General features: G+C 45.9%; 48 protein-coding genes, 1 other RNA gene and 1 pseudogene (1 of these 50 running past the window's edge). 26 read left to right on the plus strand and 24 right to left on the minus strand.

The features are described from left to right. Window positions 1-28 precede the first annotated feature (28 nt). Entirely contained in the window at window positions 29-784 is a 756-nt protein-coding gene (gene hisF, locus QZ209_RS00455) for an imidazole glycerol phosphate synthase subunit HisF (RefSeq protein ID WP_294343319.1), read from the minus strand. A 193-nt stretch (window positions 785-977) separates the two neighbouring features. On the opposite strand from hisF, the gene QZ209_RS00460 reads away from it, so the two are divergent. The 8 genes from QZ209_RS00460 to QZ209_RS00495 all read left to right on the plus strand — a co-directional run bounded on the left by QZ209_RS00460 (window position 978) and on the right by QZ209_RS00495 (window position 8,147). Beyond that, complete coding sequence (locus QZ209_RS00460) at window positions 978-1,307, plus strand: hypothetical protein (protein WP_294343322.1); 330 nt, start codon at window positions 978-980, stop codon at window positions 1,305-1,307. A gap of 35 nt (window positions 1,308-1,342) precedes the next feature. Beyond that, window positions 1,343-2,389: an NAD(P)/FAD-dependent oxidoreductase gene (locus QZ209_RS00465; RefSeq protein ID WP_294343327.1), complete on the plus strand. Its 1,047-nt coding sequence runs from the start codon at window positions 1,343-1,345 to the stop codon at window positions 2,387-2,389. Then, window positions 2,386-3,309 (plus strand): 1,4-dihydroxy-2-naphthoate polyprenyltransferase, encoded by a 924-nt coding sequence (locus QZ209_RS00470; protein WP_294343330.1) that lies wholly within the window; start codon window positions 2,386-2,388, stop codon window positions 3,307-3,309. Before QZ209_RS00465 ends, QZ209_RS00470 begins: the two co-directional genes overlap by 4 nt. A 7-nt stretch (window positions 3,310-3,316) precedes the next feature. Then, on the plus strand, window positions 3,317-4,189 hold the full coding sequence (locus tag QZ209_RS00475) for a carbon-nitrogen hydrolase (RefSeq protein WP_294343333.1): 873 nt from the start codon (window positions 3,317-3,319) through the stop codon (window positions 4,187-4,189). 47 nt (window positions 4,190-4,236) lie between these two features. Further along, window positions 4,237-5,409 (plus strand): Na/Pi symporter, encoded by a 1,173-nt coding sequence (locus QZ209_RS00480; protein WP_294343334.1) that lies wholly within the window; start codon window positions 4,237-4,239, stop codon window positions 5,407-5,409. 40 nt (window positions 5,410-5,449) lie between these two features. Further along, window positions 5,450-5,710, plus strand: a complete 261-nt coding sequence (locus QZ209_RS00485; RefSeq protein WP_294343337.1) for a hypothetical protein — start codon at window positions 5,450-5,452, stop codon at window positions 5,708-5,710. A gap of 74 nt (window positions 5,711-5,784) precedes the next feature. Continuing rightward, window positions 5,785-7,035, plus strand: coding sequence for a M48 family metallopeptidase (locus QZ209_RS00490; protein ID WP_294343339.1), 1,251 nt, complete (start codon window positions 5,785-5,787; stop codon window positions 7,033-7,035). Between the two features lie 62 nt (window positions 7,036-7,097). Beyond that, window positions 7,098-8,147: an agmatine/peptidylarginine deiminase gene (locus tag QZ209_RS00495; protein ID WP_294343341.1), complete on the plus strand. Its 1,050-nt coding sequence runs from the start codon at window positions 7,098-7,100 to the stop codon at window positions 8,145-8,147. Between the two features lie 819 nt (window positions 8,148-8,966). Here the strand turns inward: QZ209_RS00495 and QZ209_RS00500 are convergent. From QZ209_RS00500 to ilvD, 10 genes and pseudogenes are all read right to left on the minus strand, one after another. Next, a pseudogene (locus tag QZ209_RS00500) lies at window positions 8,967-10,214 on the minus strand (serpin family protein). A 69-nt stretch (window positions 10,215-10,283) separates the two neighbouring features. After that, window positions 10,284-11,888 (minus strand): citramalate synthase, encoded by a 1,605-nt coding sequence (gene cimA, locus QZ209_RS00505; protein ID WP_294343345.1) that lies wholly within the window; start codon window positions 11,886-11,888, stop codon window positions 10,284-10,286. A gap of 50 nt (window positions 11,889-11,938) precedes the next feature. Further along, window positions 11,939-12,502 (minus strand): 3-isopropylmalate dehydratase, encoded by a 564-nt coding sequence (locus QZ209_RS00510; protein ID WP_294343347.1) that lies wholly within the window; start codon window positions 12,500-12,502, stop codon window positions 11,939-11,941. A gap of 32 nt (window positions 12,503-12,534) precedes the next feature. After that, window positions 12,535-13,833, minus strand: coding sequence for a 3-isopropylmalate dehydratase large subunit (locus tag QZ209_RS00515; RefSeq protein WP_294343353.1), 1,299 nt, complete (start codon window positions 13,831-13,833; stop codon window positions 12,535-12,537). 6 nt (window positions 13,834-13,839) lie between these two features. Then, window positions 13,840-15,408 (minus strand): 2-isopropylmalate synthase, encoded by a 1,569-nt coding sequence (locus QZ209_RS00520; protein ID WP_294343355.1) that lies wholly within the window; start codon window positions 15,406-15,408, stop codon window positions 13,840-13,842. Window positions 15,409-15,425: 17 nt separating this feature from the next. Continuing rightward, the gene (leuB, locus tag QZ209_RS00525; protein ID WP_294343357.1) at window positions 15,426-16,487 is read right to left on the minus strand and encodes a 3-isopropylmalate dehydrogenase; all 1,062 of its coding nucleotides are present in this window, start codon (window positions 16,485-16,487) and stop codon (window positions 15,426-15,428) included. A gap of 10 nt (window positions 16,488-16,497) precedes the next feature. Next, window positions 16,498-17,490, minus strand: a complete 993-nt coding sequence (gene ilvC, locus QZ209_RS00530) for a ketol-acid reductoisomerase (protein WP_294343360.1) — start codon at window positions 17,488-17,490, stop codon at window positions 16,498-16,500. A 36-nt stretch (window positions 17,491-17,526) separates the two neighbouring features. Continuing rightward, window positions 17,527-18,006, minus strand: a complete 480-nt coding sequence (gene ilvN, locus QZ209_RS00535; protein WP_110023871.1) for an acetolactate synthase small subunit — start codon at window positions 18,004-18,006, stop codon at window positions 17,527-17,529. A gap of 8 nt (window positions 18,007-18,014) precedes the next feature. Next, window positions 18,015-19,736 carry a biosynthetic-type acetolactate synthase large subunit gene (ilvB, locus tag QZ209_RS00540; protein ID WP_294343373.1) on the minus strand — a complete coding sequence of 574 codons (1,722 nt, stop codon included), beginning with the start codon at window positions 19,734-19,736 and terminating at the stop codon, window positions 18,015-18,017. A gap of 26 nt (window positions 19,737-19,762) precedes the next feature. Then, window positions 19,763-21,448 (minus strand): dihydroxy-acid dehydratase, encoded by a 1,686-nt coding sequence (ilvD, locus tag QZ209_RS00545; RefSeq protein WP_294343375.1) that lies wholly within the window; start codon window positions 21,446-21,448, stop codon window positions 19,763-19,765. Window positions 21,449-22,096: 648 nt separating this feature from the next. Here ilvD and QZ209_RS00550 point away from each other — a divergent pair. The 8 genes from QZ209_RS00550 to ybgF all read left to right on the plus strand — a co-directional run bounded on the left by QZ209_RS00550 (window position 22,097) and on the right by ybgF (window position 29,418). Next, on the plus strand, window positions 22,097-23,668 hold the full coding sequence (locus QZ209_RS00550; RefSeq protein ID WP_294343377.1) for a DUF92 domain-containing protein: 1,572 nt from the start codon (window positions 22,097-22,099) through the stop codon (window positions 23,666-23,668). A gap of 31 nt (window positions 23,669-23,699) precedes the next feature. Then, a complete protein-coding gene (tolQ, locus tag QZ209_RS00555; protein WP_294343379.1) occupies window positions 23,700-24,362 on the plus strand; it encodes a protein TolQ in 663 nt (220 codons plus the stop codon). Further along, entirely contained in the window at window positions 24,349-24,813 is a 465-nt protein-coding gene (locus QZ209_RS00560; protein ID WP_294343382.1) for an ExbD/TolR family protein, read from the plus strand. The genes tolQ and QZ209_RS00560 overlap by 14 nt, the downstream gene beginning before the upstream one ends. After that, window positions 24,806-25,654 (plus strand): energy transducer TonB, encoded by an 849-nt coding sequence (locus tag QZ209_RS00565; RefSeq protein WP_294343384.1) that lies wholly within the window; start codon window positions 24,806-24,808, stop codon window positions 25,652-25,654. The genes QZ209_RS00560 and QZ209_RS00565 overlap by 8 nt, the downstream gene beginning before the upstream one ends. A 201-nt stretch (window positions 25,655-25,855) precedes the next feature. Beyond that, entirely contained in the window at window positions 25,856-27,178 is a 1,323-nt protein-coding gene (tolB, locus tag QZ209_RS00570; RefSeq protein WP_294343387.1) for a Tol-Pal system beta propeller repeat protein TolB, read from the plus strand. Between the two features lie 381 nt (window positions 27,179-27,559). Next, window positions 27,560-28,015: a peptidoglycan-associated lipoprotein Pal gene (gene pal / locus QZ209_RS00575; RefSeq protein ID WP_294343390.1), complete on the plus strand. Its 456-nt coding sequence runs from the start codon at window positions 27,560-27,562 to the stop codon at window positions 28,013-28,015. 82 nt (window positions 28,016-28,097) lie between these two features. Then, window positions 28,098-28,580, plus strand: coding sequence for a peptidoglycan-associated lipoprotein Pal (gene pal / locus QZ209_RS00580; RefSeq protein WP_294343393.1), 483 nt, complete (start codon window positions 28,098-28,100; stop codon window positions 28,578-28,580). A gap of 76 nt (window positions 28,581-28,656) precedes the next feature. Beyond that, complete coding sequence (gene ybgF, locus QZ209_RS00585; RefSeq protein ID WP_294343396.1) at window positions 28,657-29,418, plus strand: tol-pal system protein YbgF; 762 nt, start codon at window positions 28,657-28,659, stop codon at window positions 29,416-29,418. A 68-nt stretch (window positions 29,419-29,486) separates the two neighbouring features. Here the strand turns inward: ybgF and pscD are convergent, their stop codons facing one another. From pscD to QZ209_RS00615, 6 genes are all read right to left on the minus strand, one after another. After that, entirely contained in the window at window positions 29,487-29,870 is a 384-nt protein-coding gene (pscD, locus tag QZ209_RS00590; protein WP_294343398.1) for a photosystem P840 reaction center protein PscD, read from the minus strand. A 138-nt stretch (window positions 29,871-30,008) separates the two neighbouring features. Then, window positions 30,009-31,940 carry a molecular chaperone DnaK gene (gene dnaK / locus QZ209_RS00595; protein WP_294343400.1) on the minus strand — a complete coding sequence of 644 codons (1,932 nt, stop codon included), beginning with the start codon at window positions 31,938-31,940 and terminating at the stop codon, window positions 30,009-30,011. Between the two features lie 78 nt (window positions 31,941-32,018). Beyond that, the gene (locus QZ209_RS00600) at window positions 32,019-32,417 is read right to left on the minus strand and encodes an Hsp20/alpha crystallin family protein (RefSeq protein WP_294343403.1); all 399 of its coding nucleotides are present in this window, start codon (window positions 32,415-32,417) and stop codon (window positions 32,019-32,021) included. Between the two features lie 450 nt (window positions 32,418-32,867). After that, a complete protein-coding gene (locus QZ209_RS00605) occupies window positions 32,868-33,245 on the minus strand; it encodes a metalloregulator ArsR/SmtB family transcription factor (protein ID WP_110023858.1) in 378 nt (125 codons plus the stop codon). A gap of 170 nt (window positions 33,246-33,415) precedes the next feature. Then, window positions 33,416-33,643, minus strand: a complete 228-nt coding sequence (locus tag QZ209_RS00610; RefSeq protein ID WP_294343416.1) for an anti-sigma factor — start codon at window positions 33,641-33,643, stop codon at window positions 33,416-33,418. A 31-nt stretch (window positions 33,644-33,674) separates the two neighbouring features. After that, window positions 33,675-34,304, minus strand: a complete 630-nt coding sequence (locus QZ209_RS00615; protein WP_294343419.1) for a sigma-70 family RNA polymerase sigma factor — start codon at window positions 34,302-34,304, stop codon at window positions 33,675-33,677. A gap of 140 nt (window positions 34,305-34,444) precedes the next feature. Here QZ209_RS00615 and QZ209_RS00620 point away from each other — a divergent pair, with 140 nt between their 5' ends. Continuing rightward, complete coding sequence (locus tag QZ209_RS00620; RefSeq protein ID WP_294343421.1) at window positions 34,445-35,956, plus strand: NAD(P)/FAD-dependent oxidoreductase; 1,512 nt, start codon at window positions 34,445-34,447, stop codon at window positions 35,954-35,956. 32 nt (window positions 35,957-35,988) lie between these two features. Here QZ209_RS00620 and QZ209_RS00625 read toward each other — a convergent pair whose 3' ends face one another. The 5 genes from QZ209_RS00625 to mfd form a co-directional block, all read right to left on the minus strand. Then, a complete protein-coding gene (locus QZ209_RS00625) occupies window positions 35,989-37,209 on the minus strand; it encodes an alanine dehydrogenase (protein WP_294343424.1) in 1,221 nt (406 codons plus the stop codon). A 68-nt stretch (window positions 37,210-37,277) separates the two neighbouring features. After that, the gene (locus QZ209_RS00630; RefSeq protein WP_294343429.1) at window positions 37,278-38,048 is read right to left on the minus strand and encodes a succinate dehydrogenase iron-sulfur subunit; all 771 of its coding nucleotides are present in this window, start codon (window positions 38,046-38,048) and stop codon (window positions 37,278-37,280) included. Next, window positions 38,032-38,715: a 2Fe-2S iron-sulfur cluster-binding protein gene (locus QZ209_RS00635; protein WP_294343432.1), complete on the minus strand. Its 684-nt coding sequence runs from the start codon at window positions 38,713-38,715 to the stop codon at window positions 38,032-38,034. The genes QZ209_RS00630 and QZ209_RS00635 overlap by 17 nt, the downstream gene beginning before the upstream one ends. A gap of 169 nt (window positions 38,716-38,884) precedes the next feature. Continuing rightward, window positions 38,885-39,550 (minus strand): 2Fe-2S iron-sulfur cluster-binding protein, encoded by a 666-nt coding sequence (locus QZ209_RS00640; RefSeq protein WP_294343435.1) that lies wholly within the window; start codon window positions 39,548-39,550, stop codon window positions 38,885-38,887. Window positions 39,551-39,684: 134 nt separating this feature from the next. Beyond that, a complete protein-coding gene (gene mfd, locus QZ209_RS00645) occupies window positions 39,685-43,002 on the minus strand; it encodes a transcription-repair coupling factor (protein WP_294343437.1) in 3,318 nt (1,105 codons plus the stop codon). Window positions 43,003-43,103: 101 nt separating this feature from the next. On the opposite strand from mfd, the gene QZ209_RS00650 reads away from it, so the two are divergent. The 4 genes from QZ209_RS00650 to QZ209_RS00665 all read left to right on the plus strand — a co-directional run bounded on the left by QZ209_RS00650 (window position 43,104) and on the right by QZ209_RS00665 (window position 48,042). Beyond that, a complete protein-coding gene (locus QZ209_RS00650) occupies window positions 43,104-44,072 on the plus strand; it encodes an ABC transporter ATP-binding protein (RefSeq protein WP_294343439.1) in 969 nt (322 codons plus the stop codon). Between the two features lie 157 nt (window positions 44,073-44,229). Then, window positions 44,230-44,940 (plus strand): response regulator transcription factor, encoded by a 711-nt coding sequence (locus tag QZ209_RS00655; protein ID WP_294343441.1) that lies wholly within the window; start codon window positions 44,230-44,232, stop codon window positions 44,938-44,940. Further along, on the plus strand, window positions 44,927-46,732 hold the full coding sequence (locus tag QZ209_RS00660; RefSeq protein ID WP_294343443.1) for an ATP-binding protein: 1,806 nt from the start codon (window positions 44,927-44,929) through the stop codon (window positions 46,730-46,732). Before QZ209_RS00655 ends, QZ209_RS00660 begins: the two co-directional genes overlap by 14 nt. Continuing rightward, window positions 46,729-48,042: a mechanosensitive ion channel family protein gene (locus tag QZ209_RS00665; RefSeq protein ID WP_294343445.1), complete on the plus strand. Its 1,314-nt coding sequence runs from the start codon at window positions 46,729-46,731 to the stop codon at window positions 48,040-48,042. The genes QZ209_RS00660 and QZ209_RS00665 overlap by 4 nt, the downstream gene beginning before the upstream one ends. Window positions 48,043-48,156: 114 nt before the next feature. Here QZ209_RS00665 and QZ209_RS00670 read toward each other — a convergent pair whose 3' ends face one another. Continuing rightward, on the minus strand, window positions 48,157-48,561 hold the full coding sequence (locus QZ209_RS00670) for a DUF4332 domain-containing protein (RefSeq protein WP_294343447.1): 405 nt from the start codon (window positions 48,559-48,561) through the stop codon (window positions 48,157-48,159). A 155-nt stretch (window positions 48,562-48,716) separates the two neighbouring features. Further along, entirely contained in the window at window positions 48,717-49,229 is a 513-nt protein-coding gene (locus tag QZ209_RS00675; protein WP_294343451.1) for an NUDIX hydrolase, read from the minus strand. A gap of 174 nt (window positions 49,230-49,403) precedes the next feature. On the opposite strand from QZ209_RS00675, the gene bcp reads away from it, so the two are divergent. The 5 genes from bcp to QZ209_RS00700 all read left to right on the plus strand — a co-directional run. Beyond that, window positions 49,404-49,874 carry a thioredoxin-dependent thiol peroxidase gene (gene bcp, locus QZ209_RS00680; protein ID WP_294343453.1) on the plus strand — a complete coding sequence of 157 codons (471 nt, stop codon included), beginning with the start codon at window positions 49,404-49,406 and terminating at the stop codon, window positions 49,872-49,874. A gap of 3 nt (window positions 49,875-49,877) precedes the next feature. After that, window positions 49,878-50,441, plus strand: coding sequence for a YqgE/AlgH family protein (locus tag QZ209_RS00685; RefSeq protein WP_294343455.1), 564 nt, complete (start codon window positions 49,878-49,880; stop codon window positions 50,439-50,441). Between the two features lie 140 nt (window positions 50,442-50,581). Continuing rightward, complete coding sequence (locus QZ209_RS00690; protein ID WP_294343458.1) at window positions 50,582-55,912, plus strand: tetratricopeptide repeat protein; 5,331 nt, start codon at window positions 50,582-50,584, stop codon at window positions 55,910-55,912. A gap of 228 nt (window positions 55,913-56,140) precedes the next feature. Then, window positions 56,141-56,544: a transfer-messenger RNA gene (gene ssrA / locus QZ209_RS00695) on the plus strand. A 196-nt stretch (window positions 56,545-56,740) separates the two neighbouring features. Further along, on the plus strand, window positions 56,741-57,671 hold the 5' portion of the coding sequence (locus tag QZ209_RS00700) for an integrase arm-type DNA-binding domain-containing protein (RefSeq protein WP_294343461.1). 356 nt of this gene lie beyond the right edge of the window; only the first 931 of its 1,287 coding nucleotides appear in the window; the start codon lies at window positions 56,741-56,743; the stop codon falls past the right edge of the window.

A 57,671-nucleotide genomic window follows, 5' to 3' on the forward strand; every position in this document is an offset into this window, starting at 1 on the left:
TCAGCACCGCAACAGAAATCTTTTTCTGTTACAGTCGAACTTCTATCCCTCTTTCCCTCAGATATTCCTTCGCTTCTCTGATCGAGTATTGCCGGAAATGGAAGATTGAAGCGGCAAGGGCGGCGTCGGCATGTCCTTTGGAGAAGCCATCGTAAAGATGTTCGAGATTACCTGCACCGCCTGATGCAATGACAGGTATGTGAACCGTTGCCGATATCTCACACAGAATTTCGTTATCGTAGCCTGACTTGGTGCCGTCACGGTCCATACTGGTCAGAAGGATCTCTCCAGCGCCGAGATCCTGTACCATATTGGCCCATTCGACAGCTTCATATTTTGTCAGCTCTTTTCCCGAATGGGTGTGGACGATATATTTGTCACCGATTTTTTTGACGTCGATTGCAACCACGACTGCTTGAGACCCGAACTTTTCGGCGATTCTCGTGATCAATTCCGGGTCATAAACTGCTGCGGTGTTGACCGAAACTTTGTCGGCACCATGCAGGAAAGCATCTCTGGCGCGTTCGACCGAATTGATGCCACCGCCTACGGTGAGAGGGATGAATACCTCTTCCGAAACTTTTAAAACTTCCTCGAGTGTTGTTCTTCTCGATTCGATCGAGGCTGAAATATCGAGAAATACCAGTTCGTCCGCCAGTTCATCATTGTAAAATTTCGCTTGTTCGAGAATCGAACCGGCATCTCGCAGTCCTTCAAAGTTGATGCCTTTGACAACTCTTCCATCACGGACGTCGAGGCATGGGATAATACGCTTGGCTAACATCTATTGTTAAAAAACAGGTTATGTTTGAAACGGGATTACACGGTTCTGTTTAAAGAGATTCAACGTAGGAATAAACCAATAAACTGGTAAACTACAAGATTTAGTAACGTAATGCCTCTTAAAATTCTCATTTTTCAAGCTACTATTATATATTAGCAGCCGTGAAACCGAGAATAACAAGGAGAATGAGAATATGAAATTTCCGGTATGTGATTTTGCGGATTCCGAAGACGGTTTTTACTCGCAGTGTGCCAGCTGTCCGATCGATGCATCAACAGCAGGGTGTGCCCTGACCGAGCTGGAAGATGGTACCTATGAATTTGTGGGTAATACACCTCATGGAGGGGTGAGGGCGGTGTTTCTTTTCAAGAATGATGCTGGAGACCAGGTTGCCAAGCAGGAGGCGGTCCATGTTGAAATCCATGAACTCGATGAGCACGGGCATCTTGTGACCATCCTCTATGGGATCGTTGATCCGGAAGGTATGATCTATCTGAAAAGGTCGGACACTGAAGAACAATAGCAGCAATTCAGTAACGTTTTTTCAATGCTACATTAATGACAGAGAACGGAGAAATGTCTTCCGGAAGGGGGAGTATGCGTGATTTGACAATAATCGGCGGAGGGCCTACAGGTATTTTTGCGGCCTTTCAGTGCGGTATGAACAATATCTCGTGCAGGATTATCGAAAGCATGCCGCAGCTTGGCGGTCAGCTTACTGCGCTCTATCCTGAAAAATATATTTATGACGTCGCAGCATTTGCCAAGGTTCAGGCTGCAGAGCTTGTTGAAAGCCTCTGGAAACAGGCTGAACGGTATGGTCCGGAATTGATTCTCGGCGAAACAGTGTCCAGCTACAGGAAACTCGATGACGGTTCATTCGAAGTTGAAACACAAAGCGGAAGAGCATTCGCTTCCCGTTCTGTACTTGTTGCAGCTGGATTAGGGGCGTTTGCTCCGAGAAAGCTTCCCCAGCTTGGCGATATCAGTGAGCTCGAAGGGCATTCGGTGCTGTATTCGGTACAGCATATGCAGCAATTGGCGGGCAAAAGGGTGTTGATCGTGGGAGGTGGTGATTCCGCTCTCGATTGGGCGATGATGCTGCTTCCTGAAGCTGAGCATGTGAGCGTTGCACACCGTTCGCCAGAGTTCAGGGCTCATGGTAAAACGCAACAGGATATACTGGAAGCAGCTGAAAAGGGTTTGCTCGACGTCTATCTGAACACCGAAATAAAAGGTATCGAACATGAAGGGCCTGCGTTGCGAAACGTGCACCTGCGTTCGAAAAGTGGGAAGGAGACAACCTTCGAAGTAGATTATATGCTGGTGTTGATCGGTTATATTTCAAATCTCGGTCCTCTTGCAGAATGGAAACTCGATTTGAACGATAATGCGATTGTTGTCGATGGTCACATGAAAACAGATGTAGATGGTTTGTATGCTGCCGGAGATATCGCTTCTTATCCCGGAAAACTTAAAATTATTCAAACAGGGTTGAGTGATGCGACGATGGCAGTTCGTCACAGTCTTTCCTATATTCATCCCGGAAAAAAGATCAAGCATCAGTTCAGTAGCATTAAAATGGCTAAAGAAAAAAATAAATGACGCGAGAAACGCAACACGCTCAGCAAGAGCCTTCGCGTTTTCAGGCATGGATGATGGCCATACGTCCCAAGACACTTCCTGCCGGTGCTGTTCCCGTTGTAGTCGGCACTGCCCTTGCTGCAGCCGATGGAAAATTGTTGCCTGTCGCTGCCGTTATTGCATTGCTTTGTGCTTTGGGGATACAGGTTGCTACGAACTTTATCAATGAAATATACGACTTCAGGAAAGGAGCCGATACGGTAGAGAGGCTTGGACCGACACGTACTGTCGCTGCAGGATATATCTCGGAAAAAACCATGATTATCGTTTCGGCTGCGCTACTGCTAATGGTATTCCTTTTAGGGCTTTATTTGGTATACCTTTCAGGCTGGCCGATTTTGCTCGTTGGCCTGCTTTCGATGTTTTTTGCATGGGCATATACCGGAGGGCCATACCCTATTGCCTATTCAGGGCTTGGAGACCTGTTCGTATTTATTTTTTTCGGGCTTGTCGCTGTCAGTGGTACCTACTATGTTCAGGCGGGTTCGCTTACCTTGCCGGTGCTGACGGCTGCGGTTGCACCTGGTATTTTTTCCGTCAACATCCTGCTTGTCAACAACATCCGTGATATCGATACAGATCGAAAAGTGGGAAAAATGACTCTTCCTGCAAGGACAGGCGGCGGAAACGCAAGATGGCTTTATCTTGGCTTGACAGTTGTCGCCTATTTTGTTCCTGTCTGGTTGTGGATGACCGGATACTCTTTCTGGGTAATGCTTTCCTGGTTTTCCATACCGCTTGCTGTCGGTCAGATCAGAACTCTTTTCCGCAGTGAAGGCAGGGTTCTCAACGAAGTGCTTGCGGGAACAGGGAGGGTAATGGTTTTGCATGGAACGTTATTTTCCTTGGGTATGCATATCCCGATATTTTCAGCTCTATAACGACACGATGCATTCAGAAAAGGTGAGAATCGCCCTTGTTCAGATGGCCTGTGAAGCCGATCCGGAAATGAATCTGAATAAGGCATGCCGTAAAATTGTGGAGTCGGCATCCGGAGGAGCGAAGATAGTCTGCTTACAGGAACTGTTTTCGACAGTCTATTTCTGCCAAGCCGAGGAGTATGCCCCATTCAGCTTTTCTGAAGCGATTCCCGGTCCTTCGACAGACAAGCTTCAGACAATAGCTGCCAAGCATGGCATTGTCATTATAGCCTCGTTGTTCGAGAAACGTGCACGAGGTCTTTTTCATAACACCGCGGCTGTTATCGATGCAGACGGCTCTTACCTGGGGAAGTATCGCAAAATGCATATCCCTGACGATCCAGGATTTTTTGAAAAATTTTACTTCACCCCTGGAGATCTTGGTTACAAGATATTCAAAACACGGTATGCAACGATCGGGGTATTGATATGCTGGGATCAATGGTTTCCGGAAGCTGCACGTCTGACCGCTCTTCAAGGGGCGGAAATTCTTTTTTACCCAACGGCCATCGGGTGGGCTTCGAGTGAAACGTCTATGGAAGTTCAGCGCTCACAATTACAGGCATGGAAAACGATACAACAGAGTCATGCAGTTGCAAACGGTGTTTATGTAGCTACGGTTAATAGAATTGGAACCGAAGGCGATCTCCATTTCTGGGGTAACAGTTTTGTTTCAGATCCGTTCGGTCAGATTACTGCTACTGCAGATGAAAGCAGTGAGCAAATCCTGTTCGAAGAGTGTGATCTTGGTAAAATTGCGTATTACCGTTCACACTGGCCTTTTTTGCGAGACAGAAGGGTTGAAACATACGGGGAAATACAACGGCGTTATATCGATTGAACAGGGTGCTGTTACTAAAGAAAGATCACGAAAATTTAAATGGATTTATGAGTGTCAATACCGGAGCATTACCTCAAATAAAGTCGTCTCCCGAATCAAAACCGATGATGAAGGAGTGGCTTTTTGTCATTGGTCTCGTGTATCTTCTGCTGGTTTGTGTCGCCCTTATCGGAAGCGGGTTCAAGGAAGCAGCAGGTGAAAACGCCAAAGGGCTTTTTGCTTTTGCCAGTAATCCGTTAAGCGGTCTTGTTATCGGTACAGTCGCTACAGCACTTATTCAGTCTTCGAGTACCGTTACCTCGATTATTGTCGGACTTGTTGCAGGGGGACTTCCTGTTTCGATAGCTATTCCAATGGTTATGGGGGCAAATATCGGGACGACTATTACCAATACGATTGTGAGTCTCGGGCATGTCCGGGAAGGGGAGGAGTTCAAGCGGGCTTATGCCGCTGCAACGATTCATGACTTTTTCAACCTGCTCTGTGTCGCTATTTTTCTTCCGCTTGAAATGCTTACCGGTTATCTTTCCAAGGCCGGTTTTTTTCTTGGCGGTTTGTTTGTCGGCAAGGAGTCGATGTCTATTAAAGGGTTCAATTTCATAAAGCCTATCGTAAAGCCTGCCGTTTCAATGGTTGAAGGTTCTCTTCAAGCTTTTTTGCCTCAGATTACAGCAGGGTTTATTATGATTATAATTGGGATTGTCCTTATTGTTGCCGTGATCACAGTGCTCAGCAGGTTACTGAAAATGCTTATGGTGGGAAAGGCAAAGGATATTCTTCGTAAGTCTGTCGGCAGAGGACCGGTTTCCGGTTTGTTTTCAGGTGCGCTTTTGACTGTACTTGTTCAATCATCTTCGACAACGACAAGTCTTGTCGTACCCCTTGCCGGAAATGGTGTGTTTTCTCTCAGGCAGATTTATCCGTTTACATTGGGCGCGAATATCGGTACCTGTATAACTGCTCTACTTGCTGCAACAGCCATAACAGGGGCCAATGCTGTTTTTGCCTTGCAGATCGCTTTTGTACATCTCTTGTACAATTTTTCCGGGGTACTGGTGATTTACGGGCTTCCTTTTTTACGATCATTGCCTGTTCGTGCTGCCGAAATGCTTGCAACTGCTACCGTTCGCAACAAACTGTATGCCTTGGCATATATTATCGGTGTTTTTTTTCTGATTCCCGGCGTTTTAATTGCAATTAGCGCCCGGTTCGGGTGGTGACAGGTTGGTTGTTTGTCAATAGAGCATAAAGGAAATGCGTATGCTGAACCAGATCAAAAGAAAGAAAGAGCTTGAAGCCAGGATTGCCGATCTCGAAACTTCTCTGAGTAATTTGAAGCAGCAGCTCAGGGAGGAGGTCTCTCAGGAGCATCAGGAAGGTATCGACCACCTGGAGGAGTATCTCGATGAGATCAATCACCGGTATACGAATCTGAGAGATTTTTTGCAGGTTGTCCGGCAGGAACTCAAAGAGCTTTTCGGGAGAAAAAAAGCAGCGGACAGGAAAAACAATGATATATGAGGTGCTTTCGAGAAAGTAATACACACCCCTGTAGATTCCGATTTGATTAACTGCGTTATGGACTACTGCCAAACATGAACATTTTCAGCATAATTATTCTTGGTACGTTGTTAGGTACCTTTTTCATAAAGCTGCTTGCGGATATTTTGAACATGAATGCGGCAGGGGCTGTTTTGCCTGAAGAGTTTCACGATGTCTACGATCAGGAAGCTTATGAAAAATCTCAGAATTACCTTCGTCACTCAACGGTTTTTTCTTTGGTGGCCGCCGCTTTTGAGCTTTCGGTACTCCTTGTATTCTGGTTCGCAGGGGGATTTAATTTTCTCGATATTCTGGTGAGGGAGCTTGGTTTTTCATCTCTTGTAACGGGTGTTTTCTACATAGGTATACTTCTTTTTCTTCAGGGATTGATTTCTCTTCCTTTCAGTATATACCAGACGTTCGTGCTCGAGGAGCAGTACGGTTTCAATAAAACCTCTCCTCTTACATTTGTTTCGGACAAGTTGAAAGGGGTGTTTCTCGGGTTGCTGCTAGGCACGCCGGTTCTTGCCGGATTGCTCTGGTTTTTTGAGAACAGCGGTTCACTTGCCTGGGTTTGGGCATGGGGAGCGGTCGCTTTCTTTGGTTTTGTGTTACAATATGTGGCCCCGACACTGATTATGCCGCTTTTCAACAAGTTTACCCCGCTTGAAGATGGTGAGCTCAAATCGGCTATCATGAAGTATGCCAAATCGGTTGATTTTCCTCTTTCCGGAATATTTGTCATTGACGGGTCGAAACGCTCTTCCAAGGCTAACGCTTTTTTTACCGGTTTCGGTAAACGGAAGCGTATAGCACTTTTCGATACACTTATCGAGAATCATGCCGTTACGGAGCTTGTTGCAGTGCTTGCGCATGAAATCGGGCATTACAAGAAAAAACATATCATTATTGCGATGTTTCTCAGCATCGTCAATATGGGAATCGTGTTTTTCCTGCTTTCGATTTTTCTCAACAACCGCGAGTTGTTCGATGCGTTTTATATGGAGAACCTTTCCGTCTATGCGAGCCTTCTGTTTTTCTCCTTGCTTTACAGTCCTGTAGAGTTTGTGCTTTCGGTCGCTCTGCAGTCTCTTTCGAGGCGTCATGAATTTCAGGCAGACCATTATGCCGTTGAGACCTACAAGGGAGCCTCGACTCTTGCCGAAGCGTTAAAGAAGCTGTCGAGAACAAACCTCTCGAACCTTACACCCCATCCTTTCTATGTGTTTCTGAACTATTCTCATCCTCCGGTGCTTCAACGGATAGAGCGCATTAGGCGGGGGCTGCCGACCGCAACTGTCTAACGAGGCAGTTTGAATCGTTAAAGAAAAGAGCGGTAACGGTAATTCAACGGTGCTTTTCATGTATGTCAACAGGTAAATACAGTCATTACTACATGCCCCCCGAATGGGGGCACCATGATGCAACGTGGCTCTCATGGCCACATAACAAAGCTTCCTGGCCGGGTAAATTCGAGCCGGTACCGGATGTTTTTGCTACAATTGCAGCAACACTCTGCCGTCATGAAACGGTAAATATCAACGTTCTCGATGATGCTATGGAGTATGAGGCACGTGAGCGGATACAATGTAGAATAAAGCATGGAGATGACATGAATCGAGTGCATTTTCATAGGATCCGAACGGATGATGCATGGTGCAGGGATCATGGGCCGAACTATGTGTATTGCCTGGAGAACGGTGTTTCTCGAAAAGTGATTCTTGATTGGGATTACAATGCCTGGGGCGGTAAGTATGAACCTTATGATAACGATAACTGTGTTCCTGAAAAGATTGCGGCAATTCAGGGCCATCCTCTTGTCAAACCCGGAATGGTGTTGGAGGGGGGGGCGATTGATGTGAACGGTGAAGGATTGCTGCTGACCACCGAAGCATGTTTGCTCAATCCTAACCGCAATCCTTTTATGGCAAAAAAAGATATCGAGAAGATGCTTGCTCGGTATCTCGGTATAGAGAAAGTTATCTGGCTGAAAGAGGGAATAGTGGGGGATGACACGGACGGTCATGTGGATGACTTTGCACGTTTTGTCGATGACAGAACCGTCGTTATTGCCGTTGAAGAGAACCCCGGAGATCAGAATTACGAAATACTTCAGGAAAATTATAGAATACTCCAACAGTATACAGATATCCGGCAGAGATTGTTACAGGTCGTGAAATTGCCAATGCCTGATCCTGTCTATTATGAAAATGAAAGACTTCCTGCAAGTTATGCCAACTTTTATATCGCTAACCGTCAAGTGCTTGTTCCTCAATACCGTTGCTCAAAAGACAGAGGCGCGCTTGATGTTCTGAAAAAATGCTTTCCCGCCAAAGAGGTTGTCGGAATTGATTGCACCGATCTTATCTGGGGTCTTGGGGCTATACATTGCATAACCCATGAAGAACCTGTATAGAAACGGTTTACCTGTTGAGCAGCCCTGTTACATTGATGCTCGGTTTTCTGAGTTGTTACTCTGTTGAGAAGACATAACAGCACGATAACTTATTGGTTACACAGTCCCAATGGAAGAGCCATGTTGCCCTGAATCGGCATCCGATCCCCCCCTGAAGTCATGCCGCACGTGATGCGGCATCCATGCAGATCAGCGAGGCAGGTGATGGATCCCCGGGTCTGCGCTCCGCTTGCTCGAGGATGACAAAAGGAGAGAGAAGTCATGGCGCACTCGATGCGTCATCGATGTGAGCCAGCGAGGTAGATGATGGATCCCCGGAAAAGGCTTCTTCTAATTACGTTACTTTTCCTGTTGCTCGAGTGTTCCAAATCGTTAAATGCGTCTCAAAATGATGGGTTTGATCTCATTTTGAGTCTCTTTTTGTGCGCTTTGTTTCGGGAAGGAAGTATATTCGTCATAAATGCGTCGTTTGTTTGGGGAATATTACGTTTTTTGTTTTGGCATACACTTTGCATGTAAGAAGTAGTGGCATGAATTTTACAACCTCACGCCCGTGAGGTTGAGCAGGCGGAATGGGGGACGCCTGCTCCAAGAAAGCGGTCAGTACGGCCGCTTTTTTTTATTCCGATTACCGATTTTTTGCAAGGCTTTTGACTACTTATAACGGTGTTGTCGAAATCTCGTGTGCAGCATGTGTATCGGGGAAGAAGTCTCATCGATCCCGAAATGATTGTAGAGAGTTTCGTCTCGATGCCCTCGTGAAATCTTTTATGCCGAGCAATGGTAACTTGGTCATGTCTCTGCCTGCCGTTGTACTCGTCAGAGATAGCTCGGGTCTACAACTCTTCCCATAAACAGTATCGTGCCGAAACGGTTTTCTCTGATGATAAACAAAAATGGATGATCTGCACGAAACACGGGAGCGGGTTCGGGCATTGCGGATGTGAGCTGCATAACGACGCCAGTTGCTGCGGCTGCTTCGGTTCCCTCTTCATTAACGTCTATAAATGCTTTATGAACAACAGCCCCGATGAAAAGTTTGTTTTTATCGGGAGTCATATTTGAAAAGTCGGCTTTCATTGGATCGAATGCATCCGTCATGCCTAGTTTGCGGAGTGTCTGATCGAGGCGGAAGGTGGAGGTGAGGGTGAACTTCGGGATGAAAACACTGACGGTTGTCTCTTCGAGTGAGTTTGAAAAAGTATTCAACAGTTCTGGTGTGATGGTGTCTTCGAGCACCGACAGTCCCTTTTTTTCGGCAGGAAGCAGTACAAGCATCGAAAGATCTCTGCCGGAGTAGGGTAACTCGAGAATCTGTAGAGAATCCGATGATGCGTACCTGAACTGCTGTTCCTGATGCATCATGGAAACGGTTACTGTTTTGTCTTGTTTGACGAAAAAACTTGACTCAGTTGTTGCCGATTTGTCAAAACTGTTTGTCCAGTCGCCCTTGAAGTAGATGGCGTTGACCAGTGTCAGTCTGGTGAGGCTGTTAAGAATACCGGGTTTCAAGAGTTCCTTGATTTTATCCCTGGTTTTCTTTTCCACCCAGGTGTTGATGGTTTCTCTGGCTGTTTCGGGGTCTTTGGTGTAGTCGACCGAGGTAACGGTTGAACGGTAGTCTCGTTTGAGATCATGCAGGAAAGAGTTTGAAAGTGCATATCCTTCCTGCGGCCATAATGAGTTTGCTGTTTCAAGCGTTACGGCATCTTTTGCGGTAATCGAGTCGATGTTTTTTTCAAATGCAGCCTATGCGGAATGATATGCAGTGATGTTATCCGGTGCCTGGAGTAGTGAAGCAATCTGGCGTTCGGTTTCTCCAGCAGCACCTGCAAGAGTCATCGAGAGTGCTGCCGATATGCTGTAGGGTGAAAAGAAAAGGTTGCTGTCGGTTTTTTTTCCCAGTACACGGTAGAGGTTCAGAGAAAATGTCGTTTTATCGGTATTTTTTATTGCTGCCGACGTTTTGTTTTCCTCATTTTCGGTTTTAGCAGTTACGCTGCAAGCAAAAACCGGGATGAGAAGCAAAAGGAGCGCTGTTGTGCGTATAATATTGCTGATAGACATCTCTTTACGATTTAGAGTGCATCTCCTATATAAGACGCATCACTCCCGAAATATTGGGAAACCTTCTGGTTACTGTACTTCTGCGGGGGCGGCGTATGTTGTTTCCTGCATATTGAACAGATAGTAGTTGATGCTGTCGCTCAGTGCCTGAAGACTCGCATCGATGATGTTGGTTGAAACACCGACTGTTGACCATGTCGAGTGCCCGTCACTGGTTTCGATAAGTACTCTTACCTTGGCGCTTGTTCCTTTTTTTTCTTCAAGCACACGTACTTTGTAGTCAACCAGCTTTATGGTTCGTATGGCTGGATAAAAGCCACGCAGAACTTTCCGAAGCGCCTTGTCGAGTGCATTGACCGGACCGTCTCCATCGGCGGCCGTCATCTCGATTTCATCGTTGACCTCGATTTTAAGGATAGCTTGGTCAACGGGTTCACGGTTTTTGGCTGACTCGATGTGTACTTTCGATTCGAGTACTTCAAAAAACGGTTTGAATTTCCCCAGCTCATGGTGTAGAAGCAGCTCAAAAGACGCTTCGGCAACATCGAACTGGAAGCCCTCATATTCGAGTTTTTTGATTCTCTGAACGATTTTCTTAAACAGCTCACCGCTTTCCGGCAGCTCTATACCTAATTCTTTTGCTTTATAACGGATATTACTCTGCCCTGCAAGTTCGGAGACAAGGACTCTCTGGCGGTTACCCACGGTTTTTGGGTCGATGTGTTCGTAGAGCGAACTTTCTTTGAGTACCGCGCTGACATGGATCCCCCCTTTATGGGCAAAGGCGGATTTACCGACAAAAGGTGCTCTGTTATCAGGAGGAAGATTCAGCAGCTCGTAGACGGAGTTGGAGAGCGAGGTAAGCTGATTGAGGTTCAGCTTATGATGAAAATGGCCGTCGAGCTTCAGGATGACATTCGGAATGATGCTGATAAGGTTTGCATTCCCGCATCGTTCACCGATACCGTTTATGGTGCCCTGTACGTGAGATGCACCGGCTCGTAATGCAGAAAGAGCATTTGCGACAGCAAGGTCGCTGTCGTTATGAGTGTGAATGCCGATTGGAATGTTGGTTACGGAAATAACCTCCTGAACGATTGTATATACTTCATGAGGCATTGTGCCGCCATTGGTATCGCAGAGTACAAGACGTTCTGCTCCGGCTTCTTCGGCCGTTTGCAGCATTGTCATCGCAAACTCGGAATTGTCCTTGTAGCCATCGAAGAAGTGCTCGGCATCGAACAGCACCTGCCGACCACGGTTTTTCAGAAAGTTGACCGATTTGAAAATCAGTTCGGCGTTTTCTTCGTCATTCAGCCCCAACCCGACTGCAGAGTGGGCTTTCCAGGTCTTCCCGAAAATGGTGATTACAGGCGTTTCAGATTTCAGGAGTCCCGTCAGATTAGGGTCCTTTTCGATGGTATCGGGTTTTCTCGCTGTAGAACCGAAAGCACAGAGCTTGGCGTTTTTTAACCGAATATGGAGTGCTCTGCGGAAAAATTCTTCATCCTTGGGATTGCTGCTTGGCCATCCACCCTCGATATAATCAACACCGAATTCATCGAGTTTTTCGGTTATGAGCAACTTGTCCTGGACGGAAAGGGTTATTTTTTCTCCCTGGGTTCCGTCCCTGAGTGTGGTATCATATAGTTCTATGGCGCTTCTGTTCTTCATATCAGTTTCTTTCCCTTGCAATGAGCGGTCAAATGCGAGGCGTGCCCGAATCAAGAGCTCATAAGATTTTCCTTTTTAGCGTAAGCAAAGATTCCGCCGGACATGACGATATTGTAAACGTCCCCGAGCGGTTTGAGCGTATAGGCCGTTTCCTGTGTCAGGTTTTCAATCGTGTTGTTATCAATATCAATCTTCAGTTCATCACCGGTCATAACGGTTTTGTTGAGAGCTTCGGCTGTTTCGTAAGGTATAACAAAGCCTCCGTCTACACAGTTGCGGTAAAAAATTCTCGCATATGATTCGGCAACGATGGCCTTCGCTCCGGCAACCTGAAGAGAAAACGGAGCGTGTTCACGCGATGATCCGCAACCGAAATTGGGACCTGCGATGATGATCGAGTATTCCGATTCGAATTTTCCGTTCTCAACAAAGGGACGGTTTCCCTCGGGAAGTCCCGCTTCGGCAATCGGTACCCCGGAGAGGGCATATTTTCCATAAAGCTTGACTTCTTCGGGATCTGATAGGCTGTAAACAAGGTGCTCGGCCGGGATGATCTGGTCGGTATCGATGTTTTTACCCAAAACATAGGCTTTTCCCTGTATGATGCTGTCCATAATGTTTGTGCTTTGATCTGTTTTCGGTCCGATTATCTGAGAAACTCTCTGGGGTCGGTTAATTTGCCTGTAATTGCCGATGCGGCGGCAGTCAGTGGAGATGCAAGGCAGACACCGGCTTTTTTACTGCCCATTCGACCTGGGAAGTTTCTGTTTGTTGTCGAGACGACAAGATCGTTGTCTTCCGAGCGTCCGAATGTGTCGGATGGGCCTCCGAGGCAAGCTGCGCATGATGGCCGGGCGATGGTGCAGCCTGCGTCTTCAAGGATTTTCTTTATAGGCTGGCCTTCAACCAGTTCCGTCTCGAGGCTTTGGGCAACTTCCACGGTTGCCGGGACGATGTTTGTCGGTACCGAAACCGTTTTACCTTTCAGGATTCCTGCTGCCATGACAAAATCACTGAGCTTTCCACCTGTGCAGGAGCCGATATAGGATTTCGTGATCCTGGTATCCTGAACACTTCGAACGGTTGCTCGATTGTCAGGGCTATGCGGCATGGCCACTACAGGTTCGAGCTCTTCGACCCTGTAGCGATAGATGCTATGATAGTCGGCATCGGGGTCGCTCTTGAAAATTTCATACGGTTTTCCTGACCTTTCTTGTACATAGGCTTCGGTAACATTGTCCGCAGCAATGATGCCATTCATACCACCGGCTTCTATAGCCATGTTGGTCAGCGTCATGCGTTCTTCCATCGGCAGTGAGTATACCGCTGAACCATCGAATTCCATGGCTCGGTAAGTTGCTCCGTCAGTGCCGATATCGCCAAGGATCTGCAAGATGAGATCTTTTGCAGCGAGATAGTCCGGCATTTGGCCCTCGAAAATGAACTTCATGGATTCGGGGACTTTTTCCCAGATTTTTCCCGTACCGAGAATAAATGCGGCATCGGTATTGCCGATACCCGTGCCGAACATGCCGAACGCACCGGAGGTGCAGGTATGTGAGTCGGTCCCGAAAAGAACCGTACCTGGAAGGTTATAGCCTTCCTCGGCAAGGGCGACATGACAAACCCCTTTGTAGCGGTCGGTCCCGACGTCGTAATAGTTTGGAAGGTTCTGCTCTTTCGAAAATTTCCGTAAAAGGTCGATGTTGCGGTGAGCGTGCTCGTTTTCGGTGAAAATATAGTGGTCCGGAAGTACCACGATCTTTTCTGGATCCCATACTTTTGCGCCGGAACCGAATTTTTCCTTGAATATGTCGAAAGTCGGTGGGCCGCATACGTCGTGTGTCAGCAGAATGTCGACATTGAGCCATACATTCTCACCTGTTTCGACAAATTTTCGGTTGGCAGCCCTGGCAAGGATTTTCTGCGTTATCGTTTGTGCCATGATCGGTTAAATCCCGTTATCGATTGTATTGTTGTTTTCGTTTTCTGCTGCATCCTGTCTCAGACTGAGCGCCTGAAGGTATGCTTTTGCACTTGCTTCGATGATGTCTGTCGACACTCCGCGTCCGGTAAATAGGTGTTCGCCATCCTTGAGTCTTACCGTCGCTTCACCGAGAGCCTGACGGCCTGCAGTTGTTGAACGTACCGAATAGGAGTATAGCAACGAGCCAAGACTCAGTGCCCGTTCGATCGCCCTGAAGCATGCGTCGACGGGGCCGTCTCCGGTGGATGATTCTTCATACGTGTTACCTTTTACCCGTATTCTTACTGTTGCGGTAGGAATGGATGCCGTGCCGCTGTTGACATGGAGATAATCGAGTTCAAGAGGTTCGAGCGGTTTGTTCAGCTCGTCTCCCATGAGTACTCTCAGGTCATCATCGTAAATTTCTTTTTTCTTGTCGGCAACTGACAAAAATCGCTCATATACTTTTTCCAGTTCCTCGCCGGTGACTTTATATCCCAGTGAGCTCAAGCGTGCCTGCAAACCGTGTTTGCCTGAATGGCGTCCAAGCACGATGGTTGTCTGTGGAACGCCTACGGATTCAGGGGTCATCACTTCATAGGTTTGCCTGTTTTTCAGCATTCCGTCCTGGTGTATGCCGGATTCGTGGGCAAATGCGTTGTCGCCGACTATTGCCTTGTTCGGCTGGATGATAAGACCGGTGAACGAGGAAACCATGCGACTGGTATTGTAGATTTCTTCAGTCACGATGTCTGTATAATAGTCATGCAGGTCGTTTCGCACTTTCAATCCCATCACGATTTCTTCGAGGGAGGCGTTGCCTGCTCTTTCCCCGATGCCATTGATCGAGCACTCGGCCTGTCTCGCTCCATTTTCGATTGAACTGAGTGTGTTCGCCACGGCAAGACCAAGATCGTTGTGACAATGAACGCTGATAACTGCCTGGTCTATGTTTGCGACCCGTTGTTTCAGGTCTGCGATTTTTTTTCCGAACTCGGACGGCCAGGTATAGCCGGTAGTGTCTGGAATGTTGACTGTCGTAGCACCGGCTTCTATGACTGCCTCGACAATTTCAGCGAGATAGGCCGGGTCTGTTCTTCCTGCATCTTCGGCAGAAAATTCAATATCATCGGTAAATGTTTTAGCATACCTGACAGCGTCTACCGCCATCTTGAGAATGGATCGCTGTTTTTCCGCAAGAGTCTTACCGTACCGTTCGTGTCCGAACTTGCCCATGATGTGAATATCCGATGTGCTGATAAACGTATGAATCCTCGGATATCGTGCATTTCTCAGAGCATCGTAGGCGCTTTTGATATCGTTTTCCATGGCCCTGCAGAGTGCGGCCACGATTTTACCGGATTCATCGCCAACCTGGCGAACAGCCTCGAACTGAAGCGGAGAAGATGCGGGAAACCCCGCTTCAATGATATCTACATTGAGCTTTTCGAGCTGCCGTGCTATCTCGACCTTTTCCTGCAGGTTCAAAGATGCCCCTGGTGACTGTTCACCGTCACGCAGGGTGGTGTCAAATATCAGTACCTTTTCTTTCACATTTCATCGGATGATAGTTACGATACTTCTAGATTTGCCGTGATGGCATCGGTGATTTCTGTTGTCGATGCTATGTTGTCATCGGAGTTAGCGATATCGGCGGTACGCATTCCGGATTCAAGAGTTTTTTCAATCGCCTTGTATATGTCATCGGCAACGTGCTGCATTGAAAAACTGTGTTCGAACATCATGGCTACCGAAGCGATAGTCGCTATCGGATTTGCCTTGTTCTGCCCTGCGATGTCGGGTGCACTTCCGTGGATCGGTTCATAAAGAGCATGATTCTTACCGATACTTGCCGATGGAAGCATGCCAAGACTGCCGGTAATCATGCCGGAGATATCACTGAGTATATCACCGAAAAGGTTTTTTGTGACAATAACGTCGAACTGTTTGGGATCGCGGACAACCTGCATTGCAGCATTGTCTACATACATGTCGGTCAACTCGACATCAGGAAAATCCTTGTGCACTTCATGGACGATGTTTCTCCAGAATTGTGAGCATTCCAGCACGTTGGCTTTGTCAATACAGACAAGCCGCTTTTCCCGTTTCATGGCTGTTTCGAATGCAAGACGTGCAATGCGTTCGACCTCGTATTTTTCATACACCATGGTGTTCCAGCCTTTGGTGTCATCGTATCCTCTTGGCTGGCCGAAATAAATCCCTCCTGTCAGTTCTCTGATCACCATGAAGTCTGTGCCCGAAAGGATATCAGGCTTGAGTGACGATGCGTTGACAAGGGCATCGTATACTTTTGCCGGGCGGAAGTTCGCAAAAAGGCCCAGTTCCTTGCGGATTCTCAGGAGTGCGGCTTCCGGTTTTTTTTCATGCGGCAGGTTTTCCCATTTCGGGCCGCCGACAGCACCGAGCAGAACAGCATCGCATTTTCTACAGGCTTCGAGAGTTTCCTCGGTGAGCATCTCGTTGTGGACATCGTATGACGCTCCTCCGAAAAGGTGCTCCTCTATCGATACTTCCAGGTCATATTTCTCCTCCAGCGCATTGATGACCTGTACGGCACTGGCGACAACTTCCGGCCCGATTCCGTCGCCCGGTATGGTTACTATCTTGAACATTCTTTATCCATTATTTTTTTAGAAGCCAGCTCATCATTTCACGCAGTTTTGACCCGATCTTTTCGATAGGATGGTCTGTGTTGGAAGCGCGAAGCTTTTTCAGGTTTGGGTAACCGGAGTTGCATTCATCGATGAATTCTTTGGCAAACCTGCCATCCTGAACTTCTTCAAGGATTTTTTTCATCTCTGCCTTGACGGCTGAAGTGATGACTCTCGGGCCGCGTGTCATACCTCCGTATTCGGCAGTGTCACTGACAGAATAATTCATACGTGACAAACCACCTTCATAATACAGATCGACAATCAGTTTCAGTTCGTGCATACATTCGAAATAGGCGAGTTCTGCCGGGTAACCTCCCTCGACAAGTGTTTCAAACCCTGCTTTGATCAGTTCTGCGGATCCCCCGCAAAGCACGGCCTGTTCTCCGAACAGATCGGTTTCGGTCTCGTCCTTGAACGTTGTTTCGATGACGCCGGCCTTGGTTCCACCGAGGCCTTTGGCCCATGCAAGTGCCTGTTGTTTTGTATCGCCCGTATAATCCTGATAGACGGCTATGAGGCAGGGGACACCGTTGCCCTGGGTGAAGGTTCGGCGGACAAGATGGCCGGGGCTTTTCGGCGCGATCATCATGACGTTCACCGTTTCGGACGGTACGATCTGATTGTAATGGATATTGAATCCGTGTGCGAACGCCAAGGTATTGCCGGCTTCAAGGTTCGGAGCGATTTCCGTTTCATAAATGCTTTTCTGGTACTGGTCGGGGAGAAGAATCATAATGATATCCGCCCACTTTACGGCATCGGCTATCGGATTGACCTCCAGACCTGCTTCCCTGGCTTTTGCGCATGAGGAACTGTCCGGTCTCAAACCTACACAGACGTTGAGTCCGCTTTCTTTCAGGTTCAGGGCGTGAGCGTGGCCCTGGCTTCCGTAACCGAGTACGGCGATGTTTTTCTCCTGCAGGTATTTCAGATCGGCATCCTGCTCGTAGTAAACGTTCATATGATTGTTTTCTGTTTTATGTTGCTTGAAAAAAAATCAGCTCTCACCACGAGTCATGGCAACCGTGCCGGAGCGGGCAATTTCTTTTATGCCGAGTGGCCGGAACATGTCAATGGTTGTATTGATTTTGTCCGGTGAACCGACGACCTCAATAGTAATGGATTTTTGTTTTATATCCACGACTTTTGCCTTAAAAACATCGATCAACTCGAAAATCTCCTGTTGCGACTGTTTACCGAGTTTCAGTGTCATGAGAAGCAGCTCTCGCGATACGTGCGGCTTGTGTGTTACATCGACAACCTTCAGTGTGTCGATGAGCCGATTGAGCTGCTTGAGTATCTGGCTTATGATGTTGTCGTCTCCTCGGGTGACGATCGTCATTCGGGATATTTCACTGTCTTCTGTTTCTCCGATCGAAATGCTTTCAAGGTTGAATCCCCTTGCGCTGAACATGGCTGCAACTCTGTTAAGCGTACCGAATTTGTTTTCGACCAGAACGGATATGATATGTTTCATAGCTTCATTTATACCATTGTGTTAGGGTTCAGCCTGTCAAAAAGCATTTCCGAAATCGGAGCACCTGCCGGTACCATGGGAAAAACCATGTCTTTTTTAATAACCTTGAACTCTACCAGGGCAGGGCCTTCGTTGTAATCAAGAGCTTCGCTGATGGCTCGCTTCGCTTCAGCCGGATTGGTTGCACTCATCGCCTTGACCCCGAATGCCTCGGCGACACGGACGAAATCAGGATTGCTCTGCTGCAAGTCGGTGAACGAGTACTTTTCCTGATGAAAGAGCTCCTGCCATTGCCGGACCATGCCAAGGAAGTTGTTGTTGATCAGGAAAAGTTTGACCGGCAGTTTGTAGTGTGCCGCCGTAACAAGTTCCTGGATGTTCATCGTGAAGCCGCCGTCCCCACAGAAAAGAACAACGGGTCTGTCGTGAACGCCGAATGCTGCGCCGATAGCCGCCGGCAAGCCATAGCCCATGGTGCCGAGACCTCCACTGGTTATAATCGAGCGGGGGTTGGCGAACTTGTAATACTGAGCTGTCCACATCTGGTGTTGTCCGACATCGGTGACCACAACAGCACTGCCCTCGGTCTGCCGGGAAACTTCATCGATAACGAACTCGGTTTTGAGCTTTTTATCATCGTTGACGTATGCGAGGGGGCACTGCTTCCGCCATTTTGCAATTTCTTCGAGCCACGGTTGACGGTTTTCCCTTGTTTTCGGCAGTGCTTTGAGAACGCCTTCAAGAAAGTGCCGGGAATCGCCGACAACAGGAAGGTCTACCTTGATATTTTTGTCGATGTTTGTCGGGTCGATATCGTTATGAATTTTATATGCATGAGTCGCAAATTTGTCAATCTTGCCGGTTACCCGGTCGTCAAACCTTGCGCCGACCGAGATGAGAAGATCACAGTTGTTGACGGCCTGGTTTGCCCAATACGTGCCATGCATACCCAGCATGCCCATGCTCAGGGGGTGGCTGCCTGGAAATGCGCCTAATCCCTGCAAAGTCATGGTGACCGGAATGTCTTGCTCGATCGCAAGAGTTCTGAGCGCTTCTGATCCTTCGGAAGCGATAACGCCGCCGCCGACATACAGTAAAGGCCGTTTTGCCTTGGCAATGATTTTCGCCGCTTTTTTTATCTGATTTTCATGGCCTTTGATCGTTGGCTTGAACCCACGAATGTCGATCTTTTCCGGCCAGTTGAAAATGCACTCGGAGCTTAAAACATCTTTTGGCAGATCGACAAGAACCGGGCCGGGCCTTCCTTGTGATGCCAAATAAAATGCTTTTCTGACAGTCGTTGCAAGGTCTTTGACATCCTTGACCAGAAAATTGTGTTTCGTGATGGGCCGGGTGATACCGACAATATCGGCTTCCTGAAAGGCGTCGTTACCGATAAGGTTGCTTACTACCTGGCCGGTAAAAACAACCATTGGAGATGAATCCATGTAGGCGTTGGATATTCCTGTAACTGTATTGGTGGCACCGGGGCCCGAGGTGACCAGAACGACTCCGGGTTTACCGGTTGCCCTGGCATAACCTTCAGCCATATGAGTCGCTCCCTGCTCATGGCGAACAAGAATGTGTTTGATATCCTGGACGTCGTAGAGCGTTTCGTATACTTTCAGAAGCGCTCCGCCGGGGTAGCCGAATATGTATTCAACATTTTCCCGGCGCAAGCATTCAAAAAATATTTCAGAGCCGTTCATTTTTTTGCCGGATGTATGCATGAGTCGTCATTGTTTAATATTAAGTGTTAACAAACCGGATTTTGTAAAATCGCTCCCGTGCTTGCTGATGTCACCATCTGTGAATAACGAGCAAGGTATCCTTTGGAGATTTTCGGGATGAATGCCGGAATTTCTGCCAGTCTCTGCTCAATGGTTTCGTTGGAAAGATCCACCGATATCAGCTTGTTCGGCAGATCGATAGTTATCATATCTCCGTTCTGAATCGCTGCAATAGGACCTTTTTCTGCAGCTTCCGGTGAAACATGTCCGATACATGCTCCCCGGGATCCTCCGGAGAATCGGCCATCGGTAATCAGTGCAACGCTGTCCCCAAGGCCGCGACCCATGATCGCACTGGTCGGTGATAGCATTTCAGGCATTCCCGGACCTCCCTTCGGGCCTTCGTAACGGATAACTACAACATCACCCGCAACGACATCTCCATTCATAATTCCGGCAATAGCATCGTCTTGGCAATCATATACTTTTGCCGGTCCGGTGTGATGCATCATTGATTCGCTTACCGCACCGGTTTTGACAACGGCACCTTCCGGAGCAAGATTACCGTAAAGGATCGCCAACCCTCCGGAGTGAGAGTAGGGGGCATCTATCGAACGAATGACCGAAGCGTCGCGTATCACGGCTTTTTCGATGTTTTCTCCAAGTGTTTTTCCTGTAACTGTTGGTCTCGAAAGATCGAGTAAACCGTCGATTTTTGACAACTCCTTCAATATTGCTGAAATACCGCCAGCTCTATCGACATCTTCGATATGGACATCTTGGGTTGCCGGACTGACCTTGCAGATATATGGCGTTTTCGAAGAAAGAGTGTTGAGTTCCGAAAAGTCAAACGCCTCTTCAGCTTCATTGGCAATTGCCAGTGTGTGCAATATCGTGTTTGTACTGCCGCCCATCGCAAAATCGAGCGCGAAGGCATTGAGCAGCGTATTCCTGGAAAGAATGTCTCGTGGTTTGACATCGTTTTCAACCAGATCGATGATTCGCCTCGATGCTTCCCTGACCAGATCCTCTCGTCGAGGGTCCACTGCAAGCACCGTTCCGTTTCCGGGGAGTGCGAAGCCGAGTGCTTCACAGAGGCAGTTCATGGAATTTGCCGTAAACATTCCCGAACAGGAGCCGCAGGTCGGACAGGCGTTTTCTTCAATAACGTTCAGTTCTTCCTCGCTTATTGCACCTGTACTGCGACGACCGACAGCTTCGAATACCGAAATCAGGTCAACAGTTTCACCCGAAGGTGTACAGCCTTTTTTCATCGGGCCTCCAGAGACGAAAATGACCGGGATATTCATACGGACAGCGGCCATCATCATGCCTGGTGTTATCTTGTCGCAATTTGGTATACAGACAAGGCCGTCGAGACGGTGGGCTTGTGCAACGGTTTCTACGCTGTCGGCTATCAGTTCCCGGCTTGCCAGGGAGTAGCGCATGCCGATATGGCCCATGGCAATACCGTCACATACTCCGATGGTATTGAACTCGAAAGGAACACCGCCTGCTTTTTGAATCTCTTCTTTTGCGACTTTTCCAAGTTTTTGCAAATGCGCATGACCGGGAATAAGTTCGATAAACGAGTTGCAGATACCGATAAACGGTTTTTTGAAATCATCGTTCGAAGATACTGTTCCTGTTGCTTTCAACAGGCTTCTGTGGGGGGCTTTTTCGAAGCCTTTTTTTATTGTATCAGATCTCATAGAAGGTAATTTTAGTCATTGAAAACCCTCCCCTGGGAGCACCGTTCCCAAGGCCAATGAAGAATTTTTGTCAAGAAAGAAGATTGATTGGACCAGGGACCGGAGCGCCGTCAGGGCACAAGAATACCCACCTGTAGAATAATCACAGGCACAAGTTTTCCGATCCTGCAAATGAGGAAAGTGGCTGATTTGCCGAATTTGGCTGTAAGGCCTTTTGAGTTTTGTGAGCTATCGTTGGTCATAGATATAATAACTACAATGTAGAGCAAATGTAGTGTTTTCTTTTATATAAAGCAAGCGTGAAATGTGGTTTGTGGTCATTTGTGTGGTTGTTCGGGGAATTTTTCCTGTGTGAAGATCATTTGACAACATATGCTGTTTTTTTTACAGGAGATGTTTTTTATCGAAAAATCTTTTGCTCATACTCTCGTGTCATAACATAGATATGAAAAGGTAAAATTGTGCACGTTCGAATCCAATCATGCCAGATATTATCAAAACACTTTTTTTGGCTTCACTTTGATAGAGATGAACGCTAAAACGTTTCTTTTTTGTAATATACATCTCGTTCAGCCATTTTTTTGCTGTATTTTGCGTTAATTATACTTTCGTTGGTTCCGATAAGATTTTAACCCGAAATTCTTCAATATGCTACGTTTGCAAGTCCCCCTCCAGCAGGACCTCCCAATGTTTTTTCTGCTTCTGGGAGTCCTGACTCTTTTTTTGTTGCTTTTCGAGGTACTTGTCAGGAAATTTTCCGTCAGCGGCTTTGTGCTCAGGAAAGTGCTGCATTTCGGTTTAGGACTGATTTTGTTTTTCTTCCCTGTTTGCTTTTCGACAAATTTTTTCCCGGTGTTACTTGCGCTGATTTTTGTGGTTGTAAACGCTGCAAGTTTTTATGTTGGGTTCTTTCGTATTTTGCATGACAGAAACCGTCTGGAGCTGCAACAGGGTAATGAACAGGTGAGCTATGGTCCGATTGTGCTACCAGTTGCTTTTATTGTCCTGGCACTTTTTTTATGGGAAAATCATGTCTGGATTTTAAGGACTTCCATACTTGTCGCCGGGATTGCCGATTCGCTTGCCGCCATTGTCGGGGGAGCTCTTGGGAAAGTACATATTGAAAATCTTACAAAAAGCAGAAAAACCGTAGAAGGGTCATTGACTATGTTTACGGTTGCATTTCTCTTGTTGCTTGCCTGCCTCTTTGTTTTTCAGAGCGATTTCAAGGGAGGACTTGCGGCTGCGACGTGGTTTCAGCTTGTCGCTCTTGCGTTGTTTCTTGCAGTCGTTGCATCAGCCGTTGAGGCTCTTGTTTCCTATGGATTCGACAATCTTTTCATTCCAGTTACGATTTCCTATGTACTGTACATTGTCGATGTCAGCGACAAGGAGCTTCTCTTGCGCTTGTTTGCCGGGGGGGCTTTTGCATTCATGTTGGCTTATTTTTCCGTCAAGGTAAAATTCCTCGACAATAGCGGGGCTACAGCGACGTTTCTTCTCGGGACGACTATTTTTGGAATAGGTGGTGTTGCGTGGACGGTTCCGCTGCTTACATTCTACCTATTATCTTCACTGTTATCGAAACTTGGTCGAAAACGAAAAGCCAAATTCGATCTGGTTTTTGAAAAAGGTTCTCAACGTGATGCCGGGCAGGTTTATGCCAATGGCGGGATTGCTTGGATTATCATGATTATTTATTCCTTGACTAACGAACCGGCATATTTTTTTGCTTATCTTGGAACGCTGGCGGCTGTACAATCCGACACCTGGGCGACCGAGATCGGTACCATGTGGCCCAATCCAAAAGCGAGACTTATTACCACAATGCAATCTGTGCCCGTCGGTACTTCAGGTGGTGTATCTTTCCCGGGGACCTTCGGTGCATTCGCCGGTGCTCTCCTGATATGTGCAAGTGCAATTTTCATGCAGGTGAGCTGGCTTATTGATTTCGGAATATTTAAGTCGTTCATGTTGATCGGTTTATCGGGGTTACTTGCCAGTCTTGTCGACAGTTTTTTCGGTGCGACAATTCAGGCGCAGTATTATGATCCGGTCAGAGAAAAGGTTACTGAACGGGTGGAGAGTTACAGAAGCGATGGTACCGTTCTGAAGAACAAGCTGATCAAAGGACATCATTACGTTAACAATGATGTGGTTAATACGCTCTGCGCACTTTCAGGTTGTGCACTTGCGTTTTTCTTTTCCCTGAACATATGATGATTCCATGAATATTAAACTTACGTAACTCATGTTTTCTTCCAAGACAGGTTTTTTTTCGTTGTTGGCAGATGCAGGTCCCGTTGTTCTTTTCGTGCTTGCCATCCTTTTGGTGTTTTCAATTCTCTCCTGGTCCATTATTATCATGAAGGCCGGGAACATAAGTAAAGCAATTTCACAGTCGAAAAGTTTTCTCGATTACTTTTTTGATGTTTCCAACATAGACAAGGTGTTCGGAGAAGCTGAAAATTACAGAAACGGTTCATTGGCGAAGGTTTTCAGGGCAGGATATATTGAATACCGCGCACTGGGTGATCTCAAAAAAAACAGTCAGGTCGAGGAGCGCATATCAAGGGCGATAAGGCGTGAAGCAAATGAGGAAACAAAACTCCTGTCGAGATATGTGCCGTTTCTTGCAACTGTTGGCAATACTGCTCCGTTTATCGGTTTGTTCGGAACCGTTTGGGGGATCATGAACTCGTTTATGAGCATCGGGGTGACCCAGTCTGCTTCTCTCGCAACGGTTGCTCCGGGAATTGCCGAAGCGCTGGTTGCAACTGCAGCAGGACTTGCAGCTGCTATTCCTGCAGTGATAGCATATAATTATTTTACACAGCAAATTGGTTCTATAGAGAGGGATCTTGAAGATTTTTCCGGTGAATTCGTAAAGACATTTGTCAATGAACTCGGATAACGGTTCGAACAGGATGAAGGGACGGTCGAGCCGGCTGTTGAGTGAAATAAACGTCACTCCGTTTGTTGATGTCATGCTGGTGCTGTTGATCATCTTCATGGTTACAGCTCCTATGATGATTCATGGTGTCAAGGTAGAAGCACCAGAGACATCTCATCAAAAAATGGACGTAGAGCCGGAGGCATTAATTGTCAGTGTTGATGAGAATCGTCGGGTTTTTATCAATAAATACCAGCTTGCACCGGATGAATTGCAGGAAAGGCTCCCTGAGATTATCGATATAAATACGGCAGGAGAGGTTTATCTGAAAGCGGATAAATCTCTGCCTTATGGCTTTGTGATGTTTATCATGGCACAGATCAGGGATGCTGGAATTGAAAAGATAGGAATGGTTACCGAGCCTGGAAAAGGTCCGGTCAACGATGCAATAAATCCGGATGAGAATGAATAATCGTGACGAACGGAAAGCGAACAAGCACCGTTTTCTCACAGCCATTACCATATCTGTTTTCCTGCATGTTCTGCTTGTAGCCGGTAGTATTTACCTGCAATACCTTACAGGGATGAGGCGTCCGCAACTCAAAGCGATCGATGTGAGCCTTGTATCGTTGCCAGGACCCGGTTCATCTGACGAGGTTGATTTGTCAGGCGGACAGCTTTCTGTCCCCGAGCCTGAACCGGAACCAGAGTTCGAACCCGTTGTTGAAGAACCTCAGGTAGAACCTGATACTCAAAAAAAGCCTGAACCAGTAAAGGACGTTCCGAAAAAGGTTCCTGACAAGCCAAAAAAGGTTGAGCCAAAAAAGGTTGAGCCAAAAAAGGTTAAGGAAAAGCCAAAGGAGCCTGAGAAAAAGGTTCGGCAAACAAAGACAAATGACTTCGAGCGCACGCTCGAGAAGCTCCGGCAGAAAGTTCAGCAAGGTCCACCTTCCAATCTTTACAAACGGTCCGGGCCGGGGCGCTTCTCCTCAGGTGATGGAGATTATGGGGTCCCCATGGGTCCATACGAGCGTTATCTTGTCAATGTTGTGACCATTATTCGGCAAAATTGGTCGTTCACTCCCCAGTTTATAAGGGAAAAGGGAGATATAAAGGCATATGTCGCTCTTACTATCAACCCGACTGGTGCTATCACTGATATCATGCTTGACAGGGGCTCGATCAGCAGCTATTTCAACGACACGGTGATCAAGGCAATCGAAACGTCATCTCCTCTGCCTCCAATACCGGAAAATGTGTCTTATGAACCAGTACGGTTAGGACTTGTTTTCACTCCGCAAGGAATAGAGTAGAAGTCGGCATAACAACTTTTTGGAATACTGCCGGTCGTTCTGTGCAAAGCCCTGATTATTTCCTTCGATGTCCTTGTGAAAAAGCTTTCGAGTTCATTATTTTTACAAAAGTAAAGGGGGTAATATGTCGAGTTGTTACTGTATAGATATACTGGATTTTGTTGCTTCAACGATCAGGAAAAATATTTTCATCGTTCGATTATGAAAACCCATCGTTTATTGTTCCGGGCTGTTTTAGCTCTTGCTTGGTGCCTGGTTTTTACTCTTTCCAATTCGCATGCCGAACCCGTAAAAGAATATATAAAGATCTCAAAAGCCGGTGCCGACAGGATTCCGTTGGTGCTCAAGTCGATCGATACAAAAAAAGATAAAAACAAACAGTATTCCACTGGAATCGATGCGGTTATTAAACGTGGGCTTGATTTTACCGGTCTTTTTGCACGTATACAATCTCCTCTCAATATCATAACCGGGGGAGATCTGTACCAGGTAGGTCAAAGGCAGATTAACTTTGCGGCACTGAGTTCCGTTGGAGCCGAAGTGTATGCTGGGGGGGTACTTGAAAGAAGTGGTGATGTTCTGAAGATGGATATGGAGGTCTACGATGCTTTGACGGGCAAGCTTCTTATGAGGAAACTTTACGAGGGCGATAAAGATGAGCTGAGACCGATTGCGCATAAATTTTGTGCAGACCTCGTGAAGCTGTTTACCGGTAAGCCGTCCATTTTTGGGAGCAAGATCGCTTTTGTTTCACAAAGCGGGCGGAAAAAAGAGGTTTATCTTGCTGACTTTGATGGTTACGGTGCAATCCCTGTCACCAGTAGCGGTGGTCTTGCTGTGACCCCTGCTTTGTCTCCTGACGGGCGTATGCTCGCTTATCTTACGTATACGCGCGGACGGCCTGATCTTCATATCAAAGATCTTACCACTCAAAAAATTGTTTCCGTCACCAAGAAAGGGATAAAAATCGATCCATCATGGCGGCACGGCTCTACTGAGCTTGCAACCACGTTTTCATTCGACGGAAACCAGGAGCTTTACCTGGTGCGGAACAATGGGACTATTGTCCGCCGTTTGACGAAGCACGGTTTGATCGATGTATCTCCCTCTTTTTCCCCTGATGGAAGCCGAATGGCCTTTGTTTCTTCTCGGCACGGCAATCCTCAAATCTTTATCAAGAACCTTAATTCAGGGGCACTAAGACGTCTTACATACGAGGGAAAATACAATACTCAGCCTGCGTGGTCGCCTGTTGGTGATAAAATTGCATTTACAACTATGCAAAAAAACGGGGAAATCAATATATTTATTATAAATGTAGACGGAACAGGGTTGAGACAGCTGACGTACGGGGCCAGACATAACGAAGCTCCGAGTTGGTCACCTGATGGAACCATGATCGTTTTCAGTTCGGACAGGAGTGGAAAGAACAAGCTCTATGTCATGAATGCGGATGGTCAAAACCAGAGAAGTCTCAAGCTTTCAGGTGAACAAATGCAACCCAGTTGGTCTTCATTTCGCTGAAAGCAGTTTCTACTAACCTAAAAAAAGGGATAACATGAAACCTATCAAAATCTTGTTGAAGGCTCTTCTTGTGCCGTCCATGCTGTTTGTTATCGGCTGTGGATGTTGTGAAGAAGTGGTGGCTCCACCACCCCCAGAGCCAGAGCCAGTTGTAATACCGGTACCTCCGCCGCCTCAGCCGGCAAGGGGATAACCGATTGCACGTTCCGTTGTTACCGCGGCATGTTCTGTTTCTGCATGCTGCGGTATGGCGGGTTCAGTCTTTGTTGTTGAAGAGAGGTGATCTCATGGCAGTATCACCGTCATGATAAGCAATTACCACAGAGCGGCGTTTTATTTTTGTTGTGCTTGACGTGTAAGCAAGAACCAAAAGGGTGCAATATGAAGCCTTCCAAATGCTTGTTCAACGTTTTTCTCATTTCATCGATACTGTTTTTTGTTGGTTGTGGATCGTCGTGTCGAAACGCGGTCGTCAAAGCTCCGCCACTCCCATTACCTGTGTCTATGGTTGAACTTGGTGATGTTTTCTTTGCTTTTGACAGTACTGTACTTGAAATGACATCTCAGAGCCAGCTCGACGAAAATGTCGAGTGGATGATGGCAAATTCCAATGCAACCATTATCATTGAAGGCCATTGTGATGAGAGGGGGACTTACGAATACAACATTGCTCTTGGAGAAAAGAGAGCTGAAAATGTGAAAAATTACATGGTCGATGCTGGTGTGGATCCTTTACGCATGCAGGTTGTAAGCTACGGTGAAGAGCGCCCCTTTGATCCAGGTCATGACGAAGCTTCATGGGAGAAGAACAGAAGAGTGCATTTTGTCGTTCAATAACTGCCTTGCTTCATTATGAATGAGGGGCAAGCAGATGACTGTTTGCCTTTTTTTATCATTATTATCAGGAGAAGATCAAACTATGAAAAAGCTATTACTGTTATGTTGGATTGTCGCTGCAGTTTCTGTGACAGGGTGTGGTTCGAAATCGAGTGAATCTGCTCTCAGTTCAGATGTGGATACAACACAGTATAATCAAATTGACGCTGATGCAGCACTACTCGAAGAGGCGAGAAGAATGGTGAAAGATGTGTTTTTTGAATTTGATAGCGCTGAACTTGATCAGATGGCGATGAGTCAGTTGAAAAACAATGCTGCGTGGTTGGTGGATAATCAAAGCATATCAGTGATGATAGAAGGCCACTGTGATGAGCGTGGAACGTACGAGTATAACATGGCTCTCGGTGAAAGGCGTGCAGAAGTGACAAAAGGTTTTCTGGAAAGGGCCGGTGTCAATGGAGCAAGACTTGAAACCGTAAGTTACGGTGAGGAAAAACCATTTGATCCGGGTCATAATGAGGCTGCTTGGGCAAAGAACCGGCGTGCGCATTTTATGGTTAAATAGTATTTTTTTCATAGTAAGCACAAATGCCTATAGAAAAAAGCGGGTATTTATGCTTATGAACAAGCTGTGAATGACGATGAAACATACCAGTAGAATAGTTGCCCTGGGCATTGTTGGTGTTATGGCTGCGGGGTGTGCTTCCAAGACTGACCTTTATATGTTGCAGGATGATGTCAAGGAACTGAAAACGCAATCTCAACAGTCTGGCGGTCAGAATGCACAGGTGTATTCCGAGGTTGAGCAACTTCGTGAACAGGTTGCCAGGTTGCAAGGTACCATTGAAGAACTGCGTTTCAAATTAGGGGAACCCGAACAGCCCGGGGTAACCAGTGGTGATCTTTCTCTTCTTTCTTCGGATACTACAGCTTCTTCACAGTCTCTCGAAAAAGTCACGCTTCCTGCTGATCCGGAAGGGACCTCCTCTGTTGCCGATCCCGGTGTTTCCGACACCGAAGCTTCTTCAGCTTCTGCTGTGGATGATCAAGGATTATACGATACGGGAGTACGATATTTTGAGAGCTATAATTATTCTTCGGCGAGAAAAGAACTTGGATTGCTTTTGGATAATTATCCTTCATCACCGCTTGCTGATGATGCCCAGTACTATATTGCCGAGACTTATTATAATGAGAAGTGGTTTGAAAAAGCTATTCTCGAGTATCAGCTTGTTATCGAAAAGTATCCGGAAGGAGATAAGCGCCCTTCGGCTTACTTCAAGCAGGGGCTTGCGTTTGAAAATATTGGTGATTCCACCAATGCGAAGGTAAGATACAAGGAGTTGGTGCAGCTGTATCCAAACTCGAATGAAGCAAAAATTGTAGACCGTAAGTTACAGTAGAGTAAAAAAAGAAAGAAAAAAAACCCCGGGTGTCTTACCCGGGTTTTTTTTCTACCATTCTACCGTTCTTATTTGAAAAACTGGTCGAGTGTATACGTTTCCTTATCTATTTCTACACAAAGCTGGTCACGGAGGTTGTCGTAAAAAACCGGTATATCCCGCATTGTCCATTTAATGCCGCGCTTGTCGAAATCAATGACATATCGGTTTTCATTGTCCAGCACTTTTTGAGGTAGGTCGATTGCTATGTCCGGCTGTGTTGTGAGAACAAACAACTGAATTTTACCCTCTTTCAACTGTTCGATAATTTCTTTTGTGGGAGATAGTTTTCTTCTCCCCGAAGCTGGAGATATTACCAGTTCAAGCTTGCCGTTGGGATCTCTTTTCGTAGAGGTTATGAAATATTTGGCAACTTTATGTAGGGCATTGCCGGACCAGACAGCTGATTGCATCGTAAAAGTGTTTAAATTGTCGAAAATTAAAACACACCAGCGTGGAAAATATATATCGCTTAAGTTAGTAAAACAGTGGCAAATAAAAAAGGGATTCACATGGAATCCCTTTTTCTGTAAAGTATGGAAGAGCCTGTCTTATTTGTCCTTATCGTTGCCATCGATTACCTCATATTCTGCATCGACTTCGCCATCGCCGTTATCTTTTTTTGTTTTGTCATTTCCTTCGGCTTCTGTGGTATCTGGCCCGGGTGAGGGAGGTGTTTCACCAGGTTGAGACTGATACATCGTAGAGGCAACGTCGCTCCAGACTTTATTCAGTTCGTCCATTGCCGGTTTCATCGAATCGACACTGCCGGACTTATGAGCTTCCTTCAGCTTTTCAAGTGCAGATTCCAGTTCTGCTTTTTTGTCTGAAGGAACTTTGTCGTCCAGTTCCTGCAGTTGTTTTTCGGTACTGAAGATGAGGGAGTCCGCACTATTTTTCAAGTCGATTTCCTCTTTACGCTTTTCATCTTCCGCAGCGTGTTGTTTGGCATCATCTTTCATTTTTTCGATTTCGGACTCACTGAGTTTGCCGCTGGCTTCGATACGAATGCTCTGTTCTTTGCCTGTGGCTTTGTCCTTGGCTGAAACGTTAAGGATGCCGTTAGAATCGATGTCAAACGCTACTTCAATCTGAGGGACCCCGCGTGGTGCAGGAGGAATGTCTCCGAGATGGAAGCGCCCAAGGGTTTTATTATCCGTTGCCATTGGTCGTTCTCCCTGAAGAACATGTACCTCGACTGAAGTTTGGCTGTCCGCCGCTGTTGAGAAAATTTCCTGCTTTTTCGTTGGAATTGTCGTATTGGCATCGATCAGCTTGGTCATAACTCCTCCAAGAGTTTCGATCCCGAGAGAAAGAGGTGTTACATCCAGAAGCAGTACATCGCTTACATCTCCGCTTAGAACGCCGCCCTGAATTGCAGCACCGACAGCTACAACTTCATCAGGATTGACACTTTTGTTTGGTTCCTTATTGAAAAGATCTTTAACTATCTCTTGAACTTTCGGGATTCTTGTGGAACCACCGACAAGGACAATTTCGTCGATCTCGCTGGTATTTACCTTCGAGTTTTTGATTGCCCTTTTACAGGGTTCGATCAAGCTATCGAACAGATCGGAGCACATTGCCTCGAACTTTGCACGTGTCAGATTGACTACAAGGTGTTTGGGGCCTTCCTGGGTTGCCGTGATGAAAGGAAGATTGATTTCCGTATCGGTGCGTGATGAAAGCTCCACCTTCGCTTTTTCTGAAGCTTCTTTCAACCGCTGTAGCGCCATCATATCTTTTCTGAGGTCGATACCTTCCTGCTTTTTGAATTCTTCTGCAAGATAATCGATGATTTTCTGATCAAAATCGTCTCCTCCAAGATGAGTGTCACCGTCGGTTGCCTTTACTTCGAAGACACCGTCTCCAAGCTCGAGAATTGAAATGTCAAATGTTCCTCCCCCCAAGTCAAATACCGCGACTTTTTCATTTTCTTTGGTTTTGTCGAGTCCGTATGAAAGGGATGCCGCTGTAGGTTCATTGATAATTCGTTTGACATCGAGTCCGGCAATTTTGCCTGCGTCTTTCGTCGCCTGCCGCTGTGCATCATTGAAATATGCAGGTACGGTAATGACTGCTTCTGTCACTTTTTCGCCTAAAAAATCTTCAGCGGTCTGTTTCATTTTCTGCAAGATCATTGCTGAGATTTCCTGAGGAGAATAGGTTTTGTCGCCGATTTCGACTCTCGCTTCTCCGTTTGTATTGACTACCTTGTAAGGAGCAATTTTCTTTTCATTCGGCACCTCATCAAATTTTCTTCCCATAAAACGTTTGATGGAGAAGATTGTATTCTGCGCATTGGTAATAGCTTGCCTTTTTGCGGCATGCCCGACAAGGCGTTCTCCGTTTTTCGTAAATGCTACCATTGACGGAGTTGTCCTGTAGCCTTCGGAGTTTTCTATGACCGTTGGCTGTGTTCCCTGCATTACCGCGACACAGGAGTTTGTTGTGCCAAGGTCGATTCCGATAATTTTGCCCATAATTGTATCCTTTTTTTTGCTGTTCCTTCAAGATGTCTCCTTACATTAGCAAGGAGGCATGACAGTAATTCATTGAGATTACTTGATCGTTATTTCTTTGTTTCTTCTGATTTGCTGTGCTTTTGGAAGAGTGACATGCAGGAGACCTTCTTCAAAAGATGCTTCTATCGTATCCTGGTCTATCAACTCTCCGAGATTGAAGCTACGTGAAAAGCTGCCGTAGGTTCTCTCTGTTCGATGATAGTTTTTTCCCTGCTCTTCAGTTTTCTGGTTTCTTTCGCCTTTGATGGTCAGTACATCTTCTTCAACACCCAGGGTAACGTCTTCCTTTTTTACACCAGGCATTTCTGCTTCTATATGAAATGCTTTTTCATCTTCCGAGATGTCTACCTTGAAGGCTGGAGTTGCAGGTAACTGGTTTCCTTCCCAAATGTCGTCAAACAATTTAAGCGGGTCTTTGGATAGCTTCACTAACATGATGTGCTCCTTTATCTATTCGTTCATTATGATTGCTTAGCTGTGTCCCTATGTGGTACACAATTCTATTACTATGTTATGCAAATCATGTGCCAAACTGTATTTTACCCGCCTTTGTCAGTTAAAAGCTGGATTTTTGTCAGAACATGTGAAAAAAAGACGATGTGTCTGTCATTATTGCTGATGCAATGTGTGACAAAAATGATGTTTGGTGACAATATGTGAATATGTGCCGAGATGAAGATCACTACAGCATCACCATGGTGATGAAACGCGGTGAGACTCAGGGAATGGGAAATAGTTGTGTTGAGCGATTGGAGGGCTCTGCGGAGATGGGGAAGGAAAAAGACTCTCAACATTGAATGGAGGGGTACTGTGGGGGTGAGTAGGTTCGCTCCTTCAATGTGCTTGAAGAGAGATATGAATGGTTTTTAAGCTGCAACCGGAAAATCAACTTTCAACTTTCTGAAGCCAGCTCAGCCTGTCCTGGAGATTTTCAACAACACTTTTGGATATCAGATAACAGGCAAAGATAATACTGTCGTCAGCAATGCTGTAATAGCATTTCAATCCTTCTTTTCTTCGGTTGACAATGCCATTGTCATGCATGAGTGCCAGATGTTTTGAAACATTGGCCTGGCTTGCATTGATCTGGTTGACAATTTCCTGCACTGTTCTTTCTCTTTCGCAAAGCGTCCGGAGTATCCTGAGGCGCATCGGTTCAGAAAGCAGTTTAAAACGATTGGCAACTGCTGTCAACATCTCTTCTGGCATTTTGAGGTTCCACTTTTTTACCTCTTCTTCGTCAATAATAATATTTTGGCCCATCGCTTAAGAGTTAATTCAGTGTTCAAAAACACTGTATTGAAAAAGGGGAATTGATACTTGTGGTGGTTATATAGTTATTTATTCATACAAATCAAACACAAAAAAAAATTATTTCCGGAAAGAAATGATTGCCCTCGCAGTTACAAAGAGTCTGAGTTTTCCCCGGTTGATCAGAGTGGTGTGTCGCTAAGTTTCAGAATGGAGTTGACCAGGGATTGAGGTGCCTTGAATCTAATTATTTTTTCCCTGATAATGTTTTTTGTTTTTTGAGCTTCTTTGAATTCACGGAAGCAGGTGGGACACGTCTGAATGTGTTTTTCAAAACCCTCCTGTTCTTTAAGCGTCAGCTCTCCATCAACAGCCGCGCTCATAAGATTCTGGGCTTGTGTGCAATTCATTGTACTGATTAATTCATGTGTTATGTGAGTATTACGGAGTTTCCCCGTTTTCGGTATTATACCCGTGTTTTTTTGCAAAATCATTGAGCTTCGTGCGCAAAAGCTTTCTGCCTCTGTATAGTCTTGATCTTACCGTTCCGATCGGGCTTTCAACCATATTTGCGATTTCTTCATACGTGAAACCTTCAATATCACATAATTGTATGACTTCTTTAAATTCTTCCGGTAATGAATTCAATGCTTGGTATACTTCATCATGCATCAGGGACCTGAAATATCCGGCATTCAGATCTTCATTGTCGTTTTGGGCATCCTTTATCGAATGATAAAAATCCTTTATGAGGTCATAGTCAACTTTGCCTGGTTCACGAGCGTTTTTTCTGAATTTGTTGATATAATTGTTTTTAAGGATTTTAAACAGCCATGCTTTGCAGTTTGTTCCCTTCTCAAATGAATCGAAAAATTTATATGCTTTGAGATAGGTTTCCTGAACCAGATCATTGGCATCATCCGGATTCATCGTTAGATGTAACGCATAATTATACAAGGCGTTAATATGCTCGATGGCTTCTTCCTGAAACTCCTGCTGTTTAATTTTTTCCTTTTCAGAAAGTGTTTTTTTTGGTTCAGGAGCGTTTTTTTTATTTGGGGAACTCGTCATATTCTGAATTCGATAAAAGTTCTTTGATCGGTTCGTTATCATTATATACTGTTACGTAAAAAGTAAAACGCTTGTAATATAGTATTATAAGAATCTATTTTAATGAAGCTTAAGGTATAAAACAACAGGGTTATCGCGCAATGGCTTATTCTGCAGATGTAATTGTCATCGGTTCTGGTATTGGAGGGCTTACGGCAGCTGCTCTTCTCCAGGAAAGAGGTTTTTCTACACTTACTTTTGAAAAAAATAGTTATCCTGGCGGCAGCTGCGCCGCTTTTAAGCATAGAGGATTCACATTCGACGCTGGTGCTTCGGTTTTTTATGGTTTTGGAGAAGATAAAAACAGCGGTACGTTGAACATGCACACCCGCATTTTCAGAAAACTGGGGATTGATGTACCTGTAATTCCCGATCCTGTCCAGATTCATTTCCACATGCCTGACGGATTTGACGTTCCGGTTTATTATGACAAAGAGAAATTTCAAGGAGCACTCATTGCGCGTTTTCCTCATGAGAAGGAAGGTATTGTGGAGTTTTATAAAGAACTCGAATCAGTATACAGTATTCTCAGTGCCCTCCCACCTGGTTCGCTTGAAGATCCTGTCCATATACTCAATGTTGGGAGCAAGCATCTGGGGAAAACATTTGCTCTGGCATTGAAGACTTTTCAGTCGATGGGAAAGAGTGCGAGAAAGTTCATCAAGGATGAAGAGCTGCTGAAATTTATTGATATGGAGGCATATTCCTGGGCTGTACAGGATTCGGTTTCAACGCCTCTTGTCAATGCAGGAATTTGCCTTGCAGATCGCCATCACGGCGGCATCAATTACCCTGTAGGAGGTTCTGGCGTTATTCCTGCTGCACTGTGTGATGGTATAAAAAAGTTCGGAGGTGCTGTTGCGTTCGGTTGTGATGTTGAAGAAATTTTACTGGAAAATGGCAGGGCTACCGGGGTAAGGTTGAGTAACGGAGAAGTATATACCGCAAAAGCGATTATATCAAACGCCACTGTATGGGATACGTTCAACAGCCTTGTAAAAGATGCTCGCTACAATGTTTCCGAAACCAAGTTTCTTCGTGCTCCAAGCTGGTTTCAGCTGTATCTCGGAGTCGATGCCGGCGTTATACCTGAAAGGTTTCATATGCATCACATTCTCGTCGATGATTGGGCTCGCTACAATGAGCCGGGTGGCACCATTTATTTTTCTGCGCCATCGGTTCTCGACCCGACACTGGCTCCCCAGGGAAAGCATGTTGTGCATGCTTTTGTTACGGATGAAGTTGATCGTTGGAAAGGCTATCGTCGGGGCGAAGAAGAGTATAAACAAGCCAAAGAGAGATATGGTGCATCGGTGATCAGGAGAACTGAGAAAATTCTTCCGGGTTTATCCGATGCTGTAGAGGTGAAAATATTTGCTACACCATTCACTCACGAGCGATATCTGAACCGCTACAAGGGTTCTTATGGTCCTTTACTGTATCCCGGTCAAAATGTTCTGCTCAAACCTCAGAATCGAACTGTGGTAAAGAATCTCTATGCAGCAGGAGACAGTACGTTTCCAGGACAAGGGGTTATCGCGGTTACCTATTCTGGAGTTTCCTGTGCATCCTATATCGCCAGAAAACTGGGGAACCCTCTTGCATATCTATAACGTGTTGTTTTGTTCGAGTGGGGGGCATTGCATTATCCGGTTGCAAGCAGCATGTCGATTTCACGATAGGGGAGGTCGGTGATTTGAGCGAGGGATTTCTGCGTTACATACCCTTTGAAGGTATAGGTTCCTTTACGAAGGCTATGGCTGTTCCAGAGGATTTCAGTGACGGTTTCATGAGCGGTGAGTTTCATCAGGAAAGGTAACAAGGTATTGGTAAGGGCGAAAGATGCGGTTCTCGCGACAGCTGAAGGAATGTTCGGTACACAGTAGTGGGTGACCCCGTGCTTGACAAATATAGGGTTCGTATGGGTTGTATGCCTGCTCGTTGCAAAACAGGCTCCCTGGTCAATTGAAACATCGATGATAACTGAGCCCGGCCGCATTGTTTTTATGATGTTTTCATTGACAACGTGTTTGATGACTTTTTGCTTTGGACTGAGCGCTCCAATCATGACGTCGGATATTCTTGCAAGCTCCGAGATATAGTGTTCATTGGATATGGCTGTAACGATGTGGCGGTTGAAAAATGCTTCGAAGCGTCGGAGTCGATTGATCTCCTTGTCGATGACTGTAACTTGAGCACCAAGCCCCAGCGCATCCTGTGCTGCGAATAGGCCTACTGTTCCTGCGCCGATAATAGTAATATGAGCCGGAGGAACGCCTGCTATGCCACCAAGAAGTATTCCTCTTCCTCCGTAACCTGTTTCGAGGTATTTCGCTGCAGTCTGGATTGCCAGAGAGCCGGCTATTTCACTCAAGGTTCTCACGATTGGTAGTTCACCATCCCTTGTTTCAATAAACTCGAATCCGAGGGCCGTAATGTTTTTTTCTAGAAATGAATTGATGAGTGATGTATCGACAGTTCCCAGATGAAGCGCAGAAATGAGCATCTGGTTGGGCTTGAAGAGAGCGGTTTCTTGGGGTTGGGGAGGTGAAACCTTCACGATAACATTTGCATTTTCATAAAGTGTTTCTTGTGAATCTGTTATATACCCACCTGCTTCAGCGTATTCTTCATCACCGAAATTACTTGCCAAGCCGGCATTTTTTTCTATCAGTACTTGTACTCCGTTTTCATTGAGGATCTTGACTCCTGCCGGAGAAAGTGAAACCCTGCGCTCATCATTTGCCCTTTCTTTAGGAATTCCCAGAGCGATGCTCATTTTTTTATCGGGCTTGATGAGCCATCGTTCCAGAGTTTTTATTCCCAGATCGAAGTCGATGCCTTCAAATTCTCCGCTGTACCCCATTATTTCTCAGAGATAGAGTTAAGGTTTCGTATTTGGTTGAGCCAGGCCCCTGTCGAGGGCCTGTTTTTTCAGAGGTCGAGAGAGGCTTTTTTCAACCGGGTAATGTGCCATGTGACATCAATTTCCTTCGGGCAGGCCTCGACACAGTTGTATACTGTATAACATTGCCATATACCATGATCCGATGCTACTTTTCTGAGTCTTTCCTGTTTGGCCTGATCTCGGGAGTCGAAAATAAACCTGTAGGCTTTCAGAAGTGCGGCTGGCCCAAGATAATCTTCATTCGCCCAGGAGGTTGGACAGGCTTGGGTACAGGCTCCGCAAAGAATACACCTGGTTGATTCTTCAATTATTTCATGTTCTTTCGGGCTTTGCAGGCGTTCTCTGTCAGGTGGTGGTTCATCATTAATCAGGTAAGGCATGACAGCCTGATATTTTTTCCAGAAAGTGTCCGTGTTGACAATGAGATCTTTTTCGACAACTGCTCCAGGGAGGGGTTCAACTGTAATTCTACGACTTTTAAGGTCTTTAACCAGTGTAGAACATGCAAGCCTGTTTTCTCCATTGATCAGCATGGCATCACTTCCGCATACACCATGGCCACAAGACTTTCTCAATGCGAGTGTACTGTCCTGCTCGGACTTGATTTTCAGTAATATGTCCAGAACCCTTTCGTATGGTTCGGCAGAGACGGTAAACTCCTGGTAGGCTGGCGGTGAACTACTTTCAGGGTCGTAGCGGAGGATGATAACTGAATACTTCGCTACGTTTTTTGAAGCACTGTTGTTGACCGTGGCTGAGTCTACATTTTGCCTTGAGACGTTATTTTTTTGAAACACCGGCTGTTATCTGAACTTTTTCAAGTTTCGGTTCTTCACAGGTAGTACAACTCGCTCCTGGCAGATGAAGTGCTCCCGATGAAATATTACAAAGTGAATTTGATGCCAGGTCATACGAACTTTTTGCTGTATTCCATAGGAAATCAGTGGGCCCCTGCATGAATGGGAAAGTATTGATGAAACTGTCCACGGTAAAGAGAGAGGCATGACCGATACCTTTGACAATGTTTTGCAGTGACTTGCCGGGGTCCATTTTGCCTTCTTGTATACGCCCAGCGAGATTGCCTATCCCTGAAGGAAGCTTGTTGACCAGATTGTATCCTAGATCCTGAACAAAGCCTACCAATTCGGGGCCGTTGAGGCCGAGAGCTATCCTGCGTAGTTGTTCTGCCCGTGAAATGACCCGAACGGTTCCTTCTTTGACGATCCTTGTCTGACAGGCAAGGCGACCACCTTTTTCTAACAGCTTGTCGGATATACAGTCCTGCTCTATTTTGCCCGGTGAAGAGAGGCAATCGGCTCCTTCATGAACATAAACAAAACAGGTTTGACAGATGCCATTGCCGCCACACAAATAACCTATATGAGCTTTCTCTTGCTGTGCGATGTCAAGAAGGCGATCACCGACTTCTGCTTGACATGGTTTATCGTTTATGTAGACTTGCATGATGGTCTGGTATTTGGAGTGATAGAAAGGTAGTGAATAGTCAAAACCATGAAATAAATATAATCAAAAACATACAACCTGCATGAATTCTGTCGTAAAGACATAGTGGTCGATTTGGAATACTTCAAGCCCGTTGGATACCAAACCACGGGCTTGAAAGGACTTGTGCTTAGTTGACCGAAACCGGAGGTGTTGTTTTAAGCGTGGAGAGTGTTTTACGTCTCTCGGACTCTTTCGGTAATCGGCAACCGCATGTGTTTTCAATTCGGTTCACATTGTTTGGGAAACGATTTTTTTCTTCACCGAGCGAAGCCGTTTCAAGTGTTTTTTCATCGTTCAAGCCTGTCAGTATGAGCCCAATTGCATCTGAAACAGCACCTAAAACATCTTTGAAGAGTTGGATGAGGTCAAGTTTTCCTTCAGAGAATCGTTTCGCCTGCATTGATACCGTATCACCTAACTTGATAAATGATTCTCTCCCCATTTTTGCGGGGTAATTATAGAGTAACTGTCCCGGATCGTTCTCGAAGAGTGTCTTTACTTCTTCGACAGTGGTACGCAGTTTTACCGTTCCCGGCTTTTCAATGGTCGTCAGACAAGCTACCCGGTGACCTTCTTTCACGAGTGTATCGGATAGGAGAGCCTTTTCTCTCTCGCTGAGAGGCGAAAGCAGTTCCATTCCTTCGAGAACCTTGACATAACATGTTTGACAGAGTCCGTTTCCACCACAAAAGTAACCTATGTGTGCGTGGTTTTTTCTTGCAACATCTATAAGACGTTCTCCCTGCTTGGTTTCATGTTTTTTGTTATTGATGTATATGTTATGCGTATTCATGATCATATTCTTTATTATTTATATGCTATTTCTATTATATACCACTAACCCGTTCTTTCATTTTAAAAGTTGCTAAAATGAGACTTGTTTTGTCTGTTTTTTGCGGGTATGTATGGTTAGGAATGCGCAGAAGCTTAGTTTCTGCTGATTTTTTTGAGTAGCGAGCAATACTGTTCCATAATACTGGTGGGTTGCTGGTCGCAACCCTTCGGGTGATGGAGGAGGAGTTTCATTTTTTTCCCTTGCTGAAAGCGAGGTGTATAAACCTGCAGCCACTCGGATTGAAGGGAGGTTATCAAATGCTGGAAAAAGGTTTGATTATAAAACTCAGCCTGGTTTTCACCGGGCAGGAAGATGGAAAATGTTTGGGGTTTGATGTCGATCTTCTCCAGGCCAATGGATGAACAAAGGTTCTTGAGCTTCGCAAGACCGACCAGGTTTTCTACATCTTGTGGAATGGGCCCGAATCTGTCTCGCAATTCGTTCCGTATAGCGTTGATTTCTTCGTCCGTTGAGCTTTTGGAGATTTTTTCGTAAAAAGAAAAGCGTTCCTGAGTTGCCGATATATAATAATCCGGTATGAGAGCATCAAAATAAAAAACCATATCCGTGTTGCCTGCAATCTGAGCTGGCGATGACTCATCTCCAGCAAAAAGCTGACTGAACTCACCGGTTTTCAGTTCCATAACCGCCTCTTCAAGCAGCTTCTGGTAAAGGTCGAAACCAAGCTCGTGAATCGCTCCGGATTGTTCGGCACCGAGAAGATTTCCTGCTCCTCTGATATCAAGGTCACGTAATGCGATGTTGAAACCGGACCCAAGCTCCGTAAAGCTTTCGATAACGGCCAATCGCTGCATGGCTTCTTTTTTGAGGGTGTTGACCGGGGGGATGATGAGATGGCTGTAAGCTTTTCGCTCGCTTCTTCCAACACGACCTCTGAGTTGATAGAGATCGGAAAGACCGAACATGTCGGCACGGTTGATGATAATCGTGTTTGCGTTGGAAATATCAAGGCCCGAGCCGATAATCGAGGTGGAAATGAGTACGTCAATGTCTTGGCTGATGAATTGTATCATCACGTTTTCAAGTTCGGCGGTTGGCATTTGACCATGTGCGATACCGGTTTTTGCTTCCGGGACGAGTGTTTGTAGTGTATTCTGAATCTGGTCTAGTCCAGAGATGCGATTGTGCAGAAAAAAAACCTGACCTCGTCGGTTTATTTCGCGTTGTATGGCTGAACGGATGGTGTCGGGATCGAATTGTGTGATGACTGTTTCAACAGGCTGGCGGTTGCGCGGAGGTGTCGATACGATCGAAAGATCCCTGGCTCCGAGCATGGAGAACTGCAGCGTTCTGGGTATCGGAGTCGCCGACATGGTAAGCGTATCAACGCCGGGAAAGGATTGTCGCAACTTTTCTTTAACGGCAACTCCGAAATGCTGCTCTTCGTCAATGATCAACAGACCGAGATCTTGAAAAACAATGTCTTTTGAGACCAGTCTGTGAGTGCCGATGACAATATCGACAAGGCCTCGTGAAATTTTTTCTATAAGCTCTTTTTGTTCTTTTCGACTGACAAACCTGCTGAGTACGGTGATATTGACCGGAAAATTCTCAAATCTTCGTTTGAAGGTTTCTGCATGTTGGTGTGCAAGTATTGTTGTAGGAGTGAGGATGGCTACCTGCTTTTTTGATTCGACCGCTTTGAATGCGGCTCGCATTGCGATTTCAGTTTTTCCGAAACCGGCATCTCCGCAGATGAGGCGATCCATCGGTGAGGCGGATTGCATGTCCTTCTTTACTTCCTCGATTGTTTTTAACTGATCGATGGTTTCATCGAAAATGAACGATGCTTCGAACTCTCTTTGAAATATGGAATCCTGTCCGAATGCAAAGCCCGGTGTCATTTTTCTCTTGGCATAGAGCTTTATTAGCTTGGAGGCGATGTCCTTGAGACGTTTTTTTACCTTCTCTTTTTTCGCTTTCCATTTTGAGCTGCCGAGTTTTGACAATGTAGGCAGGGATCCTTCGGATGCGGTATATTTCGAGAGTAGACGGATGTTCTGGATGTTGACGTAGAGCTCATCACCACCTTGATATTCTATCAGTACGCTTTCCTGTTCCGAGTTGCTGACTTCAATGGTTTCAAGCGCTTTGAAAATGCCGACTCCGTAATCTTCATGAACGATATAATCTCCGACCTTCAGTTTCTGGAGGTCTTTAAGGGAAATCCCTTTAAACGCTCTTTTTTTATGAGTTTTGTGGGTATGGAGCTTACCGAAAATGTCTGATTCGGTATAGACGTCATAACCGCTGAAAACAAATCCTGAATGCAGATTCAAGGTTACCCAGTTGACTTCAATCGGTTTTTCCCTATCCGTGTTCCGAATTTCATCGGAGACGAATTCCGCAAGCTCCTCGATTTCCTTTTTTGATTTGCTGACGAAAACGGTGCGTTGTTTTACAGATTTTTCCTGGCTCAGTTCTCTTGCAAACAATTTGAAATTTGCATTCAGCTTGATTTGTGCTTCCGAATGAAAGTCGAGTGTCTGTTTCTCAAGACGGTTGATATAGACGTGAAGAAAATTCTCTAACTTTTTCGCAAGATCGGCACTATCTTCATATGCATGAAGTGAGGAGATATCATCGATGATGATCAATGTTGCTGGGGGTAGATAGTCGAAAATGCTCCAACAAAGATCCTCACCGCTACTGTTTTTATCGGAAAAAAAATTGCCTGTCAGAACGATGGAATCAAGCTGGTCGCCCGAAAGCTGACTGTTGGTATCAAATAAACGCAGGGACGTGACAGTGTCCCCAAAGAACTCGATTCGAACAGGCTTTCTTGATCCAAACGGAAATATATCGACGATTGAGCCGCGAGTAGAGAATTCTCCCTCGTCTTCTACGAACTCTTTTTTGAGGTAGCTGTTTTCAACGAGAAAATCGGTTAACCGTTTGTATCCGAAATCAGTATTGATTGAAAGAGAGACAAGTCTTGTTTCAGAACCGGCAGGATTTTGAAGTTGAGTGTGCAGGTCATCAAAAGTAGCAAGCAGGACGACATTTTGGTTTTCGCACAGTGCACCGATTGCCGGTGACAGTTCGTCGGAAACCGTGAAAACCTTTTCTGAATCAAGCAGTTCACCAAGATCATTGTCAAAAATATCGAATGAGGTCTGAGAGCCGATGATGAGAGTCGGGACGTTTATATCCTCGAACACCTGTACGGCAAGCAGGGAGGAGAGCGAACCTTGAATGCCTGAAATGCTTATTGCAGGAAAACCATGCTTTTTTTCATCGTGCAACTGAAGTTTTTGCTTGAGAGCACCAAAGGTCGGATGAGCCTTCAGGGCGTTCAGGAGGTATGATGCTTTTCTTCTCGTTACCGATGCACCTGGTCCTTTTTTTCGATTCCCCCTGTCGGGTATAGTTTCATAAGAGTCTTGCATAACCTATTTTACATTCCTGAACTGAGCAGATTACAATACGAACTGCGTATTTAGTTAATTCATGGTTTATTCCTGAAACCGAGCCTACGGACCGCTTAATTATGCAAAATATACTGGAAGTTAAAAACCTCAAGACGTACTATTCGACCGATAGCGGAACGGCAAGGGCGGTTGATGGTGTCAGTTTTTCACTTCGGCGCAATCGAACACTCGGTATAGTCGGTGAGTCGGGTTGTGGAAAGTCTGTAACCGCACTTTCCATCATGCGTCTGGTACCCGTACCTCCTGGTTTTTTTGCCGGTGGGGAGGTTTTCTGGAAAGGTAGAGATCTCCTGAAGCTTTCAGAAGAAGAGATGAGAAAGCTCAGAGGTAATGAGATTGCGATGATTTTTCAAGAACCGATGAGCTCTCTCAATCCGGTTTTTACCTGTGGAAACCAGATTGTTGAGCAGATTCTTCTCCATCAGGACCTCACAGGGAAAGAAGCAAAGGCGTTGTCGGTTGAAATGCTTCGTCATGTTGGTATTCCAAATCCTGCTGAACGTTTCGACGCATATCCTCATGAACTGTCAGGGGGGATGCGTCAGCGCGTCATGATTGCCATGGCGTTGTCATGCAATCCAGCGTTGCTCATTGCTGATGAGCCGACAACGGCACTCGATGTTACCGTTCAAGCCCAGATTCTTGAACTGATCGGTAAACTCCAGGCTGATACCGGAATGAGTGTCATCCTCATTACGCATGACTTCGGAGTGATAGCAGAGCTGTGTGAAGATGTTCTGGTAATGTATGCCTCGAAAGTTGTTGAAGAAGGAAGGGTTTCTCAGATTTTCTCCGATCCTTTACACCCCTATACCAAAGGCCTACTGAAATCGATTCCAAGGATCGGCTCGAAACAACAGCGTCTCAACGTTATCGAAGGAAATGTTCCCAGTGCAACGCGTCTTCCTGACGGATGCAGATTTGCCAATCGTTGTCCACTGGCAGATGAGCATTGTCGAAAAGTTGAGCCTCGGCTCGAGGAATATGAACCAGGTCATAAGGCCGCCTGCTGGAAAATTCATGCCTGATCGCGTTGCATTGGTTACATTTTACACTTTCGTAACGTTCTATGGTGATATTGGCGGGTTGTAATTGATGGGCTTTTCTGAAATGCCATGCATAATACCTATATTTCCCCCTGAATTGCATGTATCAGGCTTTTCCTAATTGTCCACTTATGATGCTATGCCCGAGCCATTGATTCTTGTTGTGGAGGATGACCGTAACCTGGCAAAACTTTTAAAGTACAATCTTGAAAAAGCCAGTTACAAATGTTTTCTGGCTGAATCGGGGGAAGATGCTCTTGGGCTGCTTGCGGAAAGAGATGTCGATCTTGTTTTACTTGACATTATGCTACCAGGTATCGATGGTTTCGAAGTTTGCAGGAGGATACGCCAACACCAGCTTTTCAGAGATCTTCCCATTGTGATGCTGACTGCAAAAGGAGAGGAAATCGACAAAGTGCTGGGTTTCGAACTTGGTATCGATGACTATGTTGTCAAACCTTTCAGCCCCCGTGAGTTGAACCTCAGAATTCGTGCTATTCTCAAACGTGACAGAAGAGGAAAACGGGATACAAGAGAGGTTATGAAATGCGAGGGCCTCGAAGTCGATATTGCCAAACACAGTGTCAAACTCAATGGCAGAGAGATTACCCTGACACTTATGGAGTTCAAGCTGCTTGCCGTACTTTTAAAAAGGAGAGGGCAGGCTCAGTCACGCGAAACGCTGCTCAGTGATGTGTGGGATGTGGATAAAACCATAAACACCCGCACCATAGATACCCATATTACCAGGTTAAGAGAAAAACTCGGTACTACCGGTAAACTTATCAAAACCGTAAGAGGGCTTGGTTACAAGCTCGAAGACAGCAGAGAGTGCGGTGAAAAAAACTAGCGTTTCTTTTCGGCTTGGGCTGGTTTTCGGGTTGGTTATTTTTTTTACAGTTGCAATCAGCTACTTCTATCTTGGCGGCCAGCTTCGGTCGCTTTTCTATGATGATATAAAAAAACAGTTATACAAGGAGCTACAGCTTAACCGTCAGCTTCTCGAAAGCAGGCCGGCACAGTGGGATGATATTACTGTGTCGGATCGATGGGCTGATGATGTCGGTGCTGCTCTGGAGCTTCGAGTAACGCTTATTTCAATGAATGGTGCGGTAATAGGAGATTCCTACATTGCTCCTGAACGGCTACCTTCTGTTGAAAACCATATGCAGCGGCCCGAAGTACAACAGGCACTCGTTGGTGGCTATGGTGAAAATACCCGATTCAGTGAGACCGTAAAAGAAGACATGCTGTATATCGCGATACTGCTCGGTTCTCAAAAGCCTTTTGCCGTCCTGCGTTTTGCAAAGCCCTTGAGTCAGATCAAACGGCTTGAGACAGAGATTCGCAGAGGTGTTGAAGGTGCCTTGTTCTGGTCGCTGTTTTTGTCCCTGATTTTCGGTGCTCTGACGGCCGTGTTTCTTGCAAGTCCACTAAGGCGCATTGCGTTGGCGGCTGATAAGCTTGTTCACGGTGACTATTCCTCCAAACTCCAGGTGAAGCGCGATGATGAAATTGGACAGCTTGCCAGAGCTTTAAACTATATCTCGGATGAGATGAAGCATATGAATCAGCAAGAGGAATGGTTCAAGGCGGTGTTTTCGAGCATTCGAGAGGCGATTATTGTTACCGATTCCAATGGCGTTGTCATGCTTGGAAATCCCGCGGCCTGCAGGTTTTTCAATCTGGATTGCGGACAGATGATAAGGGCGGGGGGGGCCGGACGTAAGGTAACCGATGCTCGATTGCTTGATTTATTCGAACGAATAAAAGTATCTGATTCACCGATTGCCAAAGAAGAGATTACCGTTATGACCGATCGTGGGGAAAGGGTTTTACAGGTCAGCGCCATGCCGGTGATCAAGGACAGTGTATCTCAGGGGACGGTTTTTGTCCTCAACGACATTACCAGATTGCGTAACCTGGAACGTGTTCGAAGAGATTTTGTTTCAAGTGTCTCTCATGAGCTTCGTACACCGTTGACAAGTATTACTGGGTACACTGAAACACTTCTCGAAGGAGCTATACACGATCCCGAAAACGCCAAACATTTCTTACAGATAATTCACCAGGAAAGCGAGCAATTGAAAGCACTTATCAACGATGTGCTCGATCTTTCGAAAATAGAGTCAGGCCGAATCAACTATACGTTCAGGCCGGTCAATCTAAGTGATCTTGTTGAAAAAACTCTGAACCTTTTCAGCAGGGCTATTGAAAAGAATGGTATAGCTTTGCATTTGCATATTCCCGAAGATCTTCCTTATGTTAACGCCGATAGTGACTATCTTGAACTTGTGGTTAGAAATCTTGTTGATAATGCCATAAAGTATGTTCCCGAAGAAAATGGACAAATCTGGATAAAAGCGTTTGTCGCTGATGATATGGTTCGAGTTGATGTCAAGGATAATGGTATCGGAATACCTCAGAAAGATCTCGGAAGAATATTCGAAAGGTTTTACCGTGTTGACAAGGCAAGATCGAGGGCTATCGGAGGGACTGGCCTTGGATTGTCTATCGTAAAACATATCATCCTTGCCCACAAAGGAAAGGTCGAGGTTCGTTCCCGGCTGAACCTCGGTTCGTTGTTCAGTTTTACCGTTCCGATTGTTCGTGACAACCACAAAACAAAATCTCATACATGATAGAATCAGCACTTTCCTATTTACAGACACATGGATTGACTGAGGTAGAGGCAAAGATAGGGCTTACAGCCTTGATGGTTCTGGTCGGTCTGGTACTCATCGTTATCGTAGAAGTGCTGACAAAAAGAATCCTCTTGAATGCCATTAATGCATTTGCTTCAAAGACAAGAACCAAGTATGACGATCTGCTAGTGAAGTACAAGGTTTTTAACTGGTTGGCCCATCTGATTCCTCCCCTTTTGCTTTATAATCTTGCCGTTCCGGTGTTGCAGTTCTACCCTAAAAGCATTGATGTCGTTCAGTCACTCGCCCTGGTCTATCTGACTGTCATTTTTGTTTTTGTTATTCTCAGTGCGCTCGATGCTTTACTGGAATATTACAATCAAAGTTCCGTTACCCGGAAGCTGCCCCTGAAGAGTTTTATTCAGGTGATCAAGACTATTGTCGTGTCGGTTGGAGCCGTGATTGTTATTTCGAATCTGATCGGTCAATCTCCTGTCGTTCTTTTCAGTGGGCTTGGTGCTTTTACTGCCGTTATCATACTGATTTTCAAGGATTCGATTCTCGGCTTTGTGGCTGGTATTCAGCTGACCACAAACAACCTCGTAAAAGTTGGTGACTGGATAGAGATGCCTAAATACGGAGTCGATGGTGATGTTGTCGATATTTCACTTGTAACGGTATCCGTGCAGAATTGGGATAAAACCATCAGTACGATTCCTGCCTATGCGCTGATCTCCGAAGGCTTCAAGAACTGGAGAGGGATGAGTGAATCGGGGGGGCGCAGGATCACACGGTCCATTATCATTGATATGAAAAGTGTACGCTTTTGCGATGATAGTATGCTGAAAAAATTCAGCGAAGTTCAGCTTTTACAATCGTATTTGAGGGAAAAAAAGCTTGAAGTCTCTCAATTCAATCAACGCCACGGGGTTGATACGTCATCACCGGTTAACGGGCGAAGACTCACGAATCTAGGAACGTTCAGGGCTTATCTCGTTGCTTATCTTCGAAATCATCCCAAGATAAATCCCGATATGACTTTTCTTATTCGTCATCTACAGCCAACCGAAAACGGTATTCCTGTTCAGATCTACGTTTTCAGCAATGATCAGGTTTGGGCTAATTACGAAGCGATACAGGCTGATATTATGGACCATGTTCTGGCGGTTCTTCCGTTTTTCGAACTCAGGGTTTTTCAGGTTCCTTCAGGCTCCGATATTGCTGATGCAGGGAAGGCTATACAGCAGGTTCTTACAGAAAGCATAACAAAGCAATCGGCACATATCGAGCAGAAAGGAAGACTGTAGAGGCTTCTGTATCAAAGAAATTACCTCTCGTGTTCCGGCTTTGTGAAAGAGCCTGCTGTGAGGGCGGGCCCGGTTTTACGGGGAACCGCCGGTATGTGAGTCGTCACGAAGGTATCAGTAGTTGATGACGCGGGGTAGCTCTTTGGCTTGGCTGACCCAATCAGAGACCTGTTTTTCTGTGGGTATTTTCCTGACAAGATTTTTCGATTCATTGACCTCGACCATCTTTACATGAAGGTTCGCTGCGTTACGCTGTGCAAGTTCAGGTACAGTATCGACACCGGCTTCCTCGAGGAGATCTGAATACTCCGATCCGATTCCTTTCACTCTCGACAGATCAGCACGGTTTACCCATTGCAGAATCTTATGTTCATCGATACCTGTTTTTTCAGCGAGAGCTTTTCTTCCTTTTCGATCACAACCTTGCTTTAACAGTTCCGACTGGGTTGGAACTCCGGCGTTTTCGAGTTTTGAACCGAAAGCATGTCCGATTCCCTCAACATCTGTGATTTTTGCCATGCAAAGCCTCCTTTTCGTTTGAATTTATGGTGCGGGCGGTAATATTGCTGTATGGTTGGTTGTTGTAACTTAACAATTATGAAGAAAAAAAACGTTGCGTTATTTGGTTTTAGAGTACAAACGATTACGGCATGATCGAAAAATGAACGCTTATGTCATACAGGCGGCTGGTATTCGTGGTTTCTTGCATCTTCAATTATTTTCTGATGAAGTGGGATGTTAATTTGCGGTATACCTTCATGGGGGTAAAAATCAGCTTCGTACAGTTCATGGTTAATCCGCAAGAGCCCTTCGGCAACAATCACTTTATATGCGATAACAAGGAGTGATCCGTACATTTTTGATTCACGGTGATATGCGCCGATCAACCGGTCTATTTTCCCCAACAACGAGGTCTCTTCGAGCAACTCTCTCAGGCAGCCTTCCTGAGGTGTTTCACCGGATTCAAGAAAGCCGCCAGGTAAAGACCATTCGTTATATGCCGGTTCATGGGCTCTTCTGACTACCAGTAATTCACCGGACAAATTTTCAGTATAAGCAACTGTAACCGGCAGAGGGTTTTCGTAGTGTATCCAGGAGCAGGATGGGCAAATTTTTCTTTTCCTGTACTCGATTTCTGCAGTTTGTAATGGGCTTCCACAAACGGGGCAATAATTATAGGTATGCATAATATCTGCGTTGAAAAATGTTCTTCATAGGAGCAAAAATGAAACAACCTGAACAGTGGACAATTTTGTGATTTTTGTGGTGTCTGTAAGTTGCTTCAAGCAAAGAAACTTTTTGTTGGCACAATTAATTCATATCAGTCAGTAATATCTTGATAATCAATAAAGTTCATTTTTATGGCACTGCTTGAACCGGGTATGGAAGCTCCGCTTTTCGAGGCAACAGATCAGTATGGAAAAACAGTCAGGCTTGAAGATTATATCGGTAAGAAGGTGGTTCTTTACTTTTACCCGAAAGACGATACCCCGGGGTGTACCAAAGAAGCTTGTGCATTTCGAGACAATTTCCCTAAATTTAAAGAGATAGGTGTTGAAGTTCTCGGAGTCAGCATAGATAGTGAAAAGCGCCATAAAAAGTTTGCCGAGAAGTATGAACTGCCTTTTAGGCTGGTAGCGGATGAGGATAAGAAAATCGTCCAGGATTACGGCGTTTGGGGACTGAAAAAATTTATGGGTCGGGAATATCTGGGAACGAACAGGGTTACCTACCTCATTGGAGAGAGCGGGCGCATAGAACATGTCTGGCCGAAGGTAAAGCCGATAGAGCATGCAAATGAGTTGATAGATTATATTGAAAATAGCGGGTAAATCATGGTTAATGAGTTTGAGCAACTTAGAGTGGGGGACCTTGTTATGGCTTCGGCAGTTATGCTTGAGTCAAATTTCAAGCGTACTGTGCTGTTGATGTGTGAACATAATGATCAGGGGTCTTTAGGCTTTATTCTCAACCGTCCTATGGAGATTAAAGTAAGTGACGCTATCACCGGTTTTGACGATGTTGATGTTCCGCTTCATATGGGTGGACCTGTACAGGTTGATACTGTTCATTATCTTCATGGCAGAGGTGATGTAATTGACGGTTCACATGAAGTTTTTCCAGGAGTTTTCTGGGGTGGGGAACAGGAGCAGCTAAGTTACCTGATGACATCAGGTGTCGTTTCACCAATCGAGGTTCGTTTTTACCTTGGATATGCAGGGTGGGCTTCCGGTCAGCTCGAAACCGAGTTCGAAGAAGGTTCGTGGTATACAACGGCTGCCAAAAAAGATGTTGTCTTCAGTGGCGAGTATGAACGTATGTGGGCAAGAACAGTGCGTTCAAAGGGGGGAGACTATCATTATGCCGCTAATTCACCGGAGCTGCCTGGTATGAACTGATGGCTTTGTTTCATTAGCCATGATATCGTTTCGAGACGCATTTTTTTACGGAATTACCTTATACATGTATTGTTTATCGCCATATATGTCGGCTGTCAGGGCTGCAGAAAGATATCACGTCCTGTGGCTAGCAGATCCATATGAATAAAAGAAAAAGTAAAACCGTTTTACCATCCCCCGATTCCCTCTCTCAGAGATCTTTTTCCCTGTTTCATAAAGCCGATGCACTTCATAAATCTGGTAAGCTGATTGAAGCAGAAATTCTCTATAAAAAAATATTACGGTCCCAACCCGATGAACTCAATTCTCTGCAACGATTAGCAACGGTTTTAGCCCAGAGAGAGCGGTATGAAGAGGCTGCCGGATTATTCGAACACGCACTTTCTCTCGATTCTGAGAATGCCTCCATGCTCAACAACTACGGTAATGTTTTATGTGCTATACGGCAGTATGAAAAAGCGTTTTCATGCTTTGAAAGAGCGATTGTTATCAAGCCTGATTATGCAGAAGCCTACTACAATCAGGCCAATGCGTTCAAAAAGGTGAGAAGGTATGATGAGGCTCTGAACTGCTATGACAAGGCAATAACCTGCAGGCCGGACTATGTTGACGCATATTTCAATTCAGGTGTACTGTTGCTTTTTCAAAAAAGATATGATGACGCTCGTCTCCGCTTTGAAACGGTGATTGCTTGCAGACAGGATCAAAGAGCATATTACCATCTTGGTATTGCCTTATATGAGTTGAAACTCTATGATGATGCGCTTGTCAGTCTTGAAAGAGCAGCTGCCATCAAACCTGATTTTTCGGAGGCACTTGTTTTTCAGGGAAGCGTATTGATGGTATTACAGCGATACGATAAAGCCCTTATCAAGTTCAACGAGGCAATTGAAATCAATCCGCATTATGTAGAAGCATACACCAATTCTGGAAATGCTCTTTTTGAGCTGTGCCGTAATGAAGAGGCGCTTCGGCGTTATGATGAAGCGATTTCGCTTAAAGCCGGTTACGCTGAAGCATATTGGAACAAGTCTCTCGTTCTTTTGTTGCTTGGTGATTTTAAAAAAGGATGGCCGTTATATGAGTGGCGATGGAAAAAGGAACCACTGAGTGAAAAGAGACGTGATTACAAGCAGCCACTTTGGCTACAGCAACAGCCGCTCACCGGTAAAACACTTTATCTTTACTATGAACAGGGTTTCGGAGACTCGATCCAGATGCTCAGATATATACCAGCACTTGAAAAAACAGGTGCCACGATAGTCCTTGAAATCCAGCCGGTTCTCCGTTCTCTTACTTCAACAATTGAAGGTATAGATGTTCTTGTCACGCAACCCTATACCGGACATTTCGACTATCATCTTCCCCTTATGTCTCTGCCTCTTGCTATGGGGACAACGGTAGAAACCGTACTGCAAACGTCTCCCTATCTTTTTGTTGAAAAAACATTCAGGCAGAAATGGGCTGAAAGGCTCGGGGAAAAACAAGGAAAGCGTAAGCGTATCGGTATTGTCTGGTCAGGTTCGACTATACACAGACAGGATTACAAGAGAAGTATACCGTTTCATAGTATCGAGCCACTACTCGAAAGCGATGCTGAATGTTACTCATTACAAAAAGAGTATCGTGGAGGTGATCGGGAGAAGCTGGAACGTTCGGGCAGGATTACTGATTTTTCGACAGACCTGCTTGATTTTGCCGATACTGCCGGTTTAATCGAGCAGCTGGATCTGATTATCAGTGTCGATACAGCTGTTGCTCATCTTGCCGGGGCATTGGGTAAGGAGGTATGGCTGCTGTTACCGGAAGTGCCCGATTACCGCTGGCTCAACAAAGGAAACGGCAGCCCATGGTATCCGACCATGAGGCTGTTTCGACAGGCGTCAAGCGGGGACTGGAAAAGTGTTATCAAAAAGGTAAAAGAGGTGTTATGCAGTGAGCTGTCTGTTCACAGCGTCTCGAGGGTATTCATTGGGAACGTTACCACACCAGCATTGAAGAAAAATGTTCTTTTGAAAAAAGCTCGAGAGCTTTACAGACACGGCAAGCTTGAACAAGCGGTAGCTTTTTGCAGTCGATTACTCTCAAAAGAACCGAAGCATATCGAGGCGCTGTTGCTGTTGGCTGCATTGCGTGTCAATGAAAAACGGTATGAAAAAGCGGCGGAATTGTTCAAAAAAGCACTCGAGATCAAACCGGATAATCCTTCGGCTTTGAACAATTATGGTAATGTCCTCAACAGCCTGAGACATCATGAAAAAGCTCTTTGCTGCTTTGACAGAGCCATTACGCTCGACCCTGAGTATGCGGAAGCATACTACAACCGCAGCAAGACGTTATTTGAATTGCAACAGTATGAAAAAGCATTGCCAGGCTTCGAGAAAGCACTTGCGATCAAGCCTGATTTTGTACAAGCGCATGTCTTTAAAGGAGACGTTTTAAGGAAAGTATCGCTGTACGAAGAGGCTCTCTTGCATTACGAAAAAGCTATTGCGCTCAACCCCGAGTACGCTCTTGTCTATAACAACCTTGGAAATGCCTTGCAGGAACTACAGCGATATGAAGAGGCTTTATCATGTTTTGACAAGGCGATTACTCTTCAGCCGGATTATGTCAATGCATACAACAATCGAGGCATCGTTCTTTACAAGCTACAGCGATATAAGGAAGCTCTCCATGATTATGACAAGGCGATCTCACTGAAGTCCTACTTTGCACCGGCTCATACCAACCGTGGAGCTTTTTTATCGGAAATGCGGCAATATGAAGAGGCGCTTCAAAGTTACGATAAGGCGATTGCGCTGGATCCGGGTTATGCAGAAGCATATTGGAATAAAGCCATCGCACTACTTTTGCTGGGTGACTACCGTGATGGATGGCCTTTATATGAGTGGCGGTGGAAAAAGAGGCCTCTTGACTCGGCAAAGCGAACATATCGTCAACCACTCTGGTTGCGGCAACAACCACTCTCTGGAAAAACACTCTATCTTTATCATGAACAGGGATTCGGTGACTCCATTCAAATGCTGAGATATATACCTGAACTTAAAAAAAGCGGAGCTACAATTGTGCTTGAAGTTCAGTCGCCTCTGCGAACTCTCTCGGTATCTCTAACGGGTGTCGATACCCTTGTTTCAAGCTCATATAACGGTACGTTTGACTATCATCTGCCACTCATGTCACTGCCGTTGGCAATGCGGACAACGGTAGAGACCATACCGGATACTTTCCCCTACATTTTTGTTGAAGAACCGATCAGGACAAAGTGGGCGCAAAAGCTCGGTCGAAATGCAGAGAAACGGGTCGGGATTGTCTGGTCCGGTTCTGCCCGACATGTACATGATGACAGGAGGAGTATTCCCTTTGATAGTATCGAGCCACTGCTCGAAAGTGATATGGAATTTTACTCACTGCAGAAAGAATATCGTGAGGGTGATCGGGAAAAGCTCGAACGTTCTGGTAAAATTGCTGATTTTTCGGCGGAACTGCATGACTTTACCGAGACTGCGGGTTTAATCGAGCAGCTTGATCTTGTTATCAGTGTTGATACAGCAGTGGCACATCTTGCAGGGGCAATGGGAAAGGAAGTGTGGTTGCTGTTGGCAGATGTACCGGATTTCCGCTGGATGACCGAACGTAGTGACAGTCCGTGGTACCCAACAGCAAGGCTGTTTCGTCAAACAGTGGCAGGAGAATGGCAAAAAGTTGTTCAGTGCGTCGGAAAAGCGCTAGAAGATATGGTTCCTCGCTCTGAGTTCAACTCTGAGCAGATCGAAAGATGTTCGGAAAAACCTGCATTATCAAGGCAAAAGGTGGGAAGCACACTACAGAGTGGGTTCGCACTGTACAAACAGGGACGGCTGGATGATGCTGAACATCTTTACAGGGAGATACTGACATCGGATGCTGATAATGTCAATGCTTTGCACCTTCTGGCGACATTGCTGGCCCAAAAGATGCAGTTTGTCGAGTCGGTCGAGCTTTTGAGGAAAGCGGCAGGTATCGCACCTGATAATCCATTGATATTCAATAATTATGGAAATGCATTGAGTGCATTGAAAAAACATGAAGAGGCTCTTTTGCGTTATGAGAAGGCAATTGCGATTAAGCCAGATTATGCGGAAGCATATGGTAACCGAGCAAACGTTCTCAAAGAACTGCAGCGATATGAGGAGGCGTTGCAGAACTATGAGAAAGCGTTATTCATAAAGCCAAATTATCCAGCAGCATGTTATGGATTAGGTAACACGTATATGGAACTGAAGCGGTACGAGGAGGCTCTTCACTGTTTCGAATCCGCTATTGAACTCGATCCTCATTATGTTGACGCTCATTGTAACCGGGGTAACATGCTCAAGGAGATGCAGAGGCATGAGGATGCGCTTGCCAGTTTTAAGAAAGCTTTAGCATTAAAACCGGATGCTGCGGAACTGCATTATAATATAGCCAATACCTGTTTCGAGGTAGGGGAATATGAAGAGGCGCTGCATAGCTATAACAAGGCAATAGCCTTGAAAAACGGCTATCATAAAGCTTACTGGAACAAATCATTTTTATTGCTGTTGCTCGGTGACTACAAGGAAGGGTGGTTGTTGTATGAATGGCGCTGGAAAAATGAGCCTCAGCGTAGAAAGAAAAGAGATTACCAAAAACCACTCTGGTTACAGCAGCAGGTTCTGGAGGGAAAGGCGCTTTATTTATACTATGAACAAGGGTTCGGCGACTCCATCCAGATGTTGAGATACATACCTTGTCTTAAAGAAGCAGGAGCAACCATTGTATTGGAGGTCCAGTCACCACTTCACAAGCTTGCAATGACGGTGAAGGGTATCGACAAGATTGTGACAGAGCCTTATACAGGGCATTTTGATTTCCATCTGCCGTTGATGTCGCTACCGCTTGCCATGAAAACAACACTTGAAACCATTCCTGGCAACTGTCCTTATCTTTTCACAGGGAAAGATGTCCGGCAAAAATGGATCGAAAAGCTTGGGGAGAAAAAAGGAATGCGGGTCGGGGTGGTTTGGGCTGGGACAGCCCGGCACAAGAACGATCATAAAAGAAGCATAGCATTCAATGAAATCGCTTTACTTCTGGAGAATGACGCTGTTTTTTATTCCTTACAGAAAGAGTATCGGGATGGTGAGCTGGAAATGCTGCAAAAGTCAGGTGGGATTGTTGATTGTTCGGCAGAGTTGCATGATTTTTCAGAAACAGCGGGATTGATCGAGCAGCTCGACCTGGTGATCAGCGTTGATACGTCAGTAGCGCATCTTGCCGGAGCGTTAGGTAAGGATGTATGGTTGCTGTTGCCTACAGTGCCGGATTTCCGCTGGTTGACTGAGCGGGAGGACAGCCCCTGGTATCCAACCATAACACTTTTTCGTCAAGCATCAGGGAGTGATTGGAAGCCGGTAATCAAGTGCGTGAATAAAACGCTGAAGGAAAAAGTGGCTTGTCGAGTGCAATAAGGTAAAATGAGTGCACGACCCTTGTTCGTCTTCAATTTCCGAAAACAATCAGAATAATGACTATCAACAAGTATGAAACTATTCCCCACATGACAACGGTGGTAGCTTTCAGCTTTTTCTTGAGCATGGAACTTAATACTGTTTGTTTCCGGTTGTTCTTCTCTGATTAAAGTTATATATATGCCTTATACTACACAAGATGATGTTTGTGCTTTGTTCTTTGTTATCGGGGATGACAGGCTTTTGACAGGATAGGTGTACGATCCGGTTGCACTCCGAGTTTCAGCATGGATGGACTCGTTAAAGAAGTCTATGTAACAATTAGATGCAGACGATTATTCGTATGCAATGGCTGCCTGATTAGCATAAGTTAATTCAATCAGCCATCATTCGATAAGGGAGGCGCTTACTCTGAGCTTATCGAATGGCATAACCCGCGCTTGAGCCATAGCTCGCGCAAGTAAGCTTCATCTGTTTTTTTTCCGGAAAAACAGGTGAGCACTCCTCCGGAATAGTGTTTCGAACTTTGTCGATGGAGTCGTGAAACATGAATACTAAAACATCGAAGATGAGTGTGGTGGCTGTTTCAAGCAATGTTCTGGACGCGGGTTCGACTCCCGCCATCTCCACTAATGAGTGATCTGACAATATCTTGAAATGTCTTCAAGCCCCTGATAAATGAGGGGTTTTTGCTTTTTGGTTGTCCGGTATGGTCCAGTGGGGTTTGTGTGAATCCTGTCTTTTTTGGTATACTTTATGGTGTATCGTGAGTGTGTTCACACCTGTGGATGATTTTGTATACCCATTCTCTGCCAAAGGATTATACCCATGCCGAAAAAGATTCCTCCGTTATCCGCCGCTAAGGTCAGGGCTGCCAAGGCTTCTTCGAAGCAGCAGACGTTGTTCGATGGTGACGGTTTGTTCCTCCTGATTCCTCCCGCTAAATTCGGGCCTGACGGCCGGGCGCTCGCTGCTTCCAAGTTATGGCGGTTCAAATACTCTTTCGAGGGTAAGGCCCGGCTCATTTCTTTCGGTGCTTTTCCCGAGGTGAGCCTCGATGATGCTCGAGCTCGCCGTAACGAGGCCAGACGTATGCTGGAGCAGGGTATCGACCCCGGGGCTGAGCGTAAGCTGCGCAAGGTGACTCTTGCCCGTGAGCAGGCGCGCCTGGCCACTACGTTCGGGATGGTTGCCATGGATTGGTTCACTGTGGCGGAATCGGAATGGACCCATGGCCACGCGAGGACCGTGCGCTCACGGCTCGAAAGGGATATCCTGCCGCTGCTTGGCAATACACTGATTTCCGAGGTCTCTACACGTGATGTTTTGGAGGTGTTGCGGCTGGTCGAGGCCCGGCAGGCTTTCGAGACCGCTCACCGTATCAAGACCATCATCGGGCAGGTGTTCACGTTCGCTCTCATTTCCGACGTTCCCGGGGTGAACGGCAACCCCGCCGCCGGGCTGGGTAAGGTGCTTAAGCAGCCCCGCAAGAAAAGCATGGCGGCCATTCTCGACCCTGTGGAGTTGGGCCGGCTGCTTCGCGATATCGATGGTTACGCCGGTTCGCACGTGGTTCGTTCGGCCCTGAAGCTGGCTCCGATGCTGTTCGTTCGGCCCGGGGAGTTGCGTAACGCGAAATGGGCGGATGTCGACCTCGACGGGCAGGTCTGGCTGTTACCGGTCGAGGATATGAAACTGACGCTCAAGGAGAAGGCACTCCGCAAGGGGCAGGTGCATACGGTTCCGCTGGCTCGTCAAG

This window comes from Prosthecochloris sp. (genome assembly GCA_015482705.2).
In the GTDB taxonomy this organism is placed as follows: Bacteria; Bacteroidota; Chlorobiia; order Chlorobiales; family Chlorobiaceae; genus Prosthecochloris.

What these genes read in the sequence shown, in the direction of transcription:
- hisF (WP_294343319.1), bottom strand. Translation starts at nt 784, where the DNA reads ATGTTAGCCAAGCGTATTATCCCATGCCTCGACGTCCGTGATGGAAGA.
- QZ209_RS00460 (WP_294343322.1), top strand. Translation starts at nt 978, where the DNA reads ATGAAATTTCCGGTATGTGATTTTGCGGATTCCGAAGACGGTTTTTAC.
- QZ209_RS00465 (WP_294343327.1), top strand. Translation starts at nt 1,343, where the DNA reads ATGACAGAGAACGGAGAAATGTCTTCCGGAAGGGGGAGTATGCGTGAT.
- QZ209_RS00470 (WP_294343330.1), top strand. Translation starts at nt 2,386, where the DNA reads ATGACGCGAGAAACGCAACACGCTCAGCAAGAGCCTTCGCGTTTTCAG.
- QZ209_RS00475 (WP_294343333.1), top strand. Translation starts at nt 3,317, where the DNA reads ATGCATTCAGAAAAGGTGAGAATCGCCCTTGTTCAGATGGCCTGTGAA.
- QZ209_RS00480 (WP_294343334.1), top strand. Translation starts at nt 4,237, where the DNA reads ATGAGTGTCAATACCGGAGCATTACCTCAAATAAAGTCGTCTCCCGAA.
- QZ209_RS00485 (WP_294343337.1), top strand. Translation starts at nt 5,450, where the DNA reads ATGCTGAACCAGATCAAAAGAAAGAAAGAGCTTGAAGCCAGGATTGCC.
- QZ209_RS00490 (WP_294343339.1), top strand. Translation starts at nt 5,785, where the DNA reads ATGAACATTTTCAGCATAATTATTCTTGGTACGTTGTTAGGTACCTTT.
- QZ209_RS00495 (WP_294343341.1), top strand. Translation starts at nt 7,098, where the DNA reads ATGTCAACAGGTAAATACAGTCATTACTACATGCCCCCCGAATGGGGG.
- cimA (WP_294343345.1), bottom strand. Translation starts at nt 11,888, where the DNA reads ATGAAGAACAGAAGCGCCATAGAACTATATGATACCACACTCAGGGAC.
- QZ209_RS00510 (WP_294343347.1), bottom strand. Translation starts at nt 12,502, where the DNA reads ATGGACAGCATCATACAGGGAAAAGCCTATGTTTTGGGTAAAAACATC.
- QZ209_RS00515 (WP_294343353.1), bottom strand. Translation starts at nt 13,833, where the DNA reads ATGGCACAAACGATAACGCAGAAAATCCTTGCCAGGGCTGCCAACCGA.
- leuB (WP_294343357.1), bottom strand. Translation starts at nt 16,487, where the DNA reads ATGTTCAAGATAGTAACCATACCGGGCGACGGAATCGGGCCGGAAGTT.
- ilvC (WP_294343360.1), bottom strand. Translation starts at nt 17,490, where the DNA reads ATGAACGTTTACTACGAGCAGGATGCCGATCTGAAATACCTGCAGGAG.
- ilvN (WP_110023871.1), bottom strand. Translation starts at nt 18,006, where the DNA reads ATGAAACATATCATATCCGTTCTGGTCGAAAACAAATTCGGTACGCTT.
- ilvB (WP_294343373.1), bottom strand. Translation starts at nt 19,736, where the DNA reads ATGCATACATCCGGCAAAAAAATGAACGGCTCTGAAATATTTTTTGAA.
- ilvD (WP_294343375.1), bottom strand. Translation starts at nt 21,448, where the DNA reads ATGAGATCTGATACAATAAAAAAAGGCTTCGAAAAAGCCCCCCACAGA.
- QZ209_RS00550 (WP_294343377.1), top strand. Translation starts at nt 22,097, where the DNA reads ATGCTACGTTTGCAAGTCCCCCTCCAGCAGGACCTCCCAATGTTTTTT.
- tolQ (WP_294343379.1), top strand. Translation starts at nt 23,700, where the DNA reads ATGTTTTCTTCCAAGACAGGTTTTTTTTCGTTGTTGGCAGATGCAGGT.
- QZ209_RS00560 (WP_294343382.1), top strand. Translation starts at nt 24,349, where the DNA reads ATGAACTCGGATAACGGTTCGAACAGGATGAAGGGACGGTCGAGCCGG.
- QZ209_RS00565 (WP_294343384.1), top strand. Translation starts at nt 24,806, where the DNA reads ATGAATAATCGTGACGAACGGAAAGCGAACAAGCACCGTTTTCTCACA.
- tolB (WP_294343387.1), top strand. Translation starts at nt 25,856, where the DNA reads ATGAAAACCCATCGTTTATTGTTCCGGGCTGTTTTAGCTCTTGCTTGG.
- pal (WP_294343390.1), top strand. Translation starts at nt 27,560, where the DNA reads ATGAAGCCTTCCAAATGCTTGTTCAACGTTTTTCTCATTTCATCGATA.
- pal (WP_294343393.1), top strand. Translation starts at nt 28,098, where the DNA reads ATGAAAAAGCTATTACTGTTATGTTGGATTGTCGCTGCAGTTTCTGTG.
- ybgF (WP_294343396.1), top strand. Translation starts at nt 28,657, where the DNA reads ATGAAACATACCAGTAGAATAGTTGCCCTGGGCATTGTTGGTGTTATG.
- pscD (WP_294343398.1), bottom strand. Translation starts at nt 29,870, where the DNA reads ATGCAATCAGCTGTCTGGTCCGGCAATGCCCTACATAAAGTTGCCAAA.
- dnaK (WP_294343400.1), bottom strand. Translation starts at nt 31,940, where the DNA reads ATGGGCAAAATTATCGGAATCGACCTTGGCACAACAAACTCCTGTGTC.
- QZ209_RS00600 (WP_294343403.1), bottom strand. Translation starts at nt 32,417, where the DNA reads ATGTTAGTGAAGCTATCCAAAGACCCGCTTAAATTGTTTGACGACATT.
- QZ209_RS00605 (WP_110023858.1), bottom strand. Translation starts at nt 33,245, where the DNA reads ATGGGCCAAAATATTATTATTGACGAAGAAGAGGTAAAAAAGTGGAAC.
- QZ209_RS00610 (WP_294343416.1), bottom strand. Translation starts at nt 33,643, where the DNA reads ATGAATTGCACACAAGCCCAGAATCTTATGAGCGCGGCTGTTGATGGA.
- QZ209_RS00615 (WP_294343419.1), bottom strand. Translation starts at nt 34,304, where the DNA reads ATGACGAGTTCCCCAAATAAAAAAAACGCTCCTGAACCAAAAAAAACA.
- QZ209_RS00620 (WP_294343421.1), top strand. Translation starts at nt 34,445, where the DNA reads ATGGCTTATTCTGCAGATGTAATTGTCATCGGTTCTGGTATTGGAGGG.
- QZ209_RS00625 (WP_294343424.1), bottom strand. Translation starts at nt 37,209, where the DNA reads ATGGGGTACAGCGGAGAATTTGAAGGCATCGACTTCGATCTGGGAATA.
- QZ209_RS00635 (WP_294343432.1), bottom strand. Translation starts at nt 38,715, where the DNA reads ATGCAAGTCTACATAAACGATAAACCATGTCAAGCAGAAGTCGGTGAT.
- QZ209_RS00640 (WP_294343435.1), bottom strand. Translation starts at nt 39,550, where the DNA reads ATGAATACGCATAACATATACATCAATAACAAAAAACATGAAACCAAG.
- mfd (WP_294343437.1), bottom strand. Translation starts at nt 43,002, where the DNA reads ATGCAAGACTCTTATGAAACTATACCCGACAGGGGGAATCGAAAAAAA.
- QZ209_RS00650 (WP_294343439.1), top strand. Translation starts at nt 43,104, where the DNA reads ATGCAAAATATACTGGAAGTTAAAAACCTCAAGACGTACTATTCGACC.
- QZ209_RS00655 (WP_294343441.1), top strand. Translation starts at nt 44,230, where the DNA reads ATGCCCGAGCCATTGATTCTTGTTGTGGAGGATGACCGTAACCTGGCA.
- QZ209_RS00665 (WP_294343445.1), top strand. Translation starts at nt 46,729, where the DNA reads ATGATAGAATCAGCACTTTCCTATTTACAGACACATGGATTGACTGAG.
- QZ209_RS00670 (WP_294343447.1), bottom strand. Translation starts at nt 48,561, where the DNA reads ATGGCAAAAATCACAGATGTTGAGGGAATCGGACATGCTTTCGGTTCA.
- QZ209_RS00675 (WP_294343451.1), bottom strand. Translation starts at nt 49,229, where the DNA reads ATGCATACCTATAATTATTGCCCCGTTTGTGGAAGCCCATTACAAACT.
- bcp (WP_294343453.1), top strand. Translation starts at nt 49,404, where the DNA reads ATGGCACTGCTTGAACCGGGTATGGAAGCTCCGCTTTTCGAGGCAACA.
- QZ209_RS00685 (WP_294343455.1), top strand. Translation starts at nt 49,878, where the DNA reads ATGGTTAATGAGTTTGAGCAACTTAGAGTGGGGGACCTTGTTATGGCT.
- QZ209_RS00690 (WP_294343458.1), top strand. Translation starts at nt 50,582, where the DNA reads ATGAATAAAAGAAAAAGTAAAACCGTTTTACCATCCCCCGATTCCCTC.